Origin of the sequence: Phaeobacter cretensis (genome assembly GCF_047372505.1) — a bacterium.
GTDB classification, from domain to species: Bacteria; Pseudomonadota; Alphaproteobacteria; order Rhodobacterales; family Rhodobacteraceae; genus Phaeobacter; species Phaeobacter cretensis.
In genome coordinates this window covers 2323874-2377500 of the sequence record NZ_JBKBEU010000001.1, presented here as the reverse complement: position 1 = coordinate 2377500, position 53627 = coordinate 2323874, and the positions used below count along the sequence as shown (strand labels likewise).

The following is a 53627-nucleotide window of genomic DNA, read 5'->3' as shown; positions in this document are numbered from 1 at the left end:
AAGGATCTGCCCCATTGAGTAGCTGCCGGGGCGTTCGACCAGACCATCAATTTCAACGCTCCACGGCTGGGTGGTCATCTGGCCTGCATACGCAGCCGGATCTCCCTTACCTGTGCCGAACTCATAAAAATTGCAGTAGGTCGTCACATCATCCCAGCTGTTCAATTCCAGCGCCTCACCGGAGGCGGCGTACGCGGCACTGCCTCCCACCCCAGACAGACCAATACCAACAGCACCGCCAAGACCGGCCATGATTTGGCGGCGGTTCAGAAAAGCCGAAAAGGGCGTGACATCGGCGTCACTCAAATCGTTCTTCCAGCGGTGGGCCATGCGACGTCTCCTTTATGTCCGATATAAAGGGTCTAAGGCAGGTCGCGGCCCAATCCAAAACATATCGTCTCACGTCTCCGCGATAGAACTGTAACCTGGCATTAGCTCATGCATGGGGCGACTGCGCCCATCTTCCTGCATTATCCGCACATGGTGCCGCCGTAACTGGCGTGGCTCACTCACACCGACCGAATGTGCAATAGTCTCCACCTCATGTATGATTTCTTTGGCGTAGCGTGCGACACGTGTGGACTTTTCTTCGACCACCAACCCTTTTTGAAGGCGTTTGTCATGGGTCGTTATGCCGGTTGGGCAGCTGTTACGATTGCACTTTAGCGCCTGAATGCAGCCAAGTGAGAACATGAATCCCCGTGCAGAGGTGACAAAATCAGCCCCAGCCGCCAATGCCCATGCAATATCACCAGGATTCACCAGCTTGCCGGAAGCGACCAAACGGATGCGATCCTTCAACCCGTATTCGTCACGCAGGTTGCACACCATCGGCAGTGCTTCGCGTACCGACATCCCAACAAGATCTATCAGCGGCATCGGAGCCGCACCGGTGCCGCCCTCCCCCCCATCGACCGTGATAAAATCAGGTATGCTATCGTCCTTGCGGGCCGCGATGTGCAAAAACATTTCGCGCAAGGCTGCCTCCGCACCAACCACCAGCTTAATCCCTACCGGTTTGCCTGTGACCTCGCGGATATGAGCAATCATATCCATAAGTTGACCATAGTTTGCGATTTCAGGATGGCGGTTGGGCGAGATGCTGTCTTCACCTTCCGGGATGCCGCGAATTTCGGCGATCTTCTTGTTGACCTTTGCAGCGGGCAATATGCCACCTTTGCCTGGTTTTGCCCCTTGGGCCAGCTTCAACTCAAACATCCGCACAGCCTGATGCGCCGCGACCTTACGCAGTTGCTCGTCGCTCAATGTTCCTGTCTCATCCCGTACGCCATATTTTGCTGTGCCAATTTGAAACACCACATCGCAACCCCCTTCAAGATGATAGGAACTAAGACCGCCCTCGCCCGTGTTCATCCAGATACCGGCCTCACTGGCACCACGGCTCAGGGCGCGCACCGCTGGCGCGGATAATGCGCCATAGCTCATACCGGAAATATTGAAGAAGGACGGCGCCATATAAGGATGGCGTGCGGTGGGGCCGATCAGGCGCGGCTCGCAGCAGGCTTTGTCATCATCCAACGCCGGGAAGGCTGCATTCACAAAGATCGGTGTACCTGGCACAGTCAGATTGCGGGTCGATCCAAAAGCGACAGTATTGCCCTTACCTTCAGCCGCGCGCGCCACCCATTCACGCTGAGCGCGATTGAATGGCATTTCCTCACGGTCCATCGCAAAGAAATATTGGCGGAAAAACTCCCCCAACGTGCTGAACAACCCACGAAACCGGCCGATCACCGGGTAGTTTCGGCGCACGGCATCTTCGGTCTGCAACCGGTCGATCACAAACAGAACCGCTGCGACCAATGCCAGCGCGCCCAGCGCAAAGGCAAAAGCATACGCGAGAAATTCTATGGCGTTAGCCGCAAAACCCATGCAAAAACTCCTATATGATAGTGGAACGCGCAGCCCGTCGGCTTATCCACTCCGCGCTAACTTGGCGTATTCTGCCGGGTGAGCAAGTCACCTTTGATCACATTGGGAGAGGACCATGACAAAATCCACCGCAATCCAGACTGTCGGCCGGCTCGCCACTGCTCTGCCTTTGGCATCAGCCGTCGTTTTGGCAATTGGTCTGCCTGCAACAGCGGAGCAAAGCGGGATCGCACCTGAGGTCAGCTACCAAACCACGCTCAGCTTTGAGGATGTCACCTTTGGCTTGGAAAACGCCATCACCGATCGTGGGCTTCTGGTCGATCACGTTAGTCATGTCGGCGAAATGCTGGAACGCACCCGTGTAGATGTCGGCTCTGATGTCGTTTTGTTTGAGCAAGCCGAAGTCTATTCCTTCTGCTCCGCCAGCTTATCCCGCAAGGTGATGGAGGCTAACCCCATGAACATTACCTTTTGCCCCTATGATATTTTTGTTGCTCAACAACCTGGTAGCGACACGACCACTATTGGCTTTCGCGCCTTTCCTGAGGGTGAAATGCAGATAATCCAGACGTTGCTGAATGACATCGTTCTGGAGGCAATTGAGGAGTAGCACCCCACAGACTGAAATTCCCCGCTGCCACCCAGTTCTGATTTTGATACCTTGGGGAGCGATGTAATTGGTAGCGGGCAGATCCTCTATGAAATCGATTGTTGTTTCGGTGATGCTGCTTGCCATCACGCTGATTGCAGCCTGCTCGCCCGGCACAACCAACGGGCAAAATGAAGTCAATCGGCTTCAACAGGCCATTCAGGCACTCGGCCCGGATGTCGACCCGTTCGAAGCAGAGCGCGCCGCGAGGCTGGCCTATCACCATGCTACCGCGTTGGCAGAACAGTATCAGGTCTCAACCTCACCGATCCTGCACAACACTCTTGTAAACAGCGGTGTAAGGCAGCGGGGGCTTTGCTACCATTATGCCGAGGATATGCAGGCGCGCCTGCGACAGGAAAATTTCCAAAGTCTCGGAATTTTGCGGGCCATTGCAGAACCCCGAAACAACTTTCGTATCGAACACAGCAGCGCCGTGATCGTACCAAAAGGGGCCGATATCTATAGTGGAATTGTGCTGGATCCTTGGCGCCATGGCGGTAATCTGTTTTGGTCCGCCACATCCAAAGACCCTCGCTATGATTGGGAACCCCGCATGACAGTGCTGCGCCGCAAGAACACACGGCGCATCGAAGCACCCAATTGAGTTTATAGGCCTACGACGGGCAAAAAGGCCCACCATTTCTGGCAGGCCTTTCGCTATCTCTCTCGCTTAGATCCTCTTAGTGCACAACGACATCATCAGGGATAGGCCGATCGGTGGTGCCGATCCGGTCGCCGATGATCAACCCTTCGGCACCGGCGCTGACAGGCACCCTATCACCATCGCGGATATCACCCGCCAGTAGCATTTCCGCCAGCGGGTTCTGCAAGGCACGCTGGATCACCCGCTTTAACGGTCGTGCACCAAACACCGGATCATAGCCTTCGTCCGCAAGCCAAGTTTTGGCACCATCATCCAATTCCAGAACGATTTTGCGGCCGATCAGACGTTTTTCAAGCCGAGCAAGCTGCAGCGTGACAATCCCATCCATATCCTGACGCCCCAGTCGATCAAATATGATCGTTTCATCCAGGCGGTTCAGAAACTCCGGCCGGAAATGGGCACGCACGGCGTCCATCACATCACGCTTGGCGTCTGCGGCATCAGCCCCATCCGGAAGCTGGCTCAAGGCCTGCGCTCCGAGGTTAGAGGTCAGGATAATAAGTGTTTGCTTAAAATCCACCGTCCGTCCTTGGCCGTCGGTCAACATTCCATCGTCCAGCACTTGCAGCAGCACATTGAAGACATCCGGATGCGCCTTCTCGACCTCATCAAAGAGCACAACCTGATAGGGTTTGCGCCGCACCGCTTCAGTCAGCACGCCCCCTTCATCATAGCCGACATAACCCGGTGGGGCCCCGATCAGACGTGAGACCGCGTGTTTTTCCATGAATTCCGACATATCAACACGCACCATCGCACTGTCATCGTCAAACAGGAAATCGGCCACAGCTTTGGTCAGCTCGGTTTTCCCCACGCCCGTCGGGCCAAGGAAGAGGAAGGAGCCCAAAGGCCGGTTTTCATCATTCAGACCAGCCCGAGCGCGCCGCACAGCATTGGCCACCGCGGTTACCGCCGTATCCTGACCGATCACACGGCCATGCAAATCGGCTTCCATCCGCAACAGCTTTTCACGCTCACCTTCCAACATCTTGGAGGTCGGAATACCTGTCCAACGCTCGACCACGCCTGCGATCTGTTCCGGGCGCACAGCCTCTTCGACCATCAGACCATCTCGCTCAGAGGCCTCGGCTTCGCTCAGTTGTTTTTCCAATCCCGGAATGACCCCATAAGACAGCTCCCCGGCCCGGGCGAGATTACCTTCGCGTTTGGCTGCATCCAGATCGGCACGGGCACGATCCAACTGCTCCTTCAGCTCGCGACCCGACGCCAATTTGTCCCGTTCAGACTGCCACTGTGCGGTCATTTCAGCAGATTGTTCTTGTAGATCCGCCAGTTCCTTCTGCAAGGTTTCCAGCCGGTCCTTGGATGCTGTGTCATCCTCAAGCTTCAGCGCCTCTTCCTCGATCTGCATCTGCAGGATCTGACGATCAAGTGCATCCAGCTCTTCTGGCTTGCTGTCGACCTGCATGCGAAGGCGAGCAGCGGCTTCATCGACAAGGTCGATAGCCTTGTCCGGCAGGAAGCGATCAGTGATATACCGGTGTGACAGCGTTGCCGCCGACACCAACGCCGCATCAGCAATACGAACGCCGTGGTGCAGCTCATATTTTTCCTTGATCCCGCGCAGAATTGAGATGGTGTCTTCTACCGTTGGTTCCTGCACTGTTACTGGTTGAAAACGGCGGGCAAGGGCTGCGTCCTTCTCGACGTATTTGCGATATTCATCCAGCGTTGTGGCACCGATGCAGTGCAACTCGCCACGGGCCAGCGCAGGTTTGATCAGATTGGCAGCGTCCATCGCGCCATCAGATTTACCGGCCCCTACCAGCGTATGCATTTCATCAATGAACAGGATAATTTCGCCTGCGGCCTCAGTCACCTCAGTCAGAACAGACTTCAGTCGCTCCTCAAACTCGCCACGATATTTCGCACCCGCGATGAGCGCGCCCATATCAAGTGAAAGCAGCTGCTTGTCGCGCAAAGACTCTGGCACATCACCATTGACGATGCGCAGCGCCATACCTTCAGCAATCGCGGTTTTACCCACGCCAGGCTCTCCGATCAGCACGGGGTTGTTCTTGGTGCGGCGGCTCAAAACCTGCATGGCACGGCGAATTTCCTCATCCCGACCGATGATCGGGTCGATCTTGCCCTCTCGCACGGCCTCCGTCAGGTCGCGCGCATATTTCTTAAGCGCTTCATACCCGTCTTCAGCACTGGCGCTGTCGGCCTTGCGCCCTTTGCGAATATCATTCACCGCCTCATTCAGTGCCTGCGCAGTAACACGACCTGCAGCCAGCGCGTCTTTGGCCTTGGATTTGACCATGCACAAAGCCATCAACACCCGCTCAACAGGCACAAAGCTGTCACCGGCTTTTTCGGCGATCTTACCGGCCTCATCCAGCACTTTGGCGGTCTGACCATCTAGATAGATATCTGCGGAATTACCCTGAACTTTAGGCAGCTTAGCGACGGTCAATTCCAGCGCCTGTACAACCTGGTCCGGGCTTCCCCCAGAGCGTGTGATCAAATTACTTGCTAGCCCCTGATCATCGTCCATCAGCGACTTCAGCAAATGCTCCGGCATCAGCCTCTGGTGATCTTCGCGCCGCGCAATCGTCTGGGCCGCTTGGACAAAACCGCGCGCCCGTTCGGTGAACTTATTCAAGTCCATCTTACTCTCCTTATATAAGCGCCCTTTTTGTGTCGACGCCCGCTCTGCGGCACGTCCTTGTCAGGGCCTCTCGTTAAATGTGGGAGATCTTGCCGCCTCTTCAAGGTCACTTTGCGACAAAAATGTCACCAAATCCCTGATCCAGATCAAGACTCTTCTGTCATAGCGGCAAACCAGTTCACGTCTTGCAGTCTACCCCAATCCTGCTGCGCCCGTTTTACCCTTTCCCAAAGCTGTCTCCGGTACTAAAAGCAGCGCGACCCCAAGACCGCTCGCATGCACACCGCGCCTTATATGGCGCCACCAAAGACGAGGAACCACCATGTCCGCATCTCTCACTGGCACCCCCTCAAGTGATACCAACGCCGACGACCGTCTGATTGTTGCGATGGACGTGCCCAACGCCCTTGCTGGCTTGAAATTGGCCGATACTCTAGGTGATGCGGTCTCCTTCTATAAAATTGGTCTTGGCATGCTGACCGGTGGCGGTCTTGCCCTCGCAAACGAGCTAAAACAGGAGCGCGGCAAGCGCATTTTCCTGGATATGAAGCTGTTTGACATCAGTGCAACGATCGAGGCCGCAGTGCGCGGCTTAGCGCAGTTCGATCTGGACTTCCTAACCGTTCACGGTGACCCGCATGTCGTACGCGCCGCAAAGGAAGGAGCCGCAGGCACCAATCTCAAAATCCTTGGCGTGACCATCCTCACATCGCTGGATCGAACAGATTTGGATGAGTCGCTTATCAAAGCCGGCGATATCTCCGATCTGGTTCAGGAACGCGCCGGCCTTGCACTGTCTGCCGGGGCGGATGGCGTCATCGCAAGCCCGCAAGAAGCGGCGCTGATCCGCGCCCTGCCCGAAGCATCCGGAAAGTTGATTGTAACGCCGGGCGTACGCCCTACCGGTGCAGCTCTCGGAGATCAGAAACGCGTGGCGACCCCGGCAAGCGCATTGGAAGCAGGCGCAGATCATATCGTCGTTGGCCGCCCGATCTGGGCAGCCGACGCTCCGCGCGACGCAGCAGGGGATATTCTGGCCACGCTGCCACATTGAACCCGCAAGGTTTCAAACGAAACGCCGCCTACACGAGTTTCACTTCCTCAACACCGCCTACCTGCCAGTGCATGTCGCATTGGTGGGTCGCTTTGTCCCACCGGCCGAATTGACCACACCCTGTGTCGTCATATTTCGATATGCACAAACATTAGGCAAAAAATAAACTTTCCATCATGGCCAGCCCAGGATGGGATATCTTAGGCAGATCGAAAATCTGACGCGGGGTCAACCGTTGGTTTTACAAGGTATTTTTGCATTCCCCTGCCTCATATTGCGCCATTTCGTCCTGTGCCCACAAAAGCACACAAGCAGTGGTGGAATTACATAATCCTGCTCAACACGCTTTGCCCAGCGGAAAAAATGACCGACCCTGTGAAAGAGACACTCCCCTGACGGCCTTGCTCTTCCTGAGGTTCGTCACCTCCCCCGCTACAGCAGCGGGGGTTCTTTCTTTTGTAGCCTAAGAATACCCAGAAATGCCCACCCACTAGGCGGCTAAAAAACTGCTTATTCTACTGCCCCAGCCTCTGGTTTCTGCATCAGATAGGTTTGCAGGTATTCGACAAAATGCGGGACAGCCAGTTTGTGCCCAATGTACCAGCTCGGCCGAACAAGTGCCCAGCTTTGTCCTTCATCCCCCAGCCGTATGTCCTGCGCGCGTATGGCGGGCAGATGCGCAACAAAAAACCAAACCAATCCATCGCGCCGTTCATAGCTTCGCCGCCAAACAAGGTCCGCCTCCTGAACAACTATTCCGACCTCTTCCTCGGTTTCACGCAGGGCGCAACACTCCGGTGTTTCGTCACCTTCACGCCCTCCACCCGGGAAATCCCAATGGCCAGGATAAGGAATATGCGGATACGCGTCGCGCTCAATTACCAATAGCCTGTCGCCAATGAAAAGCGCCAGCTTTGCGCCATTGAATGTCATTGCTACTCCCGCCATGTCACATCGCCTACAGACAATCCGTTATTCAAAGGCTACTCTTTGATCCCCTGCTGCACCATGAGATTCCCTGCCAGTCCACCTCGGTTTTCATCTTCATGTCCGACAACAATCCAATACCGCCTGAAACGGCCGTTCCCATCGATCAAACGGGTCACACGGAGGCAGCTCAGCGTCTGCAAGTTCTCTGCCGGGAATGTTTATCCTATGGTGTGTTGAAGCCAAAAGACGACAAGCCACCAACAGCAAAGCGGTGCCCAAGCTGCCAAAGCCCCAGGATAAAAGCCCATCCCGAGCTATTTTCACTCTCCATCGCTCACATGGATTGTGACGCCTTTTATGCCAGCGTTGAAAAGCGAGACAATCCCGACCTCGCAGACAAACCTGTGGTTATCGGCGGTGGGCGGCGTGGAGTGGTGTCCACCGCCTGCTATGTCGCGCGCATTCGCGGCGTGCGTTCAGCAATGCCCATGTTCCAAGCGCTCAAGCTCTGCCCTGACGCAGTGGTTATCAAACCGCGGATGGATGTCTACGTCGATGTCAGCCGCAAGATCCGTGCAATGATGGACGAGCTGACGCCAGATGTTGAACCTCTGTCGCTGGACGAAGCCTTTATGGATTTATCCGGCACTCAGCGTCTACATGGTGCACCGCCAGCAGTGATGTTGGCGCGGCTGGTCAAACGAATGAAAGACGAATTGGGCGTCACTGGATCAATCGGCTTGTCCCACAATAAGTTTCTCGCAAAAGTGGCCTCTGATCTGGATAAACCACGTGGGTTTTCCGTAATAGGCGCTGCTGAAACCTCTGATTTCCTCAGGGACAAACCGGTACGGCTGATTTGGGGCATAGGCCCGGCAGCACAGGCATCGCTGGACAAAGCCGGGATACGCAGTTTTTCCGATCTGCTCCGATGGGAGCGAAATGACCTGAATGCCCGGTTTGGCTCAACGGGTGAGCGACTGTGGCACCTCGCACGTGGGCAAGATCGGCGCCGGGTGTCTTCCAATGCCCCGATCAAATCGATCTCAAACGAAACCACATTCTTTGAAGACACGGCCAGCCTGGAGGTGCTCGATGGTCACCTGTGGCGTTTGGCTGAAAAGGTTTCAGATCGCGCCAAGGCCCGACAGCTGGCAGGGCGAGTGGTGACGCTCAAATTGAAGCGCGCCAATCACAGCAGCCTCACCCGGCGCCAGTCCTTGCGCGACGCGACCCAGATTGCCGATATGATCTACCGCACGGCGAGAGCGCTTTTGGATCAGGTTGGCGACGAAGGCCCCTACCGGTTGCTGGGCTGTGGTATCTCCGATCTGATCAGCGAAACCAAAGCCGATGTTACTGGCGATCTTCTGGATCCCCAGGCTGGCCAACGTGCAAAAGCAGAGCGCGCAACAGACGCAATTCGGGAACGCTTTGGAAAATCCGCCATCCAGAAGGGCCGAGCCCTTCGGTGAGAGCTACAAACGCGACTACTCAGCTGCGAGTGACACCGGATCACAAGTCAGCCGCGATAACTCTGCGACCACATCGGTCAGAACCATCTGCAGCGCTGTAAAATCAGCCGTCTTCTGAATCCGCGTCTCATTCATATAGAGACTGCGGTCGATTTCGACCTGCACTGCATGCTGCTCACGCGAGGGACGACCATAGGATTGTGTAATGTAGGCCCCCGCAAAGGGTGTGTTTCGCGCAACCCGCAGACCAGCTCCGACAAAAGCCGCCTCAATCCGGTCCATCACCTCGGAAGAGGCTGCAGCACCAAACCGATCTCCAAGCACCACATCCGGCAGCGCACCACAACTGCGACCAGCCGCTGATATCGCCTCATGTGGCATCGAATGACAGTCAATCAGTACGGCTCGCCCGAACCCGGTCCGAGCTTGATCCAGAAGTTGTTGCAAAGCGGCGTGATAAGGCCGCCAATAGGAGGCAATCCGATCGCTCGCCTCTGTGCGAGTAAGCTTGCCGCTATAAATCGACCGCCCGTGGGCCACCACCCGCGGTATCACCCCCAGCCCCGACGCGACGCGCGGGTTCTGGCCACGTTTGATCACCCCATCAATCAGGGCCGGATCCAGTTCTTCGGTTGATCTGTTGAGATCCACATAGGCTCGCGGCACTTGGGCAGTCAGCAAAGGCATTCCGAATCTTGGCGCCGACGCGAATAACTCATCCACAAAGGCATCTTCAGAACTACGCAGCTGCAATGGATCAAGGACCGTCTCCGCCAAGAAGGCCGGGCTGTAGTTCGATCCACTGTGCGGAGAGGCGAAAACCACCCCCGACTGCAATTCCTGTGGCATTTCCACCAAATATACTGTCTTAGACATGAAGGCTCCGGCCACTCAAATACAAGAAACAGCATAGACCGGAAATTTCTGCGGTCAAAAGCTCTTGCACCCCTCTCCGACTCATTTTATAGACCCCTTCACCGGCGCGGTCATCCGCGCCCCATTTAGTTTTGGGGCCGACTGAAAGCGTAGGTGTTCATGGGCGATTAGCTCAGCGGTAGAGCACTTCGTTGACATCGAAGGGGTCACAAGTTCGAACCTTGTATCGCCCACCATGAATTCACTGCTTTGATTTATTGATCAAAGCCCCGCAACCCAGGCGCTGGTTCGCGCCGCAGAACAGGAGATGGCCATGAAGGTCAAGAACTCGCTCCGCTCGCTCAAGAACCGGCATCGGGATTGCCGCATTGTGCGTCGCAAGGGCCGTGTATATGTGATCAATAAAACCCAGCCGCGTTTCAAAGCGCGCCAAGGTTAATGATATGACACTGCTCAGCAGATTTTTGAAAGCCGCGTCCTGTGACGCGGCTTTCTTCGTTTTCATACTCTGAAATTCTATTGAGACCTCAACTCAGCCAATGGGCTTGGGATTCTTTTTCCGATGGTTTTTGTCAGTTTTGGTTTGCATCTTTGGTGAAATTCTTTATCTGAGAAAATCAGTCGGGTTCGAGGCTGTACGGCAGAGCCCACGGGGAATTCTGAATAGATGGGACATATTATGTTGAAATCATCCACCATACTTGCTGGCGCGCTGACCGCAGCCGTTGCCACAACTGCCGCTGCCGAAGGCGAATTGAACCTCTACTCGTCACGCCACTACGATACAGACGAGCGTCTCTATTCCGATTTCGAAGAGGCCACCGGCATCACCATCAACCGTATCGAAGGCAAAGCCGACGAACTGACTGCCCGGATGGCTGCAGAGGGTGCGAATTCTCCTGCAGACATCTTGCTGACCGTCGACACATCGCGTCTGGCCCGCGCTAAGAACGATGGCCTGCTGCAAGCAATTGACAGCGACACTCTGGAAGCCCGCGTGCCCGGTTATCTGCAGGACGCAGACAACCAGTGGTTCGGTTTCTCGCAGCGTGCCCGCATCATTTTCTTTGACAAGGCCGATGTGACCAACCCACCCAAAACCTATCTGGATCTTGCGGATCCGGCCTACAAAGGTCAGGTCTGCATCCGTTCCTCAACCAACACCTATAACCAGACTCTTCTGGCCTCCATCATCACCCACCATGGTGAAGACGTAGCGACCGATTGGGCAAAAGGCGTTGTCGCGAACATGGCCCGCGCACCGCAGGGCGGCGACACCGACCAGCTGCGCGGTATTGTCTCTGGCGAGTGTGAAATTGCAGTCGGCAATAGCTACTACTTCGCGCGTTCCATCCGCAAGAATGTAAAAGGCCTGTCTGACCAGCGTGAGATGATCGGTTGGGTCTTCCCCTCACAGGATGCCGAAGGCGCACATATGAACCTGTCTGGCGCAGGTGTAGCGGTGAATGCCCCCAACAAGGACAACGCCGTGAAGTTCCTAGAATACCTCGCCTCCGATCAGGCGCAGCAGTATTTCTCGGCTGGCAATGATGAATACCCGACCGTTCCGGGCGTGGCTCTGGCACCCAGCATCGCCGCACTGGGCCACTTCAAACCCGATGATGTTCAGCTGTCAGATGTCGCGAAAAACATCCCTGCAGCTCAGAAAATCTTCAATCAGGTCGGTTGGGAGTAAGTCTTCCACGAATGCTGCCTTTTATGGCGGTAACCGTTGATCAATAGATGAAGGCGCAGGATTTTCCCTGCGCCTTTGTTTTATTTGGGACAGTGAATATCCATCCTTACTCAGCAGGCGAGACCTGATCACCCGATCCGCCGTCAACTTTCGGTACAAATCGCGACAGGGCGAAGGCGACGATATAGAGACCCAACCCAAAGGAGAAATGCGACATCAGACTCTTGAGCCGCGCTGCATCCGGATTAGGTTTGTTAGCAGCCATGATCCCGGCACCCAGCGCAGGCTGCAAGATAAAGAACGGTGCAACCACGGTGATCAACCCAAAGAGCACCGGAGCAACCGGTCCCGGCCGCAGCAACTGACGCTCTCCGCCAATCGCCACGAATAGTGCTGCAAAAAGGACACCCACGACGTAGTGTGCCGACCAGCCAAGGGCTGCCTCTTGAGCCACCGGCGCAGCCTTTCGGATACTCTCATGGGTAAACACACCATCCGCCATATGGCCCAACCAACGCCCGACAACTGCAAAATTGCTTTGCGGAACGCCAAACAAGGCATCGGCAGCGATCGCCCAGATATCCATGAAGGCCGTAGCCCCCAATCCCAAGATAACAATACGAATAATCAATTCACTGCGGTTCAACACGGCTTCCATCCCTCTTTGTGGTCCCTCTTCCCGTAGGGTGAACGATTCCTCGGGTCGCAGTGATTTTAGGACCTCATCAGGGTTCGCCGCCAATTGCATTGTTTGAGGTAGCCCCCCAGCAAAGCTGATCAGCCATAAATTAAAGGGGGGAGAGCACCGGTTACTGCGACTTCACGAACCGTTTCCACAGGGTAGACGATTCGCACAAGACACCCTATAGCTGCAGCCCGAGTTCTGAGATGCACAGCGAGGGGGGGCGAGCCATGCGTGACCAAACCATGATACCTGAGAAGTACCGATGAACCGTATCCCGGTCACTATCATCAGCGGCTATCTCGGTGCTGGCAAAACCACCCTGATCAATCGTCTCTTAAGCGAGGATCACGGGCTACGTCTGACCGTGTTGGTCAATGACTTCGGGCGCATCAATATCGATGAAAGCCTTTTGCAGGACAGTAGTTCGGAGACTATCGCTCTAAGCAATGGCTGTATCTGCTGTAGCTTAGGGGATGATCTGACCCACGCATTGCATCGTATTCTGATGTCCGACGTTCACCCAGACCACATCGTGGTCGAGGCAAGCGGCCTTTCCGATCCACTTGCCATTGCCAATACTGTGGTCAACGAAAACCAGCTCTCCCACGGCGGCATTATAACGGTTGCTGACGGTGGAAATCTCTCCGATTTGCTGGCCGATGATTTGCTTTGCAAACAGGCCAGTCAGCAAATCCGAGCTGCTGATCTGGTACTGATCAGCAAATGCGACACTCCTTCCGCTTCTGCAATGGCACATTTGAAGGAGCTTGGAGCACGTACGCCAACAGTTCTCGGCAGCGCTCCGATCGCGGATTTGCTGTTCGATGTGCTGCCGCTACCAGCGCGCCGCTCAGCCAATATATCTGCCCATCACGCTTACTCCACCTGGCATCACCGCAGTAAGGAGCCGATGGATCGTTGCAAACTGGGCGATAAACTGGCGAACCGCCCTGAAGGCCTTTACCGCATGAAGGGTTACGTTTTGACCAATGGCGGCGGGTATGAGTTGCATGTGGTCGGGCGGCAGGTTTCGGCAAAACGCTGTGAGGCCGAGGAGACCGTATTGGTCGCCCTAGGTCCTGCAGCCCGGATTTCTTGTGAAGAGATCGATGACTGGTGGCACCGCTAGGCTGCCCCATTGGCCATGGCTAATTGCGTCGCCCGACCTGTCTGCAAATCAGGATAACGGGCAATAATCCAACCAACATAATGACCAAAGAGGGGACCGCCGCGCCCTCCAACCTTTCATCTGAGGCCAGCCGATAGGCCTGCACCGCCAATGTGTCATAGTTGAAGGGTCGCATGATCAGTGTCGCCGGCAACTCTTTCATCACATCGACAAATACGATCAACAAAGCGGTCATCAGGCTGGGTGTGAGAATGGGCAGATGCACCCGGCGCAGCATACCCAGCGGGCTTTGCCCCAATGAACGGGCAGCGGCATCCATATTGGCATGCACCGTCGCCTGCCCGCCCTCATATGCGCCTAATGCGGCAGCCAAAAACCGCACCATATATGCCGCCACCAACAACCAGATTGATCCGGTTATCAGCAGCCCCGTCCGTATTTCAAAATTCGCCCGCATCCAGGCGTCGAGAGCATTGTCAAACGCCGCGAACGGAACCATCAGCCCGACAGCAATAACGCCCCCCGGCACCGCGTAGCCAAGTCGCGAGATATGTCCTGCCAACGTAGAGCTCCGCCCCGGACGCAGCCGCTGATAAAATCCCAAACATACAGCGACAACCACTGTCAGCATCGCTGCCGTCATCGCCAACACCAGAGAGTTTTGCAGAAAACCCAAGTAGCGCCTGCTGAGTAGGTTTTGCTCAGACTGCAGCCCCATCTGAGCCAGTATCACAACAGGCAGTAAGAACCCCAAAAGGACTGGCAGCACACATAGACCAAAAGCGAGTGCGGCTTTGAAACCGCGCAGTTCCACTGGCGGCATCGTTGCCTGATGTTTACCTGCATGGTGGTACCGCGCCCGGCCTCGCGTCGAGCGTTCGACCAACGCCAACGTCAAAGCAAACCCCAACAAACAAAGCGCGAGCTGCGCGGCGCCAGCTCGATCAGCCAGTGAGAACCAGCTGGTGTAAATGCCAGTCGCAAATGTCTGCACGCCAAAATAACTTACCGTGCCGAAATCTGCTATGGTCTCCATCACCGCCAACAGAATGCCCGAAGCAATCGCCGGCCGCGCCATTGGCAGGCTAACCCGCCAAAACGCTTGCAGAGAGGTATTGCCAAGAGCACGCGCTGCAAGAAACGCCCCTGCGCTTTGCTGTAAAAACGCCGCACGCGCCAGCAAATAGACATAAGGGTACAGCACCAGCACCAACATCACAGCTGCCCCGCCAACCGAGCGGATCTCAGGAAACCAATACTCACGCGGCCCCCACCCGGTCACTTGCCGCAACGTGGATTGAACCACTCCGGGATGGTCCAACACAAAGGTATAAGCATAGGCAAGCACATAGGCCGGAAAGGCCAGCGGCAGGATCAGCACTATCTCCATCAAGCGCACGCCCGGAAACCGGGTCATAGTAACCAACCAAGCGGCTCCGACGCCCACTAACCCAGTGCCAAGCGCCACCAGAAGAACCAAAACAAATGTGGTACCGACATAGCCTGGAAGCACGGTTTCACCCAAATGCCGAATTGTCTCGGTTCCACCGGTCACTGCCGCAAGCGCGACTGCAAGCATCGGCAAAAGGCACGACAGCGCCACCGTCCAGCCTACGGTTGCAAACAATGCACCACTCGGCTTCTTCCTCCGTCTGATGAGACCGGCTTTGCCAGAAGATGGCGCACCGCCAGCAACCGCTGTCCCAACGCTGCGCGCGGCGCCTGCTGCGGTTGAACGTATGGATGTATTCTTTGCCATGACTGCCGGACTACCTAACTGCAGCCCTCTATTTCGATTATTTTCGTCGGAATTGCCAGCGGCAATGCCAAGACGCAGCCATTCGTCGCGCCCCAGTGCGGTCTCCAGTAGTGATCAAAGAAATGGCGCAACCCGTGTAAGCACACCGGTTACGTCACAATCCATTGCCCGCCGAGCAATCTACCCGGCGGGTGAGAGATCAATCGTAGTTACGTTGATCTTCGATAACCAAACCATCTTTGGGCAAAGCCCCAGGTGCAACAACTTCAACGCGCCCTTTCAGCTTCAGGACTTCGACAACCGATCTGGAAAAAGCGATCTCGTCACCGGACTGTGCTTCTATCTGAACCGTCATCGCATCCATTTCGCCGTCGCGGCTAGCGATGACACGCGCCTTGACGATCTCCTCGTGCTTATTGACCAGTGATGCAACCTGTTCGGGGCGGACAAACATACCTTTGATCTTGGTCGTTTGATCAGCACGCCCCATCCAACCTTTAATCCGCATATTGGTTCGTCCACAGGGAGATTCTCCTGGCAGAACGGCACTCAGATCCCCAGTGGCGAAACGGATTAGTGGATAGTCAGGGTTCAATGTGGTCACCACAACTTCACCTACCTCACCTGAGGTTACCGGTGTTCCGGTACCGGGTGTGACGATCTCAACGACAACTCTCTCATCGACGATCATCCCCTCCATCGCAGAACTTTCGTAGGCGATATTGCCCAGATCCGCAGTCGCATAAGACTGGAGGCAAGTTATACCGCGATCAGCATATTCCTGACGCAAGGAGGGGAACAATGCCCCGCCTCCAACGGCTGCCTTGGTGAAACCGAGCTTCACGCCCATTGCATCGGCTTTATCCAGAATGACCTTCAGATAGTCCGGCGTGCCAGCATATGCCGTCGCCCTGACATCACGTGCCGCGGTCACCTGCAACTCGGTCTGGCCAGTGCCCGCAGGCAATACCGCCGCTCCGACTGCGCGCGCACCATTTTCAAAGATCATGCCCGCAGGGGTCAGATGGTACCCGAAACAGTTCTGCACCACGTCACCAGGCCCGATGCCCACGGCATGCAGAAATCGGCCCATCCGCCACCAGTCGTGATCCACTCCACCTGGCTCATAAATTGGACCGGGAGATTGAAAGACATGAGCGAAGCCACTAGCCGGTTTCACAGTAAATCCACCATAGGGGGGATGCGCTGCCTGTGCCGTGCTGAGATCCGATTTGCGCAGGACCGGCAGGGAGGCCAGATCTGCCACAGTGGTGATAGCCGCCGCATCCACGTGGCGCAGGCTTTCACCGTATCCGGGTGCGGTCTGGGCACGCGCAATCTGTTGCGGCAATTGCTGCGCGAGATCGGCGGCACGAGCGTCAGCGCTGCGGGTCTCTAACGTGTCAAAATTGGTCATGTCAGTCACCCCGCCTCAGCTCAACCACCGCTTCCGGCGGCGATAAGATCGCACATCCCGAAAGCTCTTACGTCCTTCATCAGACATCCCGAGATAGAATTCCTTCACATCCGGGTTCTCGCGCAGATCAGCCGCCGGGCCGTCCATAACCACGCGCCCCGATTCAAGAATGTATCCGTAGTGGGAATAGCGCAGCGCCACGTTGGTGTTCTGCTCCGCCAACAGAAAGGTGACCCCTTCTTTTTCGTTGATCGACTTTACGATCTCAAAAATCTGTTCGACCAACTGCGGCGCTAATCCCATCGATGGCTCATCCAACAGGATGGTCTCTGGCCGGCTCATCAAGGCGCGACCCATCGCAACCATCTGCTGCTCACCACCTGAGGTATAGCCAGCCTGACTGCGGCGACGTTCTTTCAGACGGGGGAAATAACTGTAGACCATCTCAAGATCGCGCTGAATATTCGCATTGCTGTCGCTGCGAGTATAAGCGCCGGTCAGCAGGTTTTCTTCAACAGTTAGGTGCTCAAAACAGTGACGGCCTTCCATGACTTGGATCACGCCCTTTTTCACCAATTCGGCAGGGTCGCGATCCTGGATCCGCTCACCACGGTAACTGATCGTCCCTTTGGTGACTTCGCCCCTTTCAGAATGCAGTAGATTTGACACCGCCTTAAGTGTTGTCGTCTTGCCCGCGCCGTTGCCACCCAAGAGTGCAGTAATACCACCTTTGGGCACCTTCAGGCTCACGCCCTTCAAGACGAGGATCACGTGATTATAGATCACTTCGATGTTGTTGACCTCAAGCAGAGTCTCTGCCTGAACATCGGTGGTTTTGGCTGTATCCAGCATCTGTTGTTGTCCTCACGCGGTCCCGACTCGGTTTACCCTGTGCCGGGTCTGTCTGTAGATGCGGCCCTTGCGCGCCGCACCGGATGATATACGCGCGACATGATGCGCGGTTCAGGCTGGCCCGCCCCCGCTACCGGGGCCGGGCCGTTGCAAGATTACTTACACCCTGCCTCGATGTTGTTTTCCTTGGCATAAGCCATGGAATCTTCATCGATCAACGGCAGGATCACATCCCGATCGCTGGGTGCAAAATCGCTGATCAGGTTCCAGGTTTTCGTTGACGCATCCCACTGGGTCATACCAACAAGGCCGGGGCCGCCGTGGTTCTCACAAGAGACGTTGAAGGAGGGACCAAACAAAGGCATCCCCAACGCGGACATGCGTGCTTCTGGCATTTCCAAGGCTTCCATCCCATCACGCATCATCGCTGGGGTGATGTCATTGGTTCCGTGGATTTCCTGTGCAGTCTTTGCCGCCTCAACAGCCAGCATTGCTGCATACATGCCTCGGTTATACAGTACGTTGCCGATTTGATCGCCTGCACCAGCCGCTAGGCCCTTGTCAACAACATGGGTCTGGATATCGCCAAACACAGGGAAGTCACGACCCACACCATGGAAAGTCACAGCTTTGTAACCATTGGCCTTTTCACCGGCAGCCATGACATCGTGTTCCGCACCGGACCACCACACGCCGATGAAATTCTCCATCGGGTAACGGGTGTTGGCAGCTTCTTGGATCGCGACCTGGTTCATCACGCCCCAGCCCCACATGATCACGAAATCTGGACGATCGCGACGGATCTGCAGCCACTGAGATTTCTGCTCCTGGCCTGGATGATCCACTGGCAGAGTAGACAGGGTAAAGCCGTGCTTCTTGGAGAGTTCCTCCAACGTACGGATCGGTTCCTTGCCATAAGCGGAGTTGTGGAACAGCAGCGAAATCTTCTTGCCGTTCAAATCACCGCCGTTTTCCTCGAGCAGGTAATTGATGATACCCGATGCGCCATCCCAGTAGTTAGCAGGGTAGTTGAAGACGTTGCTGAACACCTCACCATTCGCGGCCGATGTCCGACCATAGCCCATGGTGTGCAGAGGAATACCGTCAGCGGTCACTTTTGGGATCAGCTGATAGGTGATGCCTGTGGACAGCGGCTGATAGACCAGCGCACCTTGGCCCTTGGTCGATTCATAGCATTCCACACCTTTTTCGGTGTTATAGCCGGTCTCGCATTCAATGACCTTGGTCTTTACGCCATTGATGCCACCGTCACGCTCGTTCACGAGCGTAAAATAGTCGGCATATCCATCCGCAAACGGAATACCACCAGCGGCATAGGGCCCGGTGCGATAGCTCAGCGACGGAAACACCAGATCTGCCATAGCAGGGCCAGCGGCCATCATGGCGCCCAGCGCCAGAGTCGTCAGTTTCATTTTCATCGGGTCTCATCCTCCCTTGAATTGTCCGATGTGGGTCACGACGGGGTTTGATCTTGTTGTTTCCCCGCGGTCTTGCTTGGCCAGCCCCGCTTAATGCGGGAAAGGCCAGAGTCTCAATTTCTCTTTCGCAACACGCCACAATTGGGCGATGCCATGCGGCTCGGCGATCAAAAAGATCACGATCAATGCACCTACGATGACCAACTGAATGTGCGCGACTATGTCCGTGGGCCAGCCCAGAACATCAACGCCGACAACCTTCAGAACCACCGGCAGCAGCACCAGAAACGCCGCCCCGGCAAAGGAACCGAAGATCGAACCGAGCCCCCCGATGATCACCATAAAGAGCACAAGAAATGATTTGTTGATGCCGAAGGCCTCGCCGACTTCAACCGCCCCAAGGTAGACCGAGAAAAACAGCGCGCCGGAAACTCCGATAAAGAAACCCGAAACACCGAAGGCCGAGAGCTTCGCTTTCAGAGGGTTCACTCCGATGATTTCAGCAGCGATATCCATGTCTCGGATGGCCATCCAGCTGCGGCCAACAGTGCCGCGTGTCAGATTACGTGCAACCACCGCGCAAAACGCCAGGAAAATGAGGCAGAACATATAGGTGGCCCAGGCCGGTGCGTTAGGACCGGTGACAATGATGCCAAAGACATCCCGCTCCGGCGCGCTGATCTGACCAGAAGCGGAGTAGTTGTAAAACCACGGCACCCGATTGAAGAGCCAAACCAAAAAGAACTGCGCTGCCAAGGTTGCCACCGCAAGGTAGAAGCCTTTGATCCGCAGCGATGGCAGACCAAACGCGATGCAGACCAATGATGTGATCCCACCGGCCAGCAAAACATGAATGAACATGCTCATCTCCGGAAAGGCAGTCATTAGCTTATAGCAGGCATAAGCCCCCACAGCCATGAAACCACCCGTTCCCAGTGACACCTGCCCGCAATAGCCAACCAGTATATTGAGGCCAATTGCGGCAATCGAGTAAATCAGAAACGGCAGAAGAATAGCGTTGGCCCAGTAGTCATTTACCACGAACGGCACCACCAGAAACGCGAAGGCCAGCACGATATAATAGCGGATCCGGTCAAATTTGATCGGGAAGGTCTGGCTGTCATCTTGGTAGGAGGTTTTGAAATCTCCGGCTTCACGATAGAACATGACTCAGATGCTCCCTTCTTGCTGCGCACGGTTTCTCGGACCCGTGTCGCGTTGATTTGTTATTTTAACGTAAGCACTTAGATCGGTTACATGAGCCCGTTTCAGATTGGCAAGAGCACCAATGATCAGCCCAGCTGCCCCCAACAGAGATACCGTAGTCATCTGCCCATCGGAAAACCTCTCGGCCATCTGAGCAACGTAACCAAAGACACCGAACCCCGCCAAAGCGACAACATCGATGATGGCGATGTGCTTGGTCATCTGCTGCCACCTGCGTTAACTAATCCGTCGGATTTTCGGCCATTGCCACATTTCGCCCCAATCTTTCTGCCAAGTTTGCCTCGGGAAAAGTGAGTGGGAACGATGAGTTCAATTTTGCAGGAAATCCGGCAGCTAGAGGCTGCACGGGAGAGGGGAGACCTGTCTCCCGAGGACTTCACAAGGGCCAAGACCCGGTTGCTCAACACGGTGGAGGAGGCAACTGTCCTTCCACAGGCCCAGCGCCAATCGCCGGGCCAATCACCAACGCGAGCCGCGCGGCGACAATCGAGCGATGTCGCCCCTGTCGCTTGGGGCATGTTACTGCTGGCGCTTTTTGCTGCTGCAGCCATGACGCTGCTCGTCGGGCAGCTGATCGGCGATGTCACCATCGCCTTCACGCTGGTTGTAACCGTCTTTGCTGCCATCGTTATTGCGGCCTTCCGAAGGCTGGAACGGTGAGCTGATTGGCGCCGCGCGCCTCCGGAACGGAGACGCCATGCCAAAGGCACAGAGGCGTCAGACCCGTTCAATGATCTTCTCCCCAAACAGACCTTGTGGGCGGAACACCAGGAACAACAGCGCCAACACATAGGCAAACCAGTTTTCCGTCGCCCCCCCGACCATCGGGCCGATCATGAATTCGAACAGCTTTTCGCCCACACCAATGATCAACCCGCCAATGATTGCGCCGGGAATTGAGGTGAAGCCACCCAGCATCAATACGGGCAAGGCTTTCAATGCAATCAGCGACAGCGAAAATTGCACGCCGGATTTGGTGCCCCACATGATCCCGGCAACCAGTGCTACAAATCCCGCAACCGACCAGACCAGCACCCAAATGAAGTTAAGTGAAATGCCCACCGATAGTGCTGCCTGATGGTCATCGGCCACGGCCCGCATAGCACGACCTTGTTTGGTGTACTGCGCAAAGGCCACAAGCCCTGCCACCAGTAACGCCGCAATGATTGTCGCCACGATGTCGAGATTGTCGATAAAGAACCCGTAGTCAAAAATCTGATAGGTGGTCTCGTCAATCCATAGGTTGATCCCCTGAGGCAAGCCCACATCCAGCGTCTTGATTTCGGACCCCCACATCAGGTCCGCCACGCCTTCTAGGAAGTAAGCGAGACCAATGGTCGCCATAAACAGGATAATCGGCTCCTGCCCGACCAAATGACGCATCACAAATTGCTGCACCATCCAGGCGAGTAACACCATCACGCCAACCGTGATAACAATCGCCACAAAAGACGGAACCGTCCAGCCGAAGTGGGTGATATGCCCACCAAAGATCGCATTTATGACATGCGAAAACGGCACCTGACCGTTCATAATCCCAACCAGTGTCATAGCGGCGAACAGCGCCATAACACCTTGCGCGTAGTTAAAGATACCCGAAGCCTTGTAGATCAGGACAAAACCCAGCGCGACCAGCGCATACAGCACGCCTGCCATTAGGCCGTTCAGCGTGACTTCCATCGCAAAGACGAGTTGTTCAGGCATCCCGCTCTCCTCCTGCAACTGTCTTCACCGACACCTGCCAAAAATTTCCGAATTTCGTTCTGCGCACCTGTAGGTCAGTCATGGCTCACCCCCAGATAGGCGTCGATCACGTCCTGATTATTGCGCACCTCATCGGGTGTCCCATCGCCAATCTTCTTGCCGTAGTCCATCACCACGACACGATCGGAGAGATCCATCACAACGCCCATGTCATGTTCAATCAGGGCAATGGTCGTGCCAAATTCATCGTTCACATCGAGAATAAAGCGAGACATGTCCTCTTTTTCTTCGACGTTCATACCAGCCATTGGTTCATCCAGCAGAAGCAACTTGGGTTCAGCAGCAAGCGCACGCGCCAGCTCAACCCGCTTTTTCAGACCATAAGGCAGCCGCGCCACCGGCGTTTTGCGGATATGCTGGATCTCCAGAAAGTCGATGATCCGTTCCACGGACTCACGGTTTTCACTCTCTTCAGCTGCAGCTTTGCCACGCCAAATCGCCTGCTGAAAAATGTTGGTCTTCATATAGTTGAGACGCCCGGTCATCACATTGTCGAGCACGCTCATCCCATCAAACAACGCGATATTCTGGAACGTCCGGGCAATACCCTGGCGAGCAACCTCATAAGGGCGCATCTGCGGGCGTGGCTTGCCGCGAAACAGCACCTCGCCATCCTGTGGAATATAGAAACCCGAGATCACATTCAGCATTGAGGACTTGCCGGCGCCATTGGGGCCGATAATGGCCCTGATCTCGCCTTCGCGGATATCAAACGAGATATCCTTGATCGCCACCACGCCGCCAAAACGCAGGGTGATGTTTTTCATCTCCATCACCACGCCGCCGATCTTGCGCCCGTCCTCGGTGATATAGCCGTCTTCCATATCCTTCACGACACCGCGCCTTTCGCATAATTTCTTGGTTTTCTGTGGCCCTGCGCTGTTGCTTGCTGCAACGGCGCGACCTTGAAGAGATCCCGCTTCATTCTGCAGCCACCGCTTGTGGTATCACCCGCACGACCTTGGCATCGATGATGTCCAGAGTGGCACTTATCTCGCCCTTGCGGCCGTCCTCATAGGTGACCTCGGTACGGGTAGAAATCTGAGAAGACCCATCATAAAGTGCTGCGATAATGTCGTCGTATTTATCTTCGACAATCACACGGCGGACTTTTCGCGTCCGGGTCATCTCGCCATCGTCAGCGTCCAGTTCCTTGTGCAGGACAACGAAACGATGCACCTGGCAACCGGACAGCATCCGATCCTGCGCGACCGATTCATTGACCGTTTCTACATGCTCTCGGATCGATTGCAGCACCATCGGATGGCCCGCAAGCTCCTGATATGAGGCATAGGCAATATTGTTCCGCTCCGCCCAGTTGCCCACCGCGGTCAGATCGATATTGATGAATGCAACACAGCGATCCCGGCCATTGCCAAACAACACAACTTCCAGAATATCCGGATAGAACTTGAGTTTGTTCTCGACGAATTTTGGCGCGAACATCGCTCCATCCGCCATTTTACCGACATCCTTAGCCCGGTCGATGATCCGCAAATGGCCGCTGTCTTCTTCGAAGAAGCCTGCATCACCGGTCGCAACCCAACCTTCAGGATCTTTTGTCGATGCTGTAGATTCCGGGTTGTTGTAATACTCAACAAACGTACCGGGTGAGCGGTAGAAAATCTCGCCATTCTCGGCGATCTTGATTTCCACATCTGGGGCCGGAACCCCCACGGTATCAGCACGGACCTCACCATCAGGCTGTACAGTGATAAACACTGTGGCCTCGGTCTGACCGTAGAGCTGTTTCAGGTTGATACCCAACGAACGATAGAAATCAAAAATCTCCGGCCCGATGGCCTCACCAGCAGTGTAGCCGACGCGAATGCGGCCATACCCCAGGGTATCCTTCAGTGGACCATAAACCAGAAGATCGCCCAGCTTATACCTTAGCCGGTCCATCAATCCGACCGGGCGACCGTCCAGAATGTCGCCGCCAACCTTCTTTGCATGGTCAAGAAAGTAGTGAAACATTTTGCGCTTGATCGTGCTCGCATCTTCCATGCGGATCATGACGCTCGTCAGCTGGCCTTCGAATACGCGCGGCGGCGCAAAGAAGTATGTCGGACCGATTTCACGCAAATCGGTCATCATAGTGTCAGCGCTTTCGGGACAATTCACACAGAAACCGCACCAATAGGCCTGCCCAACTGAGAAAATAAAATCACCGACCCATGCCATTGGCAGGTACGAGAGGATATTTTCACCCGCGGTCAGTTTATCAAACTCAGCTGAGTTCTTAGCGCTCTCGATCACGTTGCGATTAGACAGAACGACGCCCTTGGGCCTACCGGTCGTGCCCGAAGTATAGAGCATCACACAAGTGCTGTCGTAGGTCAGCTTGGACTTACGGGCCTCCAGTTCAGGACCCCTTTCATCGCGCGATGCCCGTCCCTGTTCCTGAATATGCGAATACTCATGCAAAGCGTGGTGGTCGTATTTGCGCATACCCCGCGGATCCAGGTATATGATCTGCTCAAGGTTGCTCAGCTCTTCCTGAACTTCGATAACCTTATCGACCTGTTCCTGATCCCCAACAATCACGAACCGTGCACCGCAATGACCCAGCACATAGGCCATCTCTTCAGCGACCGCGTCCTGATAAAGCGGAACCGGAACTGCACCCACAGATTGTGCCGCAACCATCGCCCAATAGAGATAGGGACGGTTACGCCCGATGATGGCGATGAAATCGCCCTCAGTGACACCAAGATTGATCAACCCAAGCGCCAGCGCCTCGATTTCCTTTTGGGTATCGGACCATGTCCAGCATTGCCAAATGCCGAATTCCTTTTCCCGATAGGCTTGGCGATCGCCAATCTGCGCTGCATTGCGTTCAAGCAGCGCCGGCAGGGACATCATCCCTGCGGCACCCGACTGCGTCTGAGCCACGTTCTTTCTCCTCCCCTTTCCGACCCATGCGGCCGGACTGATCGCTAAGCGCGATTCTGATCCCGATTAGGGACGGCCTCATGCTACCGCGTCAACTTTTTCTGGATGTTTTCTTAAATCTTACGAATTGTAACAACTGTTCGCCCGCCGCGCGGAGACACGCGAACTGACCGTCTTGTCGCAGGCGAGACTCTTTGCGCAGACCGGCAAGGATGTTAGCCATGCGCCGGGAGGATACGATGAAGCGATCCGAGAAACACAGCGCAACCATGACCACTGCCGGGCTCAACCTAATTGCCCAGGCCATGTCGATCTATGACAGCGAGCTGCAGCTGGTTGTGTGCAACCATCGATTTCAGGAGATGTTTGCTCTGCCCGATGAGCTGATCACGCCGGGCGCGCGTTTTGAGGAGACAATTCGTTACATCGCCACCAGCGGCGAATACGGTCCGGTAGATGATATCGAAAGTTTCGTGAAGCAGCGTGTCGATCAAGCACTAGATTTTGTCCCGCATTACCTGGAACGCGAACGGTCCAATGGGCAAGTAATCTCGATTGAGGGGGCGCCGCTACCACAAGGCGGCTGGGTGACCGTCTACACTGATATCACCCGCACCAAGCGGATTGAGCAGCTGCTGCGCGCCCGATCAGAAGAAATGTCCGATCAGCTGATCTCGCATACAGAGGAACTCTCAGCGACCAACCGAAAACTGGCGGCAACAATTACCGCTCTGGAAGAGGCCAAACGCCAGCTGACCGAGATGGAAGCGCGCACGCGTCTGACGACCGAGATGATGCCCGCACATATCGCCCACGTAGATGCGGAAGGGTATTACACCTACACCAACCGACGCCTTAGTTCCGTATTTCCCAGCCGCCCTTCGGAAATCCTCGGCACCCATATTTCCGACGCACTTGGGGCGGCAGCATATGATAAAATTTCACCACATCTGATGGCCGCATATCAGGGTGAGAGCCCTGTATTTGAGTTCACCGAAAATCATGACAGCCGACGTATCAGGGTTGCTTTCACGCCTGACAACACTGGCGGCGTGTTCATATTGTCGATGGATGTGACCGAGGAAACCCAGACCCGCGTAGCCTTGCAACAAGCCCGCCGCCGCGAGATGGCCGCGCAGATGACCAGCGGATTGGCGCATGATTTCTCCAACCTCCTCACCATCATACTCGGAATGCAGGGCAAGCTAGCCAAGACCGGCCTTAGCACAGATGCCACCGATCTAGTTCAGGCGACGCTTTCAGCAGCGCGCCGCGGGGGGCGGTTGCTGAATCGTATTGCCGAAATGACAGGCCATCGCACGCTGCGCCCGCAAGCCACGGATCTGCATGCGCTGTTGCAAGAGCTGAAGGTACTAGCGACCCCATCGCTGCCTCAGGGTATGGGCCTTAGCATTGTTGATCACACGCCGGACGTCCGATTGCTTTTGGATCCCGGGAAATTGCAGGACGCGCTGTTGAATCTCATTCTCAACGCGCGCGATGCCTGCGGCACTCAGGGTCAGATAACGGTCAGCGCACATGTCGTCGGCCAAACTTGGCTGGAACTGAGCGTCACCGACACAGGCCCCGGTTTTTCTAAGACCGCTTTAGATAAAGCGCTGAACCCGTTTTTCACGACCAAGGGTGGTGAAGGGTCTGGCCTTGGCCTGCCGATGGTCTACGACATGGCCAAATCTACGGGCGGTGACATACGGATCGGGAATACCGTTTCAGGCGCTGGCGTGACCTTGCGCATTCCCCACCGCCTCGCGCCCGATGCAGCGGATGGGATGGCTCTTCTGGTGGAAGACAGCGAAGAACTGCGCGCAACGTTTCGCGATATGCTGATCGACTTGGGATATGCAGTGGTCGAGGCCACCAGCGTTGATGAGGCCTGCGCCCTAACAGCCGATATTGATGGCATTTCACTGGTATTGTCCGATATCAAGCTGCAAGGAAGCGCCACAGGAATCGATCTGGTCGATCGCTTGCAGGGTGCCAACCTGCCTTGCATTTTGATGACATCCCTGCCAACCAGCGATCCCCTGTTTCGCACCGCTTTGAAACGCTGCCCGGTGCTGCAAAAGCCCTTTACCACCCATCAGCTTTCGATGCTGATCAAATCGGAACCCGCCGCATGAGCCGCCCCCTGATCACGATCCTTGATGACGAGCCGGAGATCCGCCGTATTCTGACCGATACTCTCGAAGATGCCGGGTTTCGCACCCAGAGCTTTGCGCGGGCGCGCGAATTCGAAGCGTCGCTCAAACGGGTCACTCCCGATGTTTGCCTGGTCGATCTGTCACTGCCCGATACTGACGGGTTGGCGTTAGTCCACCGGCTGGCATTAGAGCAGGGAGCGGCCGTAATCATTATTTCAGGACGCGCCCAGGTACAGGATCGCGTCACAGGGCTGGAACTTGGTGCTGATGATTACATCACAAAACCCTTTGACCCGGCAGAGGTCGTAGCCCGCATTCGCGCCCGTCTGCGCGGCGGCCCGCGCACCTTGGCCGCCACAGGTAACAGCGCACAATTTTCCGGCTGGACTGCACATTTCGATCGCTACACCCTCGAGGACGACAGCGGCGCCGAAACTCCGTTTTCCCACGCCGAAGGCGAAGTATTGCGGCTGTTCCTGGAAAGCCCAAAACGGTTGATCTCACGTGCTCAGATGCAAGAAAGCCTCGGCGGGGGTGCCGGCGAAAGCTTTGATCGGGCCATGGATGTGCGAATCTCACGGCTCCGCACCAAATTGAGAGAAGATCCTAAAAATCCCCGTTTGATCAAAACGATCTATGGCGCGGGCTATATCTTTCTGGGTGATGTGAGCTGGCAATGATTGCGCAGCAGCCCTGCTGGCCCGAGCAGAAATTTCAGCGTGGGCTGGACGTCACGAATCGGCAAGGATATATTTCCAGACATGGCCACCTGTCTGCTCTATCGCCAAGCACCATCGCGAATCCCGCGCTTTTACCGGATTGAACTCGCAATGAACCTGTTCGCCGAAGTTTCCGTCCTGCGTGAATGGGGGGTGGCGGGCGGTAACGGACAAAGCACGATCAACATCTATGGCAATCTGCGCGAGGCCTCTGTGGCTGCAGACAGGCATCGCAAACGCATGCTGAAACGTGGCTACGACCGCGCCTAACAACCAATCCTGGTACGCCTCTAGACGAGCCAAAACTGATCCAAACGGTCACCGCATGCCTGCCATTTTTGGGCTTACAACCAGTTCAATAAGCCGCACGCCACCTCAGCAACAGACACAAAATCAGTTACATTTCACGATTGGCGATTAACCGTTTGGCAGGTTGTTTCGCACGCGAAACATTAGGTCCGATGTGGACCTAAATCTCGCGCAAACCCTCTCCGTTGTCCGATTGGATCCCAAACTGCGAACTGCCCCTTTCCACCGTTGGAAAGCTTGCTTAAGACTTGCCCCGACACAAAGGAACACGCAATGACCCACATCACGCTGATCCGCCACGGACAAGCCAATACCGGCGCTCGCGACGAGGCAAGCTATGATCGGCTCAGCGACCTGGGCCATCAACAGGCACGCTGGCTGGGCGAACATCTGCGTAACACCCAAGCACATTATACCCGTGTCTACAGCGGCACGCTGACGCGCCACATAGAGACAGCCGCTGGAATGGGCCTCGAAGATATTGTGCAAGATCCTCGCCTGAATGAGATGGAGTACTTCACTCTGGCTGAGGCAATGCAGGATCAACACGGGCTACAGATCCCTACCGAACGCGCAGGTTTTGTAGAACACATGCCGCAGGTCTTTGCAGCTTGGGCAGCCGACGAGATCTCCAACGCACCCGAAAGCTGGCGCGATTTTGAAATCAGGACCAAATCCGCGTTGTCAGAGATCGCTGCGGGTTCGGGCCCTGCGGTGGTGGTCACATCCGGCGGCTTGATTGCCATGGCCATGCGACAGGCTATGGATCTGGATACAACGGGTACAGCACGTATGGCGCTTGCCATCATGAACAGTTCGATGCACCGGCTACATCCGATTGGCGGTCGGCTCAGCCCGGTGTTGTTCAACGCCGTACCGCATTTGGACAATCCGGCCCGACATTATGCGCAGACCCACCTCTAAGCCCGCTTGCCGGGTAAGACGGTGCACAACCTGAGGAAGGACAGAGTGATGCAGCTATACTATGCACCCAATACAATTTCGGTGGCTGTTGCCATCGCGCTGGAAGAATCAAAGCTGGACTATGAACCCGTCCACATCGACTTTGCCAGCAAGGAACAGCTGGGGTCCGCCTATGCCCAGATCAATCCAAAGGGCCGCGTACCGGCGCTGGTAGTGGATGGTGGCATTCTGACCGAAACCGGCGCTTTGCTGGAATATGTCGCCGATGCCGCACCGGACGCACACCTACGACCAGATGACCCAATACTGCTGGCCCGCATGCGAGAGGTGATGTTCTATTTAGCCTCCACTATGCATGTGAACCACGCCCATAAACTGCGCGGCAGCCGCTGGGCCAGCAAAACATCCAGCTACAAGGATATGCAAGCCAAGGTGCCCCAGACGATGGCGGCCTCTTGCACGCACGTCAGCCAGTACGGTCTGCGAGGGCCGTTTGTGTTGGGAGAGGAAACCTGTCTCGCGGATTTCTACCTGTATACAATCTGTACATGGCTTGAGGGTGACGGCGTGTCGGTCGCAGACTTTCCCAAAATTCAGAAATTCATGATGGCTATGGAACAGCGCGACTCTGTACGCGCCGTGACTGCCAAGGGCATGCTGTAAAGGACAAGCCAATGACGCATCTATGGGTTCGGGCCGAACAGCGCCCCAATGAAGAACGAGTAGGCCTTACTCCAGAAGGCGCCAGGGCTTTGCTGGATGCAGGCCTCAAGGTCACGGTCGAAGAAAGCTCTGTCCGTGCGATACCGTTGCAGGGATATGTTGATGCAGGTTGCGAGATTGCGCCCGAGAACTCCTGGCCTGAAGCGCCCAAGGACGCCATAATCTTTGGCCTTAAAGAGCTACCAGAAGATGGCACCCCGCTGCCGCACCGGCACATCATGTTTGGCCATGCGTTCAAGGGTCAGCACTCCGGAAAAGCACTCCTGGAACGGTTCAAGGCCGGTGGCGGTACGTTGTACGATCTGGAATATCTGGTGGATGAAACAGGTCGCCGGGTTGCCGCATTCGGGTATTGGGCCGGCTACGCCGGGGCGGCAGTGACGCTGAAAACCTGGAGTGCCCAGCAGCGTGGCGAACTCTGCGGGCCAGTGGGTGTTTACAGTGGCAAGGATGCGCTACTGGCCGATCTTGGCGCAGAAATCGATGCGCTGGACGTCGACCGCCCGACAGCGATGGTTATTGGCGCCTTGGGACGTGTCGGAACAGGTTCTGCCGATCTTTGCGAGGCGATGGGCGTCGCAGTGACAAAATGGGATATGAACGAAACCGCAAGTGGCGGGCCATTCCCGGAAATTCTGGCCCATGATCTATTTCTCAATTGTATTTTCGCACGCCCAGGCACGCCCGTGTTCGTCCCACGTAACGCATTGAACCAAGACCGACAACTGACCGCCATCGGCGATGTCGCTTGCGATCCCGATAGTGACTACAACCCAGTTCCGGTTTACGACCGCGCAACAACTTGGGACGCACCCGCCCTGCGTGTATCAGACACCCCTATTCTAGACGTGATGGCGATTGATAACCTGCCTTCTATGCTGCCTGTCGAAAGCTCTGAAGACTATGCAGCGCAGCTGCTCGCGTCGCTGCTGACACTCACTGATTTGGAAAGTGGCGTCTGGGGCAGAGCAGAAACCACATTCAAAGAACACCTTCCAGGCTGAATGCCACAGGAACCAAACAACGGAGACTGACAATGACAATCCATTGGTGCGGCACCGGCCTTTCGGCGATCCCCGGCCTGCGCCGCCTTCTTGAGGCGGGCCATGATGTAGCTGTGTGGAACCGCACACCTGATAAGGCACGCGACGCAATCGGTGATCTGACCAGCAATATCCATACGTTCAGCATCGCCAATCTGGGCCAAATGCTAAGCCCAAAGGACGTGGTTGTTTCGATGTTGCCGGGCGATTGGCATGTCCCGCTGGCCGAGTTGGCGATTGAGCATGGTGCACATTTCGTATCGTCCTCCTACATCGCGCCGGAAATGCGTGCCTTGGATCAAAAGGCCAAAGAGGCAGGCGTTTGCATAATAAATGAGGTGGGTCTGGATCCCGGCATTGATCACTTGATGGCACACGCTTTAGTCGAGGACTATCGAACCTCTGGCGCGGCCGATCCCGAAAACGAGCTGAGCTTTATCTCGTATTGCGGCGGCATCCCCAAAACTCCGAACCCGTTCCGGTACAAATTCAGCTGGTCGCCGCTTGGCGTGTTGAAAGCGCTACGTTCGCCTTCCAAATCGGTTCGCGATTTTAAAGAGCTGGATGTAGCACGCCCGTGGGACGCCATTTCATCTTACGAAGCCCCGCTGCCGACGCCGGAAAGTTTCGAGGTATACCCCAACCGTGACTCAATCCCGTTTATCGCGCAATATGAATTTGGCGACGATTGGAAGGTGAAGAATTTCGTGCGCGGCACCCTGCGCCTCAACGGCTGGACCGACGCTTGGGCTGATGTTTTCAAAGAGGTTGAGACGCTGTCAGGGGCCGAAGGCGACGCCAGACTGAAAGAGATGTCAGACCAATTCTGGTCCGACAACGCTTATGGCGAAGGTGAGCCAGATCGCGTGGTTCTATGTGTCGCACTGCGGGCCGAAAAAGACGGCACAGATGTGTGGCACAAGACCTATGTGATGGACGCTTGGGGAGACGAGCGCGGCACCGCTATGGCACGCCTGGTCTCCTATCCGGTCTCCTTCGCTATTGAAGCTGCAATGAACGGCAAGATCGCCGCTGGCGTCCGCGCTGCCCCTAGCGATCCAGCACTGGTCAGTCAGTGGATGGGCAAGATCGGCGAACTGGCACAACAGCTGTCCGTGGTTGATCACACTGCCTAGACGATCGACACTTGGTTGATCTCATAAACAGAAGGGGCGTCGTTGGTCGGCGCCCTTTATTACTTACCGCTTCAGGGTAGGTATTAGAAAAATTACTGCCAAAACTCCATGTTAGAGCCGTATTCCAGTTTCTCAGCGACCGATTACGCCCTATGCGACAGCTTGCACATCTGTCCCCAAAGCATCCAAACCAGTCTCTAGATTGTCAGCCAAATGTGGCGTTCCGATCAGGTAATCGGCTGTTGGCGTGTTGGCTTCCTGCCGGGCGGTTGCCATGGCTTCGGTCCAATCGCTGACATCGAAACTGTCGCGACCAATCCACATGATCGCCACCAGCTCTGCCTGCTCGTCCTGTCCCATGCTGTCGATAGAGGCCCGCAGTTCCCCCTCTGCACGGGTCAATTCATGCGCCATCATAGCCACTTGCGCTACCTTAACCGCACTAATCTCAAGCATGGTTAGTCTCCTTTGCTGTCCGCGCGATGTAGCGAACCAAATAACAGCATGACGTAGCTGTCCTTGATCTGAGGCAAATAGCGAAGCGAGTGTCGTTAAGATCGCATATAGCGGAGAGCCCCGAGTTCAGCCTTCCTTGGCATAAATCTCGATCACCGTGCTGCGCCCGCGCAAGGTCACCGATGGCAGGGCAACCCAGCGCTGGCGCTCAGGTTCGACACCTGCCGTCTGCAACGTGACAGCCGAGGCGATAATGGTTTGCGGAACCGTTTTGCTGTGTTGTTCCAATCGAGAGGCTGTATTCACCGCATCCCCGAAGACCGAATACTCTAACCGGGCTGCGTTGCCGACGACGCCTGCAAAAACTTCGCCAGCATGAACCCCAATGCCGATCTCAACTACGGGCTCTCCCGCAGCGATACGCCAATCTGACCAGCGATGTATCGCCTCGCTCAACGCAGTTGCGCAAGCCAGCGCCCGAGCTGCGCCATTACGTCCGCCGTATTCAACCGGCGTATCATCGAACAACAACATCGCCGCGTCGCCCATGTATTTGTCGATCATACCGTCATAATTAGCCGCGCTGAGTTCAACCTCGTTTCTGAATGCTGTGATGAAATCACCCACCTCTTTTGGATCACGTGACTCCGACCATTCAGTAAAGCCGCGGATGTCGACAAACATCACCGCCATAGGCTGGCGTTGCCCCTGTTGAAGCGCTGCCAAACCGCCGTCAGCCAGTTGATCAGCGACTTGCGCCGGCAAGTAGCGTATCAGATTCGCGCGCGCGTCGGCGGCTTCGAGCTCCCGGTTGAACAAGCGCCGCATCCGGGCCGCCGCGAGAACCATGACCAAGCCAGAAAGCAGGATCATGGTCAATTTCATGACATTCGCCGGACCGTCAATAACGGTTTGAAATTGACCAAGTCGCCCCGTGTCGAATGCATCGCTTGGTCCGAATATTAGCACCCCCAACCCACTGCTCAGTACCACAGTTGTGTAGAGCTGCAGGCGTGGGTCCATACGCATCACCCCATAAGCCAGCACCAAAGGCACCAACCATGCAGGCGGCAACAACAGTGCAACCGCGCCTGGGTAACTGCTATTCTGCAGGCTGAACCAAACATTGAAGAGCAAGAACGCGCAATCCGCCGTCACGCTGATCCACGACATCCAGGGTTTGAAGCCACCCCATGTCGTGGCTGCAAACGTCACGATACCCAATATCAGATAAGCAAACATGGTCAGGATCGCAAACAACAGCTGACGATGTAGAAACGGTTCCAGCGAGCTGAAATCCACACCCGCCACGGTCACAACAAATACGGCGAGCAGGCCCAGCGTCACCGCAATTCTGAGGATCGAGACCAGCCGTTCTGCTGCGATATAGGCGTTGTCTAGCAGCGGAGTCGTCGCGGTTTCTGGCATTAGGTTTCAGATCGCCCCAAAGGTACAACATTGGCCGGATCCACCGGTTGAGCAATTTCAGCGGCAGGCGTGGCGATTTCTTCAAAGTCGAAATTGTCCAGGCGCTGTGCGCGCCGACCAGCTTTGTCTGCGCTGATCTTGATATCCGCGATATCCTTGGCCGCCATACCGAAATGGCGATCCAGATTTCCTACCCTTTCGCCCAGCCGTTCAACGTCTTTGTGCAGTAGGCCCAGCTCACTACGGATCGCCCCTGCTTGTTCGCGCATTCGCGCATCTTTCAGGATCGCGCGCATCGTGTTCAGCGTCGCCATGCAGGTGGTCGGCGAGACGATCCAGACCTTTGCCGAGAAGCCTTCACGCACGATGTCGGAGAAATTAGCGTGCAGCTCGGCGTAGACAGCCTCAGACGGCAAGAACATCAGCGCCCCGTCGGCGGTTTCGCCATCAAGAATGTATTTTTCGGAAATCGCACGAATATGACCGCGCAACGCGGCCTTTAGCTGCCGAGCCGCACTCGCGCGCTGCTCTGGGGTTTCTGCGCTGCGCAGTGCTTCGTAAGGTTCCAGTGGGAATTTACTATCGATCACAATCGGGCCGGGTGGGTTTGGCAGATGAATCAGACAGTCCGCGCGTTTGCCGTTGCTCAGCGTGTGCTGGAAGGCATAGCTGTCGGCTGGCAGTGCCTTTGAGACAATATCGTTCAGTTGGATTTCGCCAAAAGCACCGCGCGTCTGCTTGTTTGCCAAGATATCCTGCAACCCCAGAACGTCACCTGAGAGTTTGGTGATATTGTCCTGCGCCTTGTCGATCACGGCAAGCCGTTCCTGCAGCTGGGTAAGCGAGGTCACGGTACGCTTGGTTGATCCGTGCAGGCTCTCTTGCAGGCGTTCCTGCATATCGGCCAGCGCGCGCGCCTGTCGCAGCGCGTTATCGGAAAGGCGGTCATTGACCTGTTGCTGCACCGCTCCGAGACGCGTTTCGACGGTTTGAATCATTTGCACCTGCGCATTGGCCTGTGCATCCGATACATGCTGCAAACCACCCCGCAATTGCTGCAGGCTTTGTCCCATATGGGCCATCTGTTGCGCTATTGGGGCCATGCTTTCTGCGGCGCGCGCATTGGCCCGCAACATCACAAGGACCAGCAGAAACACAAGTGCGCCCAAGCCCAGCAACAACAAAGTTTGCGGCTCTGCAGTTGCCAGAAAGATGAAGAACTGCTGCATCAGGTACGCCCGAACAAACGTTCAATATCCGCCAGCTTCAATTCAACATAGGTGGGGCGGCCATGGTTACATTGGCCGGAATGCGGCGTCGCTTCCATCTCACGTAGAAGTGCATTCATTTCCTCCCCACGCATCCAACGGCCAGACCGGATAGATCCGTGGCAAGCCACACGACTAAGAATGGCTTCGATCTTGGCCTGGACCAGTTGGCTTTCCCCCTGATCATCCAGCTCGTCCAGAATATCTCGCACCATTGCTTCGGCGTTCACAGTTCCGAGTATCGCCGGCGTTTCACGCACGGCGATAGCTCCGCCGCCAAAGGCTTCTATTCCCAAACCGAAACGGTTCAGTTCATCCGCGACAGCCAGGATACGGGCACAGTCACCTTGGCTCAGCTCGACGATATCGGGAATGAGCAACGCCTGCGCAGCAACACCAGTCTCCGCCATCTGATGTTTCAGTTTTTCATACACCAACCGCTCGTGGGCCGCATGTTGGTCGACGATCACCATGCCGTCTCGGGTCTGGGCGATGATGTAATTCTCATGTACCTGCCCGCGCGCAGCTCCCAGTGGTAATTCCTCCGCTTGGGGGCCTGACGCATCAGACAGCCCACTCTCGGTGTCTGTCGTTGCCGATGTCGCAGAGGGCGATGTCGGCGCATCCATAACCCGGCCACTATATGCTGTCGCCATTTCGGCAAAACCCGGTGCGGGTGGCACATCAGCATCGACGCCCTGTGACTGCGCCGGAGCTTGCGCCCCATATGAGAGATTTCGCGCGCCCATGGACGGGCGATCCATCTGGTAAACCCGAGGCGCGCCGTGTGCATCTGGCTGCGCAGCCATTGTCTCAGGACGCATTGCTCCCAAGGTAGCACCAGCGACGGTGGTTGAGGCACGGTGGCCTGCCTCAGCTAGAGCATGGCGAAGCGATGAGACGATCAGCCCGCGTGCAATACCGGGATCACGGAAGCGGACCTCAGATTTTGCCGGGTGTACATTCACGTCTACCAGTGTCGGATCACAATCGAGAAAGAGGGCAGCTGCAGGATGCCTATCCCGACTGAGAAAGTCGAAATAGGCTGCCCTCAGCGCACCAGTCAGCATTTTGTCTTTGACTGGCCGGGTATTCACGAACAGGAATTGCGCCACTGCCGCCCCCCGCGAATAGGTCGGCAATGCTGCATATCCAAAGAGCCGCACACCATCACGGGTGGCATCGATTTTCAGGGCGTTTTCAGCAAACTCGCGCCCCAGGACTGTCGCCAAACGTCCATGCAGCGCATCAAACAGATCACCTGTTAGCGGATCAGCGCGAAAGGTCACGCGCCCTTCGCCGCCGCCGGAGACATCACGCAATGTAAAACCCACCGAAGGTTCTGCCATCGCCAACCGCTTGATCACATCACCAATGGCTTGGGTTTCTGCGCGATCACTGCGCATAAACTTCAGCCGGGCTGGCGTAGCATAAAACAAATCGCGCAGCTCAACCACTGTTCCGGCCCGCAAGGCCGCCGGTTTCACCGGATCTATCGTTCCGCCGGCCACGCGAATTTGTGCCGCATCTTGCCCCTGAGCCCGACTGGTGATGCTTAGCCGCCCAACGGCGCCCAAAGAAGGCAGTGCCTCGCCTCGAAATCCGAAGGTGTTGATATTCAGAAGGTCTGAGCCATCAATCTTGGAGGTCGCGTGACGGGACAGCGCCAGTGGCAGATCTGTAGGCGACATGCCGCAGCCATCATCTGTCACACGGATCAACGTCTTGCCACCATCCGCGATGTCGACAGTGATACGCGCAGCCCCAGCATCAATAGCGTTTTCGACCAGTTCCTTAACCGCTGAGGCCGGGCGTTCCACAACCTCGCCCGCCGCAATTCGGTTGATCGCGCTATCGTCTAGCTGCCGAATGATCGGTTGGGATGTGTCGCTGATTTGGGGGTCTGCATATGCCATGCCGCTATATTTAGCATGGCATACCGCGATTCTTCTAGCCGCAATCAGAGCGGTTGGACCGTATCATCATGTTGAAGGTTAGCTGCCGACCGGAGCACCGGCGCGGTGCCGACAGGGGCCAAACCGCGCGGCGATGGCAAGCAATAGCCCCGAAACAGTCGCGATCATACCTGCTGCGCTGACTGCATCAGATCCACCAAGCCAGAGCGGGCCATACCCAGCCATCACATAGCCGAAAATCGCAGAAACCACGGCGAAGACAACGCTCCAGCCGATTTGTCCTTCCAATCGATTGGACATCATTCGCGCTGCTGCCGGCGGGCAGATGAACATCGCGATCACGATAATTGACCCGACCGCATCAAAGGCGGCAACCGCAGCAATCGCAGCCGTAATGACCAACCCCAACCCCAGCAAACTTGTGCGGATCCCCAAAGTACGAGCGAAACCTTCGTCAAAGGTGGAGATCTTGAGCGAGCGCCAGAACAACGCGATGAACAAGGTAACGCCGACCAGCGTCAACGCCATACGCGACAGCTCTGTTGGAAGATAGCTCAGCGCCTCGGGATCGATGAGCGATCCCCAGCCAGTGGCGTCCAGCCAGATCAGACTTTCGAGGTTACCGTACAGAGCATGTTCGACATCCAGGTGGACAGTTGATGTGTCGGTCTGCTCCAACAACAAAACCCCTCCCGCAAACATGGTGGTGAAGACCACGCCCATTGCCGCACCAGGTTCAATACGACCGAGTCGTCGGATCAGTTCAATCAAGACAACAGCGACGATTGCAGCACCGGCCGCGCCGATCATCATCGGCCCCGCAGCGATCAATCCCGTAAGAAGGAAGGCAACAACGATTCCCGGTAGAACAACATGGCTGATTGCATCGCCGATCAAAGCCTGCCGACGCAACAGCAGAAAATTTCCGGGCAGCGCGCAAGCTACTGCGGCGAATATGCCGATAAGCATTGGCGTCAGTGAAAGGGGGACAAATTCGGCGCCGCTCATGGCGTTACCTCTCGTGGGCCAGCAATGCGGCGGTCGATATCGGAAATCTGGTCAGCGGTCAGAACGGTCTCAATCTCGCGCAGCCCATCGTACAGCGCAGCTGCCGCCTCATGTGTCTGGTCACTGCGCACCAATGCCCAACGGTGTTCGTTTAGCAAAGCCTTAGCAGCGTGGGCGCGCCCCTTATCGGTAGGTACTCCGTCGGGGCGCAGCAGGCCGCGTTGCCGCAACAACCGCAAGGTCAGCGGCTCATAGATCACCTGATCCTGAGCGAGCGCCAAAAGCCCCTGACGCAGATGGACCCGGCGCTGAAATCGCAGATGGCGCAGGACGGCTGCCAAGACGCCACGATTAGGGGCGAACAACAGCGACAAGGCAAAAAGACCAAAGCTCATCAGGACAATAATGGGGCCGGTGGGCAGGTTCGGCGCTGAAGCTGACACAGCTGCCCCAAGATAGGCCGATAGACCACCAGCCATACCGGCGAGGAGAACCACCAGATCTGATCGCTCGGTCCAGAAACGAGCAGTGACGGCCGGGATAATCAGCAAAGCGACGATCAGGATCAGCCCTACGATCTTTAGCCCGACCACGGTGACGGCCATCACCAGACACATCATCATCATATCGATACGGGAGACAGAAATGCCCCGTGCCGCAGCATACTCCGGGTCAAATGCCACCAAAGTCATCGGGCGCCGCAGCAACAGGATCAACAGCAACGTAGCCGCACCACCGCCTGCAATCACCAGTGCATCATTCCAAAGCATACCAGCGGTAGAGCCAAGCAAAAACCCTTCGAGTCCGGCCTGCCGGCCAACGCCAAGTGTCTGGATCACGGTCAGAAGAACGATGCCAAAGCCAAAAAATACCGACAGCACAGCACCAATCGCTGCATCTTCGGCCAGACGCGTACGCCGGGTTAACCAGTTGAGGCACCAAAGACCCGCGGCCGCAGACAGCGCTGACCCTGCCAGCAAACCAGCCAGATTGCGGCCGTCCCCACCAAGAGCAACCATAGTCAGAAAGGCAAGGCCTACTCCGGGCAGCGTCGCGTGGCTGATCGCATCACTGACCAGTGCCCGCTTGCGCAGAAATAGGAATGTACCCGTGATACCTGCAGAGACCCCAAGCAATGTGGCCCCAATCGCCACCAGCGTGGCGTTATACCCCATCTGCAACAGCAGCGCGTCCAGAAGCATCAGTGCGTTCCACTCTGCACAAGATCAGCCGTGGGTGCGGTGGCCAATTGGTCAATCTGAGCTGTCGCAAGACGCCCACCATAGGCTTGCTGCAACGTTTCAGCGGTAAAGGCTTGTTGCACTGGGCCTTCGGCGACTTTGCGGGTATTGATCAGGAATACATTGTCGAAGTACTCATGCACGGTGGCGAGATCATGATGCACGACAACCACGGTCTTACCATCTGCCCGCAACTGTTTCAGTACCCCGATAATCGCCTTCTCGGTCGCGGCATCCACACCTGCAAAAGGTTCGTCTAACAGATAGAGGTCTGCCGCTTGCGCCAAGGCTCGTGCCAGAAAAACCCGCTGCTGCTGGCCGCCTGACAGCTGGCCAATCTGACGGGTAGCAAAATCACCCATACCTACGCGATCAAGGCAATCCTGCGCAGCGGTGCGGTGACGCCCTTTGATCCGGCCCAGAAGCCCAAGTTCGCGATAAAGCCCCATCATCACGACATCGATCACCCGTGTGGGAAAATCCCAATCAACACTAGCCCGTTGCGGCACGTAGGCGATGCGGGCGCGCTGGCTGTCCAATGGTTTGCCAAAGACCTGCACCAATCCTGAAACCGGCGGCACAATGCCGAGTGCGGCCTTCAGCAATGTAGACTTACCTGCACCGTTTGGCCCGATGATAGCAGTCATCTTACCCGGCTCCACGGTCATATCGACCGAGAAGACAGCGGGTTTTTCGCCGTAGGTGACAGTCAGCCCCCGGATCGCCAGCGGCGATTGGTCCAGAGCCTCGTCAGCATCGATGGATGACGCTGACGCACCATGTTCACTGGCAAGTTCCAGAGACATTACATCCGTTCCTTTCAAAGCCCGACACCAGATAGTCGACCTGACATACCTTTTGGCGGCACCTCAGCACCAAGCGCTGCTGCGATGGTCGTCATATTGTGATCAAGCATCCCAACATAAGTGCCCTCATACGTGCCATCCGCGCCCATCGCGTCGGAGAACAGCTCTCCACCGATGCGAACTTCATGGCCCTGCGCCGCAGCGCCTTCGATCAACGCGCGTATCGAACGATCCGATACCGAACTTTCGACAAATACTGCGGAAATCTGACGTTCTACCAGCAGATCGACCAGCTCACCGATACGATTGAGCCCCGCCTCTGATTGGGTGGAGATGCCCTGAATACCTAGAACTTCAAACCCAAAGTCACGGCCAAAATAGCCAAAAGCATCATGCGCCGTGACGAGTACGCGATTTTCAGCAGGCACTTTAGCAAGAATACCGTTGCCATATGCAATAAGCTGGTCCAGCTCTGCCAGGTGGGCCGCTGCATTGGCAGCAAAAACCTCTGCCTGATCGGGCCGTGCATCGGTCAGAGCTTTTTGCACCTCTTCGATCATATCTTTCCACAGTTCTGGGGTCATCCAGACGTGGGGGTCAAATTTATCAGCATAGTCGTCATGTCCGCGCAGCTTGTCTTTGGACAACCCTTCGGCAACGGCAACAACTGTGCGTTTGCGGGCGAGATCGTGAAAGAACTCTTCCATCTGTGCCTCAAGGTACAGGCCGTGCCAGAGGACAAGATCCGCGCGCGTCATTGCAACAATATCAGACCGCGTCTGACGGTAGGCGTGCGGGTCGACGCCCGGCCCCATCAAAGCGCGTACCTTTACGGCGTCGCCGCCTACCTGTCGGGCAGCGTCTGCAATCATGCCGGTAGTGGCCACCAGCGTCAGCGGCGCTTCGGCACGCGCGGATGTAGAGCCTGCGCCACCCATTGGCAGAGCAATTAGAGCAGCCACAGCCATCAGTCCTGCCAGAAAGACAGTTCGGGTCATCATAATCGATGATCGAAATTTCGAACGCATGGGTCAATTCCTTTGAATATCATCTAGCACCTATAGAGAGTACTGCTAGGCCTACTGTCAATGTAAATGAGAATTATTCTCAATTAGAAGTGCGAATAATTCTCAAACTCGTTTATTTTTGTCCAAATAGTCAAAATTTTACCCCGCCCACCCTTGCCATTGCTTGCCAAGTTTGGGTGGCCGTGCGAATTTCGCACCGAACTCGAACGAGGATTCCCGGCATGGAAAGCCAAATTGCAGAGCACACTGCGCAGCTACCGCAGGTGAGCGAACCGCGTAACCCCGGCATGGAGCTGGATCTTGATTGGGCGCTTGGCGTTGAAGCAAACACTTCTGCGATTGAACGCCGCTGCGCTACGCTGCCAGGTCGGCGCAGCGTCAAAAAGGACTATCAGGCGGCTTGGCTGCTAAAAGCGATTACGCTGATCGACCTCACCACCCTCTCCGGTGATGACACAGTTGGCCGTGTCCAGCGACTTTGTGCCAAAGCGCGCCAGCCGGTGCGCAATGATCTGATGAATGCGCTCGGTATGGAGCCGATCACCACCGGCGCTATCTGCGTCTATCACGACATGATCGAAGCCGCAGTGAGTGCCTTGAATGGCACAAGTATTCCGGTCGCTGCTGTCTCCACTGGCTTTCCCGGCGGTCTATCCCCATTTCATTTGAGGCTGGCTGAGATCGAAGAAAGTGTGAAAGCCGGGGCCAAGGAGATCGACATCGTGATCTCACGTCGCCACGTATTGTCAGGCAACTGGCAGGCGCTCTACGATGAGATGAAGGCGTTCCGCGAAGCTTGTGGTGACGCCCATGTCAAAGCGATCCTTGCCACTGGTGAATTGGGCACATTGCGGAATGTCGCGCGCGCCTCACTGATCTGCATGATGGCCGGTGCCGATTTCATCAAAACCTCTACCGGGAAGGAAAGCGTCAACGCTACGCTGCCTGTAAGTCTGGTAATGATCCGTACAATTCGCGACTACCACGAACGCGCGGGATATCGGGTCGGCTACAAACCCGCTGGAGGGATTTCCAAGGCCAAGGATGCGCTGGTATATCTGTCGTTGATCAAGGAAGAGCTGGGCGATCGCTGGCTACAGCCCGACCTGTTCCGTTTTGGCGCGTCCAGCCTGCTGGGAGATATCGAACGGCAGCTCGAACATCATGTCACCGGCGCTTACTCCGCAGGATACCGCCACGCGCTGGCCTAACATATAGATGCCACCCCGGACGCCCAAGCGGCACCCGGGCCGTTTCCTGATCAGGGCAAACGGCGACAGACCACAAGGCTCAACACATGACCATTAAAGAGATCTTCGACACCATGACCTATGGCCCCGCCCCCGAAAGTGCCGCCGAAGCGCTGGCCTGGCTGGTGGATCAGGGCGCCCGCTTTGGCCATTTTATCAACGGCGAATTCACGGCACCCGGCAATGGATTTGAGAGCAAGAACCCGGCAACCGGCGAGGTTCTTGCAACTCTAAGCCAGGCCAGCCAGTCCGATGTAGACAGTGCTGTTACTGCGGCGCGCAAGGCACAGGTGAAATGGGCCGCACTAGGGGGCGCTGGTCGCGCGCGTTACCTTTATGCGATTGCGCGACTGATGCAGAAACATGCGCGCTTGTTTGCGGTGCTGGAAACCCTCGACAATGGTAAGCCGATCCGCGAAAGCCGCGATATCGATGTACCACTCGCCCAGCGGCATTTTTACTATCACGCCGGCATGGCACAGCTGATGGAAAGCGAACTGCCGGACCGCGAAGCGCTGGGTGTCTGCGGCCAGATCATACCGTGGAATTTCCCAGTGCTGATGCTGGCATGGAAAATCGCGCCTGCCATTTCCATGGGCAACACTGTGGTGCTGAAACCCGCCGAATATACCTCACTGACCGCCCTTTTGTTTGCAGATATTTGCCGTCAGGCAGGTCTGCCAAAGGGCGTTGTAAACATCGTGACAGGCGATGGCGCCGTGGGTGAAATGATTGTTGGGGCCGAGGTCGACAAGATCGCGTTCACCGGATCCACAGCTGTCGGTCGTCGCATCCGTGAGGCCAGTGCAGGCAGCGGTAAAGCCCTGACATTGGAGTTGGGCGGGAAATCCCCCTACATCGTGTTTGACGATGCTGATATCGACTCCGCGATCGAAGGTCTGGTTGATGCGATCTGGTTCAATCAAGGGCAAGTCTGCTGCGCGGGTTCACGCCTTCTGGTGCAGGAAGGAATCGCCGAGCGATTCCACAAAAAACTGCGCGCGCGGATGGACAAGCTACGCATCGGGAACCCTCTGGACAAGAGCATCGACGTCGGAGCTATCGTTGATCCGGTGCAGTTGACCACCATAAGTAAAATGGTTGCGGCCAATACTGCGGGCCGTATGCACCAGGCCCAGATTGAAATGCCCGAGAACGGGTGTTTCTACCCGCCCACACTGATCGAAGGCTTGGCGCCGTCGGACCCCCTGATGCAAGAAGAGATCTTTGGCCCTGTGCTGGTCTCGACCACATTCCGTACACCATCCGAGGCAATAGAGCTGGCCAACAACACCCGCTACGGGCTGGCTGCGACGCTCTGGAGTGAGAACATCAATCTAGCGTTGGACATCGCGCCCAAGCTGGTTGCCGGCGTGGTCTGGATCAACGCGACCAACCTGTTTGATGCGGCGGCCGGATTTGGCGGGACCCGCGAAAGCGGCTTTGGCCGTGAAGGTGGCTGGGAAGGTCTGAGCGCCTATACCAAGCCAAAAGGCAAAGCCAAAACTCTCGAGAAAATCAGCGGCTTTAGCGGGGAAGGTGCGCCAGTCGATGCTGTAGATCGCACTGCAAAACTATATATCGGTGGCAAGCAAACGCGCCCGGATGGGGGCTATTCCAAGGCCATCCACAGCAAATCAGGTGCGTTGCTGGGCCATGTCGGTCTTGGCAACCGCAAAGATGTGCGCAACGCGGTAGAAGCTGCAGCCGGAGCAAAATCCTGGGCCAAGACAACGGGCCACCTGCGCGCGCAGATCCTTTATTACATTGGTGAAAACCTATCCGCGCGAGCGGGTGAATTCGCTGATCGCATAGACCAGATGACCGGTAAATCGCAGGGCGCAAAAGAGGTTGAAGCCTCGATCCAGCGCCTATTCACAGCGGCAGCCTGGGCGGATAAATACGACGGACAAGCCCATGGTGTGCCAATTCGTGGCGTGGCACTGGCCATGAAGGAACCGGTTGGTGTGATTGGCGCGCTTTGCGCGGATGAGGCACCGCTGCTGGGTCTGGTCTCGGTTCTGGCACCCGCTGTCGCTATGGGCAACCGTGTCGTTCTGGCCGCATCAGAAGCATTCCCGCTGGCGGCGACAGACTTCTATCAGGTTCTGGAAACCTCTGATCTGCCGGGTGGCGTTGTTAACATTCTGACAGGCCAACAGGCTGAGTTGGCCCAGCCATTGGCGGCACATCTCAATGTGGATGCGGTCTGGAGTTTCTCATCCTCAGACCTCTCCTCAGCAATTGAGGCGGCATCAGCCGGAAACCTAAAACGCACCTGGGTCAACAACGGTACAGCGCTGGACTGGTTCGCCGATCACAGCCGTCGTTTCCTTGAGGCTTCAACCGAAGTCAAAAATATCTGGATCCCCTACGGCGAATAAACTGCACGTTGTAGCCACGGCTGCAAAATGTCTGTCCACAAAAAGGGCGTGACCAACAATGGTCACGCCTTTTTTCTAATATACTACAATGCGCCTTCTCGGCTCAGTTGGTAGACTGCAACCCTTCGGGGCGACCCACGACTATGAAATGCAGCTGATCAGGCAATAGCAATTCCGCTGCGACCTTGTTGATCTCTTCCAGCGTTACCGCGTTTACCTTGTCATTGCGAGTGGACACATAATCGATCGGTAAATCATCCATCTGCATGCCCGCCAAGATCGAAGCGATGCGGCTATTGCCATCAAAGCGTAGTGGATAGGCCCCAGTAAGATAAGTCTTGGCGTCTGCGAGCTCTTTCGCGGTCACACCATTAACAGCGAGTTTCGCCCATTCTGCCTGAATGACCTCTACCGTCTCGGCTATCTTACCGTTGGCTGACGCGACAGATCCCATGTAGACCGCCGCCAGATCACGCGGCACCAGATAGCTGTAAACCCCGTAGGTCAGTCCGCGCTTCTCGCGAACTTCGGACATCAACCGGCTGTCAAACGATCCGCCTCCAAGAACCTGATTCAGGAGATACGCTGCAAAAAACCGTGGATCATCACGATCCATCCCGGCATGTCCAAACAGCGCCACAGACTGAGGTGTATCGTAGTCGATTACAGTTATACCGCCCTCGATTTTTACTTCTGCTGCGCTAGGAATTGGTGCACCTTGGTCAGGCAGATCCCCAAGAAGTGTATCGAGCAAAGCGCCCAATTCCGCCTCAGTGATATCGCCGACCGCGCCAACATAGAGCCTGTCGCGGGCAAAGACCGCATCATGGGCATCAAACATATCTTGACGCGTGAGTGCCGTAACACTCTCGATTGTGCCTTTGCCTTCAGTTCCATACGGGTGATCGCCGAAGGCCATCTGAGAGAACACGCGCCCGGCAATATCGTTCGGATCTTTCGCATCCGACCGCAAACCCGCCAACACCTGTGCGCGCACACGATCCAGAGCATCTTGATCAAAGCGGGGTTCGTGGATGGTCCGGCGCAGAAGATCAACCGCCTGATCGCGATTCTCACTCAGGAATTGCGCTGAGATCGACACCGTGTCCTTATCCCCATCATAGGAAAACCCAGCGGCCAAGCTCTCCAATGCACGGGCATAATCCTGAGCGGCCAGTGACCCGGCCCCCTCTTCCAATAGACCTGCCATCAGATAGGTCGCACCACGCTTGCCGGGTTTGTCTAACGACGTGCCGCCGCGAAACCGAAGTTCCAGTGCAGCAAATGGAATGCTGTGATCCTCGACAAGCCAAGCCGTGATACCGCCGGGGGACGTGATTTCCTTGATCTTTACCTCTGCCGAGACAGGCAAGGATAGGAAACATGCGGCCAAGGCCGCTGTGATGAGTTTTAGCGCCTTCATTGGCTTACCTCTTCGTCTCGCATCATCCAGCCGGTAACGGATACATCTGGGCGTAACACCTCCCGGGCGACAGCGATGATTTCGTCAGCGGTGATGGATTGCAGAATACGGGGCCAGTCCTGCACATCTTCGACTGTCAATCCAGATGCCAGTGCCCGGCCATAACGGTTGGCAATCCCATCAACGTTGTCGCGGGCATAAATCTCGGAGGCGCGCAATTGCAGTTTGATCCGCTCCAGCTGCGCTTCGTCCACGCCATCCTCAAGGAACCGGGCGAAGGTGGCATCGAGCGCCGCCTCAGCGTCCTCCAGACTAATATCCGCCCCTGGCACCACGATAAAATCAAAGGTGGTATCGTCCAGTGAGACATCGGAATAGAAAACTCCGGTATAGACTGCGACTTGTTGATCGAATTGTAGCGCGTTGGAGAGATAGGAGGTGCTGCCACCACCCAATAGCTCTGCCAACAGATACAGCGCGGCCGCGCGTTCCTGTTCACCGCTGTCGCGCTCCGGCGCTAAATAAGACCGCTGCACATAGGGCTGTGCGACGCGCGGATCCTTATAGATGATACGCCGGGCCGCAGTCTGTGGCGGTTCCTCGCTGCGAGCCCGTTCGGGCAAATCGGGGTTCGCCGGAATGCTGCCATAGGTGTTTTCAGCCAAACGACGTACGTCTTCCGGATCGACATCACCGGAGACCACCAGAATGGCATTATTGGGCGCATAATAGGTGCCATAGAAGGAAAGGACATCTTCCATGTCCAGTTCTTCCATCTCATGCCGCCATCCGATGATTGGCTGACCGTAGCGATGGTTGAGATACTGTGCTGCGTTCAGCTGCTCACGAAACAGCGCGCGTGGTTCACTATCAGTACGTTGATTGCGTTCTTCCAGAATGACCTCACGCTCGGTCTCAATATCCCGGTCCGTCAGACGGATATTGACCATCCGGTCGCTTTCCATCTGCATCATAAGCGCAAGGCGATCCGCAGCCACCCGCTGGAAATAAGCCGTGTAGTCATAGCTCGTGAAGGCATTGTCACGACCACCATTGGCAGTGACAGTTGCAGAAAGCTCTCCTGCCTCCAGCGTATCAGTGGCCTTGAACAATAGGTGTTCAAGGAAATGCGCAACACCGGATTGTCCAACAGATTCGTCAGCTGAGCCGGCACGATACCAGACCATATGCTGCACGACCGGCGCGCGGTGATCTTCAATCACCACCACCTCCATACCGTTGCTCAGCACAAAGCTAGACACCATGTCGCTGGCGTCTGGCTGGGCGTCGGCATCCTCCGCTTGCGCGGTTTGGGCAAAAGCACCGGGGGGCAAACCAGCGCCCCCCATGGCCACGAGCGCCGCAACAACTGCGGATACCATAGTGACCCGACGGATCAGGGGTTTCATAGGGGGGATCATTCGGCGATCTCCTTTTTGCGGTGCGCCGACGGCGTTATGACAACCGGCGGCGCCAAAATAGAAAGATGGCGCTGGTTAGACCACCCCCTGTCCCGTCGTGGGAAACCCACCGCATGCCCCTGTCCGTGTAGGGTGCGATGCAACAGAAGCGAGTCCAATCAAACAACACAATCGTGGCGCATGGCCCAAAGCTCAGACCAATGTCGCTGATGTCAAACTACGCTCAAAGAGACTATGTGCAAGAGAAATGGCGTTTTTGTGATCGCCAAGCGCCGCATAAGTGTACGGCGCGGCGTTACTCAGCAGGTGGTGCCGACGGAGTCTCGAACCCAGCCCGACGGAACCGCTCGCTGACCTGATCAGGCACAATTGCTTCGCGCTTGTAAGCCTCTTGGTAGCGATCCACTGGGAACAGCTTGAAGCGCGCGGTCCGGTTTTCCCGTTTCCGCTTTTTCGCATCACGTGCCGCAAGCTCGGTGCGCACATCAGGATTCACGCCATAACGACTGGCCGCGGTCACCAATGCGCCATCGCTGGCTGGAACCCCTGCACCCGCAACCAATGCTGCCGGATTGCCCCCCAACGCAGACACGGCTTCGCCTTTAGGATTGCGGTCTGTCAGATTGGCAGCCCCGGGTGTCGGTTGCGGTAGTGTCTCATAGCTGGCTGGCTCGGTCAGAGCTTTGGTGGGAAGCACCAAAAACTCATCCGGGCCGGTTCCGGCAGGGCGCAGATCACGCAGCCCTTTTTGCCCGCAGGCAGATACGGCCAACGCGCCCATCAGAACAATCACACCAAAAGGGATCCGCATGACCCGTTACTCCTGCCTGTTTGAGCCGCTTTTATCGCATTTAACCAACAAGGTCACGCAGGGTTTTTCTGTCGTCCATCAAATAGGATCAAACCGGCAGCACCGGCAAAAATAAAGATGTCCGCGACATTGAAAACAAAAGGATTGTTGATGCCACAACAAGACATGTTGAGAAAGTCCAGCACATAGCCATAGACCAGACGATCAACCACATTGCCAAGCGCGCCGCCAATAACCAAACCTGCAGACAGTTGCATGGCGCGGGCGTTGCTTGACAAGCGTGATATCCAGATGACCAGCACCAGACAGATCAACATGGATAGCCCTATGAGGACCCAACGTGTCGTGTCGGTGCCGCCGCCAAACAGGCCGAAATTGATGCCCGTATTCTCGCCATAGCGAAACCGCAGCAAGGGGGGCAGCACGTCAATGCTACCACGATTGGCCACATCCATAACCCAAACCACAATGTATTTGCTGATCTGATCCGCAAGTAACGCCAGTACAGCCGCCCAGATCATCACTTTGGCCCGCATCACGAGACTCCCCTTGAACGGAATTGGGTTGAGGTCGGTCCAATCGGCCCGACCTACACAGACCGTACTTAGTGACGGAAGTGGCGCATACCAGTGAAGACCATCGCGAGCCCAGCGTCATTGGCCGCCTTGATCACCTCGTCATCACGCATGGAACCGCCAGGCTGGATTACGCAAGTAGCCCCATTCGCCGCAGCTTCCAGAAGACCGTCTGCAAAAGGGAAGAACGCATCGGACGCAACCGCCGATCCTTGGGCCAGACTACCCGGCAGCTCAAGCACGTCCGCCATACGCTGTGCTTTGATACCGGCAATGGTCGCACTATCAAGGCGGCTCATCTGGCCGGCGCCGACACCCACGGTCTGGCCGGATTTGACATAGACGATGGCGTTGGATTTCACGTGTTTCGCGACCTTCCAGGCAAACAGAAGATTCTGCATCTGCTCATCAGTCGGGGCCTTTTCAGTGACCACTTTCAGGTCATCAATGTCACGGTGGCCGACATCTTTGTCTTGTACCAACATGCCGCCAGAAACCTGACGGGTTGTGAGACCGGTGTCTTGCGGATTGGGGAGACCGTCAGTCAACAAAAGACGCAGGTTTTTCTTTGCAGCAAAGATCGCCTTGGCGGCATCCGATGCACCCGGGGCAATCACCACCTCGGTAAAGATCTGAACGATTTCCTGAGCGGTGTCAGCATCAAGCGGCTGGTTAAGCGCCACAATACCGCCGAAGGCCGACGTACGGTCGCAGTCAAATGCCTTCTGGTAAGCGTCTTTCAGCGTCTCGCCACGCGCCACGCCGCACGGGTTGGCGTGTTTGATAATCGCAACTGCAGGGCCATCTGCGGGTGGAAATTCACTGACCAGCTCGAACGCGGCATCTGTATCGTTGATGTTGTTGTACGACAGCTCTTTTCCCTGCACCTGCTGCGCCGTGGCTACACCTGCACGGACAGAGCCATCAAGGTAAAACGCCGCCTTCTGATGCGGGTTTTCACCATAGCGCAGCGTCTGGGCCAGTTGCCCTGCGACAGCGCGACGGCGCGGTGCTTCAAGGTTCAGCGCCCCTGCCATCCAGTTCGATACCGCCGCATCATAGGCCGCCGTCCGGGCATATGCGTTCTGCGCCAGCCACTGACGGTAGCCGTATGATGTTTGACCGTCGTTGCGATCCAATTCGTCCAGCAGAGACGTGTAGTCCTCCACATCCACAACAACGTTTACAAACAGGTGATTTTTGGATGCGGCGCGGATCATCGCCGGTCCGCCGATATCAATATTTTCGATGCAGGTGTCGTAGTCTGCACCCTTGGCCACAGTTTCTTCAAACGGGTAGAGGTTGACCACCAGCAGGTCGATAGCACCGATACCATGTTCGTCCATCGCTGCCACATGGGTGTCGTTGTCACGCAGCGCCAGTAGGCCGCCGTGCACCATCGGGTGCAGTGTCTTTACGCGCCCGTCCATCATCTCGGGAAAGCCGGTGATTTCTGACACATCTTTGACCGCCAGACCTGCATCACGCAGCGCTTTGGCAGTGCCGCCGGTCGAGAGCAGCTCGACGCCGCGCGCGGCCAAGGCCTTGCCCAGGTCAATCAACCCTGTCTTGTCGGATACAGAAAGCAACGCACGGCGTACGGGGTGAAGGTCAGTCATGGCAGGGCAGGTCCTTTTAAGGCTCAGTCAGTTAACTCGGGATCGTCCCGGTTCAGGTCTCGCACGGCAACAGCAGTCTCCTGCGCTTTACTGAGCGTCCACCGGATGCGCGTGGCATAGTTCATTGCCCGCCCGGAGAGAACGATCTGTTTTGCCGCACGTGGCTTTAAGCGGGTCTTTTCCAGATACACACTGGGTTCCAGCTTTAGTTCACAGGCTCCGTCGTGACGGAACACCCAGATTTCCCCGCTCTTGAGCGCCATGGATACTGCTGCGCCTCCCAAGTCAAGAGCCGCATCCACATCCGGGTGCAGATGTAGCCTGATATCATAGCCGACACCGCTCAATGAATGCGCATCCATCGCCTTGTCAAAGCGCCGTTTGTTTCGGGTATCCAACGCCAACAACATATCCTCGCCAGCCAGACCACGACCATCAACAGCCAGTTCCAATGTGCGCGCGTGGGTCAGGCCAAAGTGACGTTCATAGCCGTTGTGCCCGCCTTGAAAACGATAGCCGTCCTCCAAGTCAGAGACATCCAATGGCACGGTATCCGGGGCTTCGGTCATTATCTCATGTCCGCTGCCGCGTTCCGGGGGCGCAAGGCGAGCACTCGAATGACCCTCTATACAAAGAGTGGAATGCGATGGTGTCGCCCGCCCTGCCCGGCGCCACTCCACGCCAAATGTCTCACCGGAACCACAATTGACGATCAAAGGACGCCGTCCAGACGTCAATTCAAACGCAAGCGTGGAGGCATGACCATTTGACGATGCACGTCCCTTAGGCGGCACTGACGCATCAATAATGACCGAGGTGCGCCGCCCGGAGAGACGTGCGTAACCCATCGCAAGACCGTCCGCATGGCGCGTGATGACATGGCTCGCCGCCAGTGCGTGATCCAACCTCCCCTCAAGCCCGCGGCCGCCGCCGTGGAACCGTGCAAGCCCTCCATCGGCGTGGCGCAAGGTGCGCAAGGTGGGCGCGATGCGTTCAATCGCTGCAGCCTGTGCTGGCGGGACACCTCGTCCGGCATCCTGCAAGGCTGCGGCAGCCCAAGTCAGCAGAGTAAAAACCTCCAACAGTTCTTCAGGATTTCGGGTGGGCAGACCACCTTGGTCATCAATCTGATTGGTACATTCTTCGGCCAGTGCTTTCAGTGCCGGATCAACCTGATCCTCGTGGCCTTTGAGAGCCAGACCCGCGTAGATCAGCCCGGTCAGCGCCTCAAATCGTGGCAAGCCTGGTGATGCCCCCTGCCAGCGCCGCGAAAGGAACCAAGTCTGACTGGACAGCGCGCGGAAGAATACCTCGGATTGCTCCGCGTTACGGGCAGCCAGCAGAAACAGCGCATGATTGATCCAACGGATCACCCGCCGACCGGTCAGATCCGGAGACCAACCCGGGCCAGTGCCCTTGCCGTGGGCGTCAATCCAGCCCCACACCCAGAGCTGCGCCTTTTCGCGGGCTCGGAAATCACCCACTGCGGCCAGATCATCCAGCCAGGCAAAACCGTGACGTTCGGAATCAAACGCAAGATCCGGCGCAACCACATCCCAAAGACCTGTTGTTGGCGATTCGACAAGGTAACCTGCAAACAGCAAATTGCCCGCCACCAGCTGACGGCCACGGGCAAAACTACCGATGGTGCGCGGCTCTGGCTGAGACACAAAAGCAGTCGCACCCGGCTGTCGCCGCGCGCGCCGTGCATAAAAGCGGTTCAACAGGCGGGTGCCGCGCCGCGCCATTCTATCGTATCGGGACATGCTCTCTTGCCTCACGCCAGAGAAATTTTCCGGGGCGTTTTGCGCCGAGCATAGCGATGGTCGCAAGCCAAGTCACCGATAATGCGGCAGATACTTCTAGGTGCTTTCGGCGAAGTGCCGCTTGTATCAATCAGCCTTCCGCAACTCGGCCATGTAAAACCCGTCCATACCGCCTTCGTCCGACCAGAAATCCGGACGCAGACGCAATCCGCCCTCCTCGGTGATCCAATCGGTTGCAATACCGCCAATCTCTCGCAGTCGGGTCCCTACGGTCATATCGGGGAACATCTCCAACGCATCCTCAACCTGGCATTCCCCCTCATCCGGCAGAAGCGAACAAGTGCAATAGACCAAGCGCCCGCCGGGTTTCACGAGGGTCCAGGCATGGGCCAGCATCTGCGCCTGGAGCTCGATCAATTCTCCAAAACCGCTACCATCTTTGGCATGCGGCAGGTCTGGGTGACGGCGGATAGTGCCGGTAGCCGAACAGGGGGCATCCAGCAAAACAGCATCATATTGGCCAGTCTGTTCCAGTGCATCGCCAACGATGACCGTTGCGGACAGACCTGTGCGTTCGAGATTTTCAGATAGTCGCGCCATCCGGCCTGCGGAGTGGTCAACGGCGGTGACCGTCGCCCCGGCTGCAGCCATCTGCATGGTTTTGCCGCCCGGAGCCGCGCAGAGATCCAACACCGATTCGCCCGAATGGGCCGCCAGCAACTGCGCAGGTAGTGCTGCCGCCGCATCCTGAACCCACCAGTCGCCCGTAGAAAATCCGGGCAGACCAGAGACCTGTACGGACCCGTGGATGCGATAGGACCCGGTCGGCAATCGCGTCGCGTTAAGTGCAGAAAGATCCGCTCCGGGTTTGGCGCTCAAATCCAGCGGTGCGCCCGACAGGTGAGTAGCCTCAATCGCCAGCATAGCAGGTGCGCCCCAGGCCTTTGTCAGAGGGCTACGCAACCATTTCGGTAGGCGTGGTACCCGCAGCTTCGCCCATTCTGTAGGCCCCTGATCCGCTACTTTGCGCAAAACCGCGTTGACCAAACCCTTCAACTGGCTGTGGCGGCGGTGGCGCGCAATGATATCGACCATCTCATTCACGATGCCATGTGCTGCACCACCCCGACACAATTCGACCGTGCCTACCCGCAAGGCATTATGCACGG

The 53627-nt window shown here is 56.4% G+C and carries 47 protein-coding genes and 1 tRNA gene (2 of these 48 running past the window's edge); 18 read left to right on the top strand and 30 right to left on the bottom strand.

Annotated features, from left to right (window positions below):
• Positions 1-330: the 5' portion of a protein-methionine-sulfoxide reductase catalytic subunit MsrP gene (gene msrP, locus ACEWZM_RS11365; protein WP_414006538.1), read on the bottom strand. It extends 591 nt beyond the left edge of the window; the window shows 330 of its 921 coding nt (coding positions 1-330); its start codon is at positions 328-330; the stop codon falls past the left edge of the window.
• 69 nt (positions 331-399) lie between these two features.
• Entirely contained in the window at positions 400-1893 is a 1494-nt protein-coding gene (locus tag ACEWZM_RS11360) for an FMN-binding glutamate synthase family protein (RefSeq protein ID WP_414006537.1), read from the bottom strand.
• 115 nt (positions 1894-2008) lie between these two features.
• Between ACEWZM_RS11360 and ACEWZM_RS11355 the strand changes: the two genes are divergently transcribed.
• Positions 2009-2503: a DUF302 domain-containing protein gene (locus ACEWZM_RS11355; RefSeq protein ID WP_414006536.1), complete on the top strand. Its 495-nt coding sequence runs from the start codon at positions 2009-2011 to the stop codon at positions 2501-2503.
• 88 nt (positions 2504-2591) lie between these two features.
• Positions 2592-3149, top strand: coding sequence for a hypothetical protein (locus ACEWZM_RS11350; RefSeq protein ID WP_414006535.1), 558 nt, complete (start codon positions 2592-2594; stop codon positions 3147-3149).
• A gap of 76 nt (positions 3150-3225) precedes the next feature.
• Here ACEWZM_RS11350 and clpB read toward each other — a convergent pair whose 3' ends face one another.
• Entirely contained in the window at positions 3226-5844 is a 2619-nt protein-coding gene (gene clpB, locus ACEWZM_RS11345; protein WP_414006534.1) for an ATP-dependent chaperone ClpB, read from the bottom strand.
• A 322-nt stretch (positions 5845-6166) separates the two neighbouring features.
• Here clpB and pyrF point away from each other — a divergent pair, with 322 nt between their 5' ends.
• Positions 6167-6898 (top strand): orotidine-5'-phosphate decarboxylase, encoded by a 732-nt coding sequence (gene pyrF, locus ACEWZM_RS11340; RefSeq protein ID WP_414006533.1) that lies wholly within the window; start codon positions 6167-6169, stop codon positions 6896-6898.
• A 510-nt stretch (positions 6899-7408) separates the two neighbouring features.
• On the opposite strand, the gene ACEWZM_RS11335 is transcribed toward pyrF, so the two are convergent.
• On the bottom strand, positions 7409-7831 hold the full coding sequence (locus ACEWZM_RS11335; RefSeq protein ID WP_414008015.1) for an NUDIX hydrolase: 423 nt from the start codon (positions 7829-7831) through the stop codon (positions 7409-7411).
• A 191-nt stretch (positions 7832-8022) separates the two neighbouring features.
• Here ACEWZM_RS11335 and ACEWZM_RS11330 point away from each other — a divergent pair, with 191 nt between their 5' ends.
• Positions 8023-9303, top strand: coding sequence for a DNA polymerase IV (locus ACEWZM_RS11330; RefSeq protein ID WP_414008014.1), 1281 nt, complete (start codon positions 8023-8025; stop codon positions 9301-9303).
• Between the two features lie 15 nt (positions 9304-9318).
• Here ACEWZM_RS11330 and ACEWZM_RS11325 read toward each other — a convergent pair whose 3' ends face one another.
• Entirely contained in the window at positions 9319-10179 is an 861-nt protein-coding gene (locus ACEWZM_RS11325) for an N-formylglutamate amidohydrolase (protein ID WP_414006532.1), read from the bottom strand.
• A 161-nt stretch (positions 10180-10340) separates the two neighbouring features.
• Between ACEWZM_RS11325 and ACEWZM_RS11320 the strand changes: the two genes are divergently transcribed.
• From ACEWZM_RS11320 to ACEWZM_RS11310, 3 genes are all read left to right on the top strand, one after another.
• Positions 10341-10415, top strand: a tRNA-Val gene (locus ACEWZM_RS11320).
• 77 nt (positions 10416-10492) lie between these two features.
• Positions 10493-10618, top strand: a complete 126-nt coding sequence (gene ykgO / locus ACEWZM_RS11315; RefSeq protein WP_008205324.1) for a type B 50S ribosomal protein L36 — start codon at positions 10493-10495, stop codon at positions 10616-10618.
• Positions 10619-10858: 240 nt separating this feature from the next.
• Positions 10859-11875, top strand: a complete 1017-nt coding sequence (locus ACEWZM_RS11310) for an extracellular solute-binding protein (RefSeq protein ID WP_414006531.1) — start codon at positions 10859-10861, stop codon at positions 11873-11875.
• A gap of 106 nt (positions 11876-11981) precedes the next feature.
• Here ACEWZM_RS11310 and ACEWZM_RS11305 read toward each other — a convergent pair whose 3' ends face one another.
• Positions 11982-12533, bottom strand: a complete 552-nt coding sequence (locus ACEWZM_RS11305; RefSeq protein WP_414006530.1) for a DUF2938 domain-containing protein — start codon at positions 12531-12533, stop codon at positions 11982-11984.
• Positions 12534-12822: 289 nt separating this feature from the next.
• Between ACEWZM_RS11305 and ACEWZM_RS11300 the strand changes: the two genes are divergently transcribed.
• Complete coding sequence (locus ACEWZM_RS11300) at positions 12823-13689, top strand: CobW family GTP-binding protein (protein WP_414006529.1); 867 nt, start codon at positions 12823-12825, stop codon at positions 13687-13689.
• Positions 13690-13708: 19 nt separating this feature from the next.
• Here ACEWZM_RS11300 and ACEWZM_RS11295 read toward each other — a convergent pair whose 3' ends face one another.
• From ACEWZM_RS11295 to ACEWZM_RS11270, 6 genes are all read right to left on the bottom strand, one after another.
• Positions 13709-15448: an ABC transporter permease gene (locus tag ACEWZM_RS11295; protein ID WP_414006528.1), complete on the bottom strand. Its 1740-nt coding sequence runs from the start codon at positions 15446-15448 to the stop codon at positions 13709-13711.
• Positions 15449-15647: 199 nt separating this feature from the next.
• Entirely contained in the window at positions 15648-16865 is a 1218-nt protein-coding gene (locus ACEWZM_RS11290; protein ID WP_414006527.1) for a phenylacetate--CoA ligase family protein, read from the bottom strand.
• A gap of 15 nt (positions 16866-16880) precedes the next feature.
• Complete coding sequence (locus ACEWZM_RS11285; protein ID WP_414006526.1) at positions 16881-17717, bottom strand: ABC transporter ATP-binding protein; 837 nt, start codon at positions 17715-17717, stop codon at positions 16881-16883.
• Between the two features lie 155 nt (positions 17718-17872).
• Positions 17873-19156, bottom strand: a complete 1284-nt coding sequence (locus ACEWZM_RS11280; protein ID WP_414006525.1) for an ABC transporter substrate-binding protein — start codon at positions 19154-19156, stop codon at positions 17873-17875.
• A 90-nt stretch (positions 19157-19246) separates the two neighbouring features.
• The gene (locus ACEWZM_RS11275; protein ID WP_414006524.1) at positions 19247-20323 is read right to left on the bottom strand and encodes a branched-chain amino acid ABC transporter permease; all 1077 of its coding nucleotides are present in this window, start codon (positions 20321-20323) and stop codon (positions 19247-19249) included.
• Positions 20324-20326: 3 nt separating this feature from the next.
• Complete coding sequence (locus ACEWZM_RS11270) at positions 20327-20584, bottom strand: hypothetical protein (RefSeq protein WP_414006523.1); 258 nt, start codon at positions 20582-20584, stop codon at positions 20327-20329.
• Between the two features lie 102 nt (positions 20585-20686).
• On the opposite strand from ACEWZM_RS11270, the gene ACEWZM_RS11265 reads away from it, so the two are divergent.
• Entirely contained in the window at positions 20687-21043 is a 357-nt protein-coding gene (locus ACEWZM_RS11265) for an SHOCT domain-containing protein (RefSeq protein WP_414006522.1), read from the top strand.
• 57 nt (positions 21044-21100) lie between these two features.
• Here ACEWZM_RS11265 and ACEWZM_RS11260 read toward each other — a convergent pair whose 3' ends face one another.
• The 3 genes from ACEWZM_RS11260 to ACEWZM_RS11250 all read right to left on the bottom strand — a co-directional run bounded on the left by ACEWZM_RS11260 (position 21101) and on the right by ACEWZM_RS11250 (position 25012).
• The gene (locus ACEWZM_RS11260; protein WP_414006521.1) at positions 21101-22087 is read right to left on the bottom strand and encodes a branched-chain amino acid ABC transporter permease; all 987 of its coding nucleotides are present in this window, start codon (positions 22085-22087) and stop codon (positions 21101-21103) included.
• 74 nt (positions 22088-22161) lie between these two features.
• Positions 22162-22971 (bottom strand): ABC transporter ATP-binding protein, encoded by an 810-nt coding sequence (locus ACEWZM_RS11255; RefSeq protein WP_414008013.1) that lies wholly within the window; start codon positions 22969-22971, stop codon positions 22162-22164.
• A gap of 97 nt (positions 22972-23068) precedes the next feature.
• Positions 23069-25012, bottom strand: a complete 1944-nt coding sequence (locus tag ACEWZM_RS11250) for an AMP-binding protein (RefSeq protein ID WP_414008012.1) — start codon at positions 25010-25012, stop codon at positions 23069-23071.
• Between the two features lie 269 nt (positions 25013-25281).
• On the opposite strand from ACEWZM_RS11250, the gene ACEWZM_RS11245 reads away from it, so the two are divergent.
• From ACEWZM_RS11245 to ACEWZM_RS11215, 7 genes are all read left to right on the top strand, one after another.
• Positions 25282-27183 carry a hybrid sensor histidine kinase/response regulator gene (locus ACEWZM_RS11245; RefSeq protein WP_414008011.1) on the top strand — a complete coding sequence of 634 codons (1902 nt, stop codon included), beginning with the start codon at positions 25282-25284 and terminating at the stop codon, positions 27181-27183.
• Positions 27180-27884 (top strand): response regulator transcription factor, encoded by a 705-nt coding sequence (locus ACEWZM_RS11240; RefSeq protein WP_414006520.1) that lies wholly within the window; start codon positions 27180-27182, stop codon positions 27882-27884. Before ACEWZM_RS11245 ends, ACEWZM_RS11240 begins: the two co-directional genes overlap by 4 nt.
• A gap of 81 nt (positions 27885-27965) precedes the next feature.
• Entirely contained in the window at positions 27966-28193 is a 228-nt protein-coding gene (locus ACEWZM_RS11235; RefSeq protein ID WP_414006519.1) for a WGR domain-containing protein, read from the top strand.
• Between the two features lie 312 nt (positions 28194-28505).
• The gene (locus tag ACEWZM_RS11230; protein ID WP_414006518.1) at positions 28506-29156 is read left to right on the top strand and encodes a histidine phosphatase family protein; all 651 of its coding nucleotides are present in this window, start codon (positions 28506-28508) and stop codon (positions 29154-29156) included.
• A gap of 48 nt (positions 29157-29204) precedes the next feature.
• Positions 29205-29819 carry a glutathione S-transferase family protein gene (locus tag ACEWZM_RS11225; protein ID WP_414006517.1) on the top strand — a complete coding sequence of 205 codons (615 nt, stop codon included), beginning with the start codon at positions 29205-29207 and terminating at the stop codon, positions 29817-29819.
• Positions 29820-29830: 11 nt separating this feature from the next.
• Complete coding sequence (locus ACEWZM_RS11220) at positions 29831-30883, top strand: saccharopine dehydrogenase (RefSeq protein WP_414006516.1); 1053 nt, start codon at positions 29831-29833, stop codon at positions 30881-30883.
• Between the two features lie 32 nt (positions 30884-30915).
• On the top strand, positions 30916-32058 hold the full coding sequence (locus tag ACEWZM_RS11215) for a saccharopine dehydrogenase family protein (RefSeq protein ID WP_414006515.1): 1143 nt from the start codon (positions 30916-30918) through the stop codon (positions 32056-32058).
• 150 nt (positions 32059-32208) lie between these two features.
• Here the strand turns inward: ACEWZM_RS11215 and ACEWZM_RS11210 are convergent, their stop codons facing one another.
• The 8 genes from ACEWZM_RS11210 to ACEWZM_RS11175 form a co-directional block, all read right to left on the bottom strand.
• Positions 32209-32514 carry a DUF3775 domain-containing protein gene (locus ACEWZM_RS11210; RefSeq protein WP_414006514.1) on the bottom strand — a complete coding sequence of 102 codons (306 nt, stop codon included), beginning with the start codon at positions 32512-32514 and terminating at the stop codon, positions 32209-32211.
• A 126-nt stretch (positions 32515-32640) separates the two neighbouring features.
• Positions 32641-33942 (bottom strand): adenylate/guanylate cyclase domain-containing protein, encoded by a 1302-nt coding sequence (locus ACEWZM_RS11205; protein ID WP_414006513.1) that lies wholly within the window; start codon positions 33940-33942, stop codon positions 32641-32643.
• Positions 33942-35171, bottom strand: coding sequence for a DNA recombination protein RmuC (locus ACEWZM_RS11200; RefSeq protein WP_414006512.1), 1230 nt, complete (start codon positions 35169-35171; stop codon positions 33942-33944). Before ACEWZM_RS11200 ends, ACEWZM_RS11205 begins: the two co-directional genes overlap by 1 nt.
• The gene (mutL, locus tag ACEWZM_RS11195) at positions 35171-37126 is read right to left on the bottom strand and encodes a DNA mismatch repair endonuclease MutL (RefSeq protein ID WP_414006511.1); all 1956 of its coding nucleotides are present in this window, start codon (positions 37124-37126) and stop codon (positions 35171-35173) included. Before mutL ends, ACEWZM_RS11200 begins: the two co-directional genes overlap by 1 nt.
• A gap of 78 nt (positions 37127-37204) precedes the next feature.
• Positions 37205-38134 carry a metal ABC transporter permease gene (locus ACEWZM_RS11190; RefSeq protein WP_414006510.1) on the bottom strand — a complete coding sequence of 310 codons (930 nt, stop codon included), beginning with the start codon at positions 38132-38134 and terminating at the stop codon, positions 37205-37207.
• Positions 38131-39336 (bottom strand): metal ABC transporter permease, encoded by a 1206-nt coding sequence (locus ACEWZM_RS11185; protein ID WP_414006509.1) that lies wholly within the window; start codon positions 39334-39336, stop codon positions 38131-38133. Before ACEWZM_RS11185 ends, ACEWZM_RS11190 begins: the two co-directional genes overlap by 4 nt.
• Positions 39336-40181: a metal ABC transporter ATP-binding protein gene (locus ACEWZM_RS11180; protein WP_414006508.1), complete on the bottom strand. Its 846-nt coding sequence runs from the start codon at positions 40179-40181 to the stop codon at positions 39336-39338. Before ACEWZM_RS11180 ends, ACEWZM_RS11185 begins: the two co-directional genes overlap by 1 nt.
• 14 nt (positions 40182-40195) lie before the next feature.
• Positions 40196-41179 (bottom strand): metal ABC transporter solute-binding protein, Zn/Mn family, encoded by a 984-nt coding sequence (locus tag ACEWZM_RS11175; RefSeq protein ID WP_414008010.1) that lies wholly within the window; start codon positions 41177-41179, stop codon positions 40196-40198.
• Between the two features lie 251 nt (positions 41180-41430).
• On the opposite strand from ACEWZM_RS11175, the gene deoC reads away from it, so the two are divergent.
• The gene (deoC, locus tag ACEWZM_RS11170; protein ID WP_414006507.1) at positions 41431-42420 is read left to right on the top strand and encodes a deoxyribose-phosphate aldolase; all 990 of its coding nucleotides are present in this window, start codon (positions 41431-41433) and stop codon (positions 42418-42420) included.
• Between the two features lie 86 nt (positions 42421-42506).
• Positions 42507-44843: an aldehyde dehydrogenase family protein gene (locus ACEWZM_RS11165; RefSeq protein ID WP_414006506.1), complete on the top strand. Its 2337-nt coding sequence runs from the start codon at positions 42507-42509 to the stop codon at positions 44841-44843.
• A 103-nt stretch (positions 44844-44946) separates the two neighbouring features.
• Here ACEWZM_RS11165 and ACEWZM_RS11160 read toward each other — a convergent pair whose 3' ends face one another.
• The 7 genes from ACEWZM_RS11160 to ACEWZM_RS11130 form a co-directional block, all read right to left on the bottom strand.
• Entirely contained in the window at positions 44947-46266 is a 1320-nt protein-coding gene (locus ACEWZM_RS11160) for a M16 family metallopeptidase (RefSeq protein ID WP_414006505.1), read from the bottom strand.
• Positions 46263-47687 (bottom strand): M16 family metallopeptidase, encoded by a 1425-nt coding sequence (locus tag ACEWZM_RS11155; RefSeq protein WP_414006504.1) that lies wholly within the window; start codon positions 47685-47687, stop codon positions 46263-46265. The genes ACEWZM_RS11160 and ACEWZM_RS11155 overlap by 4 nt, the downstream gene beginning before the upstream one ends.
• Before the next feature lie 295 nt (positions 47688-47982).
• Positions 47983-48498 (bottom strand): DUF3035 domain-containing protein, encoded by a 516-nt coding sequence (locus tag ACEWZM_RS11150; protein WP_414006503.1) that lies wholly within the window; start codon positions 48496-48498, stop codon positions 47983-47985.
• A gap of 53 nt (positions 48499-48551) precedes the next feature.
• Complete coding sequence (gene lspA, locus ACEWZM_RS11145) at positions 48552-49034, bottom strand: signal peptidase II (RefSeq protein ID WP_414008009.1); 483 nt, start codon at positions 49032-49034, stop codon at positions 48552-48554.
• 68 nt (positions 49035-49102) lie between these two features.
• The gene (purH, locus tag ACEWZM_RS11140) at positions 49103-50692 is read right to left on the bottom strand and encodes a bifunctional phosphoribosylaminoimidazolecarboxamide formyltransferase/IMP cyclohydrolase (protein ID WP_414006502.1); all 1590 of its coding nucleotides are present in this window, start codon (positions 50690-50692) and stop codon (positions 49103-49105) included.
• A 23-nt stretch (positions 50693-50715) separates the two neighbouring features.
• On the bottom strand, positions 50716-52458 hold the full coding sequence (locus ACEWZM_RS11135) for a heparinase II/III family protein (RefSeq protein ID WP_414006501.1): 1743 nt from the start codon (positions 52456-52458) through the stop codon (positions 50716-50718).
• Positions 52459-52584: 126 nt separating this feature from the next.
• On the bottom strand, positions 52585-53627 hold the 3' portion of the coding sequence (locus tag ACEWZM_RS11130) for an RsmB/NOP family class I SAM-dependent RNA methyltransferase (protein WP_414006500.1). The gene runs 220 nt beyond the window's last position; 1043 of the gene's 1263 nt are visible here — the last part of the coding sequence; its start codon lies beyond the right edge, outside the window; its stop codon occupies positions 52585-52587.

What these genes read in the sequence shown, in the direction of transcription:
- ACEWZM_RS11275 (WP_414006524.1), bottom strand. Translation starts at nt 20,323, where the DNA reads ATGTTCTATCGTGAAGCCGGAGATTTCAAAACCTCCTACCAAGATGAC.
- ACEWZM_RS11335 (WP_414008015.1), bottom strand. Translation starts at nt 7,831, where the DNA reads ATGACATTCAATGGCGCAAAGCTGGCGCTTTTCATTGGCGACAGGCTA.
- pyrF (WP_414006533.1), top strand. Translation starts at nt 6,167, where the DNA reads ATGTCCGCATCTCTCACTGGCACCCCCTCAAGTGATACCAACGCCGAC.
- ACEWZM_RS11155 (WP_414006504.1), bottom strand. Translation starts at nt 47,687, where the DNA reads ATGATCCCCCCTATGAAACCCCTGATCCGTCGGGTCACTATGGTATCC.
- ACEWZM_RS11245 (WP_414008011.1), top strand. Translation starts at nt 25,282, where the DNA reads ATGAAGCGATCCGAGAAACACAGCGCAACCATGACCACTGCCGGGCTC.
- ACEWZM_RS11260 (WP_414006521.1), bottom strand. Translation starts at nt 22,087, where the DNA reads ATGCCTGAACAACTCGTCTTTGCGATGGAAGTCACGCTGAACGGCCTA.
- ACEWZM_RS11360 (WP_414006537.1), bottom strand. Translation starts at nt 1,893, where the DNA reads ATGGGTTTTGCGGCTAACGCCATAGAATTTCTCGCGTATGCTTTTGCC.
- ACEWZM_RS11350 (WP_414006535.1), top strand. Translation starts at nt 2,592, where the DNA reads ATGAAATCGATTGTTGTTTCGGTGATGCTGCTTGCCATCACGCTGATT.
- ACEWZM_RS11230 (WP_414006518.1), top strand. Translation starts at nt 28,506, where the DNA reads ATGACCCACATCACGCTGATCCGCCACGGACAAGCCAATACCGGCGCT.
- ACEWZM_RS11215 (WP_414006515.1), top strand. Translation starts at nt 30,916, where the DNA reads ATGACAATCCATTGGTGCGGCACCGGCCTTTCGGCGATCCCCGGCCTG.
- ACEWZM_RS11185 (WP_414006509.1), bottom strand. Translation starts at nt 39,336, where the DNA reads ATGCTTCTGGACGCGCTGCTGTTGCAGATGGGGTATAACGCCACGCTG.
- ACEWZM_RS11280 (WP_414006525.1), bottom strand. Translation starts at nt 19,156, where the DNA reads ATGAAAATGAAACTGACGACTCTGGCGCTGGGCGCCATGATGGCCGCT.
- ACEWZM_RS11135 (WP_414006501.1), bottom strand. Translation starts at nt 52,458, where the DNA reads ATGTCCCGATACGATAGAATGGCGCGGCGCGGCACCCGCCTGTTGAAC.
- clpB (WP_414006534.1), bottom strand. Translation starts at nt 5,844, where the DNA reads ATGGACTTGAATAAGTTCACCGAACGGGCGCGCGGTTTTGTCCAAGCG.
- ACEWZM_RS11180 (WP_414006508.1), bottom strand. Translation starts at nt 40,181, where the DNA reads ATGTCTCTGGAACTTGCCAGTGAACATGGTGCGTCAGCGTCATCCATC.
- ACEWZM_RS11220 (WP_414006516.1), top strand. Translation starts at nt 29,831, where the DNA reads ATGACGCATCTATGGGTTCGGGCCGAACAGCGCCCCAATGAAGAACGA.
- ACEWZM_RS11310 (WP_414006531.1), top strand. Translation starts at nt 10,859, where the DNA reads ATGTTGAAATCATCCACCATACTTGCTGGCGCGCTGACCGCAGCCGTT.
- ACEWZM_RS11355 (WP_414006536.1), top strand. Translation starts at nt 2,009, where the DNA reads ATGACAAAATCCACCGCAATCCAGACTGTCGGCCGGCTCGCCACTGCT.
- ACEWZM_RS11285 (WP_414006526.1), bottom strand. Translation starts at nt 17,717, where the DNA reads ATGCTGGATACAGCCAAAACCACCGATGTTCAGGCAGAGACTCTGCTT.
- ACEWZM_RS11255 (WP_414008013.1), bottom strand. Translation starts at nt 22,971, where the DNA reads ATGGAAGACGGCTATATCACCGAGGACGGGCGCAAGATCGGCGGCGTG.
- ACEWZM_RS11235 (WP_414006519.1), top strand. Translation starts at nt 27,966, where the DNA reads ATGGCCACCTGTCTGCTCTATCGCCAAGCACCATCGCGAATCCCGCGC.
- ACEWZM_RS11270 (WP_414006523.1), bottom strand. Translation starts at nt 20,584, where the DNA reads ATGACCAAGCACATCGCCATCATCGATGTTGTCGCTTTGGCGGGGTTC.
- ACEWZM_RS11300 (WP_414006529.1), top strand. Translation starts at nt 12,823, where the DNA reads ATGAACCGTATCCCGGTCACTATCATCAGCGGCTATCTCGGTGCTGGC.
- ykgO (WP_008205324.1), top strand. Translation starts at nt 10,493, where the DNA reads ATGAAGGTCAAGAACTCGCTCCGCTCGCTCAAGAACCGGCATCGGGAT.
- ACEWZM_RS11205 (WP_414006513.1), bottom strand. Translation starts at nt 33,942, where the DNA reads ATGCCAGAAACCGCGACGACTCCGCTGCTAGACAACGCCTATATCGCA.
- ACEWZM_RS11200 (WP_414006512.1), bottom strand. Translation starts at nt 35,171, where the DNA reads ATGCAGCAGTTCTTCATCTTTCTGGCAACTGCAGAGCCGCAAACTTTG.
- deoC (WP_414006507.1), top strand. Translation starts at nt 41,431, where the DNA reads ATGGAAAGCCAAATTGCAGAGCACACTGCGCAGCTACCGCAGGTGAGC.
- ACEWZM_RS11250 (WP_414008012.1), bottom strand. Translation starts at nt 25,012, where the DNA reads ATGATGTCCCTGCCGGCGCTGCTTGAACGCAATGCAGCGCAGATTGGC.
- ACEWZM_RS11160 (WP_414006505.1), bottom strand. Translation starts at nt 46,266, where the DNA reads ATGAAGGCGCTAAAACTCATCACAGCGGCCTTGGCCGCATGTTTCCTA.
- ACEWZM_RS11295 (WP_414006528.1), bottom strand. Translation starts at nt 15,448, where the DNA reads ATGGCAAAGAATACATCCATACGTTCAACCGCAGCAGGCGCCGCGCGC.
- purH (WP_414006502.1), bottom strand. Translation starts at nt 50,692, where the DNA reads ATGACTGACCTTCACCCCGTACGCCGTGCGTTGCTTTCTGTATCCGAC.
- ACEWZM_RS11210 (WP_414006514.1), bottom strand. Translation starts at nt 32,514, where the DNA reads ATGCTTGAGATTAGTGCGGTTAAGGTAGCGCAAGTGGCTATGATGGCG.
- ACEWZM_RS11265 (WP_414006522.1), top strand. Translation starts at nt 20,687, where the DNA reads ATGAGTTCAATTTTGCAGGAAATCCGGCAGCTAGAGGCTGCACGGGAG.
- ACEWZM_RS11190 (WP_414006510.1), bottom strand. Translation starts at nt 38,134, where the DNA reads ATGAGCGGCGCCGAATTTGTCCCCCTTTCACTGACGCCAATGCTTATC.
- ACEWZM_RS11225 (WP_414006517.1), top strand. Translation starts at nt 29,205, where the DNA reads ATGCAGCTATACTATGCACCCAATACAATTTCGGTGGCTGTTGCCATC.
- ACEWZM_RS11290 (WP_414006527.1), bottom strand. Translation starts at nt 16,865, where the DNA reads ATGACCAATTTTGACACGTTAGAGACCCGCAGCGCTGACGCTCGTGCC.
- ACEWZM_RS11165 (WP_414006506.1), top strand. Translation starts at nt 42,507, where the DNA reads ATGACCATTAAAGAGATCTTCGACACCATGACCTATGGCCCCGCCCCC.
- ACEWZM_RS11150 (WP_414006503.1), bottom strand. Translation starts at nt 48,498, where the DNA reads ATGCGGATCCCTTTTGGTGTGATTGTTCTGATGGGCGCGTTGGCCGTA.
- lspA (WP_414008009.1), bottom strand. Translation starts at nt 49,034, where the DNA reads ATGCGGGCCAAAGTGATGATCTGGGCGGCTGTACTGGCGTTACTTGCG.
- mutL (WP_414006511.1), bottom strand. Translation starts at nt 37,126, where the DNA reads ATGGCATATGCAGACCCCCAAATCAGCGACACATCCCAACCGATCATT.
- ACEWZM_RS11305 (WP_414006530.1), bottom strand. Translation starts at nt 12,533, where the DNA reads ATGGAAGCCGTGTTGAACCGCAGTGAATTGATTATTCGTATTGTTATC.
- ACEWZM_RS11175 (WP_414008010.1), bottom strand. Translation starts at nt 41,179, where the DNA reads ATGACCCGAACTGTCTTTCTGGCAGGACTGATGGCTGTGGCTGCTCTA.
- ACEWZM_RS11325 (WP_414006532.1), bottom strand. Translation starts at nt 10,179, where the DNA reads ATGTCTAAGACAGTATATTTGGTGGAAATGCCACAGGAATTGCAGTCG.
- ACEWZM_RS11240 (WP_414006520.1), top strand. Translation starts at nt 27,180, where the DNA reads ATGAGCCGCCCCCTGATCACGATCCTTGATGACGAGCCGGAGATCCGC.